Origin of the sequence: Dyella terrae, assembly GCF_004322705.1 — a bacterium.
GTDB classification, from domain to species: domain Bacteria; phylum Pseudomonadota; class Gammaproteobacteria; order Xanthomonadales; family Rhodanobacteraceae; genus Dyella_D; species Dyella_D terrae.
The window spans coordinates 286546-342656 of the sequence record NZ_SIZZ01000003.1 but is presented as its reverse complement, the minus strand read 5'-3'; the positions used below and the strand labels follow the sequence as shown (position 1 = coordinate 342656).

56 protein-coding genes (2 of these 56 only partly in view) are annotated in these 56111 nt (G+C 65.2%); 26 read left to right on the top strand and 30 right to left on the bottom strand.

The window, feature by feature from the left end:
* The 9 genes from EYV96_RS16945 to EYV96_RS16905 all read right to left on the bottom strand — a co-directional run.
* Nucleotides 1-182 carry the start of an efflux RND transporter permease subunit gene (locus EYV96_RS16945; RefSeq protein ID WP_131152749.1) on the bottom strand. The gene continues 3025 nt to the left of window position 1, outside the view, so only the first 182 of its 3207 coding nucleotides appear in the window; the start codon lies at nucleotides 180-182; its stop codon lies beyond the left edge, outside the window.
* A gap of 135 nt (nucleotides 183-317) precedes the next feature.
* Complete coding sequence (locus EYV96_RS16940) at nucleotides 318-1769, bottom strand: sensor histidine kinase (RefSeq protein ID WP_131152748.1); 1452 nt, start codon at nucleotides 1767-1769, stop codon at nucleotides 318-320.
* On the bottom strand, nucleotides 1766-2464 hold the full coding sequence (locus tag EYV96_RS16935) for a response regulator transcription factor (RefSeq protein ID WP_131152747.1): 699 nt from the start codon (nucleotides 2462-2464) through the stop codon (nucleotides 1766-1768). Before EYV96_RS16935 ends, EYV96_RS16940 begins: the two co-directional genes overlap by 4 nt.
* A 96-nt stretch (nucleotides 2465-2560) precedes the next feature.
* Entirely contained in the window at nucleotides 2561-3418 is an 858-nt protein-coding gene (gene rpoH, locus EYV96_RS16930; protein ID WP_131152746.1) for an RNA polymerase sigma factor RpoH, read from the bottom strand.
* Nucleotides 3419-3635: 217 nt separating this feature from the next.
* On the bottom strand, nucleotides 3636-4340 hold the full coding sequence (ung, locus tag EYV96_RS16925; protein ID WP_131152745.1) for a uracil-DNA glycosylase: 705 nt from the start codon (nucleotides 4338-4340) through the stop codon (nucleotides 3636-3638).
* Nucleotides 4337-5179: a response regulator gene (locus EYV96_RS16920; protein WP_131152744.1), complete on the bottom strand. Its 843-nt coding sequence runs from the start codon at nucleotides 5177-5179 to the stop codon at nucleotides 4337-4339. The genes ung and EYV96_RS16920 overlap by 4 nt, the downstream gene beginning before the upstream one ends.
* 133 nt (nucleotides 5180-5312) lie before the next feature.
* Nucleotides 5313-6263 (bottom strand): permease-like cell division protein FtsX, encoded by a 951-nt coding sequence (gene ftsX, locus EYV96_RS16915; RefSeq protein ID WP_425478755.1) that lies wholly within the window; start codon nucleotides 6261-6263, stop codon nucleotides 5313-5315.
* Nucleotides 6264-6295: 32 nt separating this feature from the next.
* The gene (ftsE, locus tag EYV96_RS16910; protein ID WP_205746193.1) at nucleotides 6296-6985 is read right to left on the bottom strand and encodes a cell division ATP-binding protein FtsE; all 690 of its coding nucleotides are present in this window, start codon (nucleotides 6983-6985) and stop codon (nucleotides 6296-6298) included.
* A gap of 162 nt (nucleotides 6986-7147) precedes the next feature.
* Nucleotides 7148-8881 carry a DEAD/DEAH box helicase gene (locus EYV96_RS16905; RefSeq protein WP_131152742.1) on the bottom strand — a complete coding sequence of 578 codons (1734 nt, stop codon included), beginning with the start codon at nucleotides 8879-8881 and terminating at the stop codon, nucleotides 7148-7150.
* Nucleotides 8882-9301: 420 nt separating this feature from the next.
* Between EYV96_RS16905 and trxA the strand changes: the two genes are divergently transcribed.
* The 6 genes from trxA to EYV96_RS16875 all read left to right on the top strand — a co-directional run bounded on the left by trxA (nucleotide 9302) and on the right by EYV96_RS16875 (nucleotide 16383).
* Nucleotides 9302-9628 (top strand): thioredoxin TrxA, encoded by a 327-nt coding sequence (gene trxA, locus EYV96_RS16900; protein ID WP_131152741.1) that lies wholly within the window; start codon nucleotides 9302-9304, stop codon nucleotides 9626-9628.
* 202 nt (nucleotides 9629-9830) lie between these two features.
* The gene (gene rho, locus EYV96_RS16895; RefSeq protein WP_131152740.1) at nucleotides 9831-11606 is read left to right on the top strand and encodes a transcription termination factor Rho; all 1776 of its coding nucleotides are present in this window, start codon (nucleotides 9831-9833) and stop codon (nucleotides 11604-11606) included.
* A gap of 175 nt (nucleotides 11607-11781) precedes the next feature.
* Nucleotides 11782-12447, top strand: coding sequence for a response regulator (locus tag EYV96_RS16890; protein WP_131152739.1), 666 nt, complete (start codon nucleotides 11782-11784; stop codon nucleotides 12445-12447).
* A complete protein-coding gene (locus tag EYV96_RS16885) occupies nucleotides 12434-13852 on the top strand; it encodes a sensor histidine kinase (RefSeq protein WP_165488713.1) in 1419 nt (472 codons plus the stop codon). The genes EYV96_RS16890 and EYV96_RS16885 overlap by 14 nt, the downstream gene beginning before the upstream one ends.
* A 109-nt stretch (nucleotides 13853-13961) precedes the next feature.
* Nucleotides 13962-15329 carry a glutamate--cysteine ligase gene (locus EYV96_RS16880; protein ID WP_131152737.1) on the top strand — a complete coding sequence of 456 codons (1368 nt, stop codon included), beginning with the start codon at nucleotides 13962-13964 and terminating at the stop codon, nucleotides 15327-15329.
* Nucleotides 15330-15456: 127 nt separating this feature from the next.
* Nucleotides 15457-16383 carry an AraC family transcriptional regulator gene (locus EYV96_RS16875; protein ID WP_131152736.1) on the top strand — a complete coding sequence of 309 codons (927 nt, stop codon included), beginning with the start codon at nucleotides 15457-15459 and terminating at the stop codon, nucleotides 16381-16383.
* Between the two features lie 49 nt (nucleotides 16384-16432).
* On the opposite strand, the gene dcp is transcribed toward EYV96_RS16875, so the two are convergent.
* The 3 genes from dcp to bioD all read right to left on the bottom strand — a co-directional run bounded on the left by dcp (nucleotide 16433) and on the right by bioD (nucleotide 19772).
* The gene (dcp, locus tag EYV96_RS16870) at nucleotides 16433-18619 is read right to left on the bottom strand and encodes a peptidyl-dipeptidase Dcp (RefSeq protein ID WP_131152735.1); all 2187 of its coding nucleotides are present in this window, start codon (nucleotides 18617-18619) and stop codon (nucleotides 16433-16435) included.
* A 92-nt stretch (nucleotides 18620-18711) separates the two neighbouring features.
* A complete protein-coding gene (locus EYV96_RS16865) occupies nucleotides 18712-19062 on the bottom strand; it encodes a hypothetical protein (RefSeq protein WP_131152734.1) in 351 nt (116 codons plus the stop codon).
* A gap of 32 nt (nucleotides 19063-19094) precedes the next feature.
* Nucleotides 19095-19772: a dethiobiotin synthase gene (gene bioD, locus EYV96_RS16860; protein ID WP_131152733.1), complete on the bottom strand. Its 678-nt coding sequence runs from the start codon at nucleotides 19770-19772 to the stop codon at nucleotides 19095-19097.
* A gap of 89 nt (nucleotides 19773-19861) precedes the next feature.
* Here bioD and EYV96_RS16855 point away from each other — a divergent pair, with 89 nt between their 5' ends.
* Nucleotides 19862-20347 (top strand): GAF domain-containing protein, encoded by a 486-nt coding sequence (locus EYV96_RS16855; RefSeq protein WP_131152732.1) that lies wholly within the window; start codon nucleotides 19862-19864, stop codon nucleotides 20345-20347.
* A gap of 127 nt (nucleotides 20348-20474) precedes the next feature.
* Here EYV96_RS16855 and yihA read toward each other — a convergent pair whose 3' ends face one another.
* Complete coding sequence (yihA, locus tag EYV96_RS16850) at nucleotides 20475-21116, bottom strand: ribosome biogenesis GTP-binding protein YihA/YsxC (RefSeq protein ID WP_131152731.1); 642 nt, start codon at nucleotides 21114-21116, stop codon at nucleotides 20475-20477.
* 124 nt (nucleotides 21117-21240) lie between these two features.
* Between yihA and EYV96_RS16845 the strand changes: the two genes are divergently transcribed.
* The 5 genes from EYV96_RS16845 to EYV96_RS16825 all read left to right on the top strand — a co-directional run bounded on the left by EYV96_RS16845 (nucleotide 21241) and on the right by EYV96_RS16825 (nucleotide 25078).
* Nucleotides 21241-22020, top strand: coding sequence for a c-type cytochrome (locus tag EYV96_RS16845; protein ID WP_131152730.1), 780 nt, complete (start codon nucleotides 21241-21243; stop codon nucleotides 22018-22020).
* 65 nt (nucleotides 22021-22085) lie between these two features.
* Complete coding sequence (locus EYV96_RS16840) at nucleotides 22086-22985, top strand: thiol:disulfide interchange protein DsbA/DsbL (protein ID WP_131152729.1); 900 nt, start codon at nucleotides 22086-22088, stop codon at nucleotides 22983-22985.
* A 48-nt stretch (nucleotides 22986-23033) separates the two neighbouring features.
* Entirely contained in the window at nucleotides 23034-23687 is a 654-nt protein-coding gene (locus EYV96_RS16835; protein WP_131152728.1) for a thiol:disulfide interchange protein DsbA/DsbL, read from the top strand.
* 168 nt (nucleotides 23688-23855) lie between these two features.
* On the top strand, nucleotides 23856-24665 hold the full coding sequence (locus EYV96_RS16830) for an endonuclease/exonuclease/phosphatase family protein (protein WP_131152862.1): 810 nt from the start codon (nucleotides 23856-23858) through the stop codon (nucleotides 24663-24665).
* Nucleotides 24662-25078, top strand: coding sequence for a hypothetical protein (locus EYV96_RS16825; RefSeq protein ID WP_131152727.1), 417 nt, complete (start codon nucleotides 24662-24664; stop codon nucleotides 25076-25078). The genes EYV96_RS16830 and EYV96_RS16825 overlap by 4 nt, the downstream gene beginning before the upstream one ends.
* Here EYV96_RS16825 and EYV96_RS16820 read toward each other — a convergent pair.
* Nucleotides 24995-26596, bottom strand: coding sequence for a glycoside hydrolase family 17 protein (locus EYV96_RS16820; RefSeq protein WP_131152726.1), 1602 nt, complete (start codon nucleotides 26594-26596; stop codon nucleotides 24995-24997). The two genes, EYV96_RS16825 and EYV96_RS16820, sit on opposite strands and share 84 nt — an antisense overlap.
* Before the next feature lie 239 nt (nucleotides 26597-26835).
* On the opposite strand from EYV96_RS16820, the gene EYV96_RS16815 reads away from it, so the two are divergent.
* Complete coding sequence (locus EYV96_RS16815; RefSeq protein ID WP_240732637.1) at nucleotides 26836-28920, top strand: transglycosylase SLT domain-containing protein; 2085 nt, start codon at nucleotides 26836-26838, stop codon at nucleotides 28918-28920.
* A 19-nt stretch (nucleotides 28921-28939) separates the two neighbouring features.
* Entirely contained in the window at nucleotides 28940-29899 is a 960-nt protein-coding gene (locus EYV96_RS16810; RefSeq protein ID WP_131152725.1) for a complex I NDUFA9 subunit family protein, read from the top strand.
* An 8-nt stretch (nucleotides 29900-29907) separates the two neighbouring features.
* Here EYV96_RS16810 and EYV96_RS16805 read toward each other — a convergent pair whose 3' ends face one another.
* The 5 genes from EYV96_RS16805 to EYV96_RS16785 all read right to left on the bottom strand — a co-directional run bounded on the left by EYV96_RS16805 (nucleotide 29908) and on the right by EYV96_RS16785 (nucleotide 32664).
* Nucleotides 29908-30369: a cupin domain-containing protein gene (locus tag EYV96_RS16805; protein WP_131152724.1), complete on the bottom strand. Its 462-nt coding sequence runs from the start codon at nucleotides 30367-30369 to the stop codon at nucleotides 29908-29910.
* Between the two features lie 136 nt (nucleotides 30370-30505).
* On the bottom strand, nucleotides 30506-31270 hold the full coding sequence (tatC, locus tag EYV96_RS16800) for a twin-arginine translocase subunit TatC (RefSeq protein WP_131152723.1): 765 nt from the start codon (nucleotides 31268-31270) through the stop codon (nucleotides 30506-30508).
* Nucleotides 31257-31640, bottom strand: a complete 384-nt coding sequence (gene tatB, locus EYV96_RS16795; RefSeq protein WP_131152722.1) for a Sec-independent protein translocase protein TatB — start codon at nucleotides 31638-31640, stop codon at nucleotides 31257-31259. The genes tatC and tatB overlap by 14 nt, the downstream gene beginning before the upstream one ends.
* Nucleotides 31641-31657: 17 nt before the next feature.
* Nucleotides 31658-31891, bottom strand: a complete 234-nt coding sequence (tatA, locus tag EYV96_RS16790) for a twin-arginine translocase TatA/TatE family subunit (protein ID WP_131152721.1) — start codon at nucleotides 31889-31891, stop codon at nucleotides 31658-31660.
* 83 nt (nucleotides 31892-31974) lie between these two features.
* On the bottom strand, nucleotides 31975-32664 hold the full coding sequence (locus EYV96_RS16785; protein ID WP_131152720.1) for a lipid-binding SYLF domain-containing protein: 690 nt from the start codon (nucleotides 32662-32664) through the stop codon (nucleotides 31975-31977).
* Nucleotides 32665-32784: 120 nt separating this feature from the next.
* Between EYV96_RS16785 and hemH the strand changes: the two genes are divergently transcribed.
* Together hemH and EYV96_RS16775 are read left to right on the top strand one after the other, a co-directional pair.
* On the top strand, nucleotides 32785-33837 hold the full coding sequence (gene hemH / locus EYV96_RS16780) for a ferrochelatase (RefSeq protein ID WP_131152719.1): 1053 nt from the start codon (nucleotides 32785-32787) through the stop codon (nucleotides 33835-33837).
* A complete protein-coding gene (locus EYV96_RS16775) occupies nucleotides 33834-34679 on the top strand; it encodes an alpha/beta fold hydrolase (RefSeq protein WP_131152718.1) in 846 nt (281 codons plus the stop codon). Before hemH ends, EYV96_RS16775 begins: the two co-directional genes overlap by 4 nt.
* A gap of 153 nt (nucleotides 34680-34832) precedes the next feature.
* Here EYV96_RS16775 and EYV96_RS16770 read toward each other — a convergent pair whose 3' ends face one another.
* The 6 genes from EYV96_RS16770 to EYV96_RS16745 are packed head-to-tail and all read right to left on the bottom strand — an operon-like array spanning nucleotide 34833 to nucleotide 40999.
* On the bottom strand, nucleotides 34833-36548 hold the full coding sequence (locus EYV96_RS16770) for a dipeptidyl-peptidase 3 family protein (RefSeq protein WP_131152717.1): 1716 nt from the start codon (nucleotides 36546-36548) through the stop codon (nucleotides 34833-34835).
* Nucleotides 36549-36592: 44 nt separating this feature from the next.
* Nucleotides 36593-37798, bottom strand: a complete 1206-nt coding sequence (locus tag EYV96_RS16765; RefSeq protein ID WP_131152716.1) for an ABC transporter permease — start codon at nucleotides 37796-37798, stop codon at nucleotides 36593-36595.
* A complete protein-coding gene (locus EYV96_RS16760; protein ID WP_131152715.1) occupies nucleotides 37795-38529 on the bottom strand; it encodes an ABC transporter ATP-binding protein in 735 nt (244 codons plus the stop codon). The genes EYV96_RS16765 and EYV96_RS16760 overlap by 4 nt, the downstream gene beginning before the upstream one ends.
* Nucleotides 38526-40103 carry an alpha/beta hydrolase gene (locus tag EYV96_RS16755; protein WP_131152714.1) on the bottom strand — a complete coding sequence of 526 codons (1578 nt, stop codon included), beginning with the start codon at nucleotides 40101-40103 and terminating at the stop codon, nucleotides 38526-38528. Before EYV96_RS16755 ends, EYV96_RS16760 begins: the two co-directional genes overlap by 4 nt.
* A 60-nt stretch (nucleotides 40104-40163) precedes the next feature.
* On the bottom strand, nucleotides 40164-40400 hold the full coding sequence (locus EYV96_RS16750) for a helix-turn-helix transcriptional regulator (protein ID WP_131152713.1): 237 nt from the start codon (nucleotides 40398-40400) through the stop codon (nucleotides 40164-40166).
* Nucleotides 40400-40999: a hypothetical protein gene (locus EYV96_RS16745; RefSeq protein WP_131152712.1), complete on the bottom strand. Its 600-nt coding sequence runs from the start codon at nucleotides 40997-40999 to the stop codon at nucleotides 40400-40402. Before EYV96_RS16745 ends, EYV96_RS16750 begins: the two co-directional genes overlap by 1 nt.
* A 495-nt stretch (nucleotides 41000-41494) precedes the next feature.
* On the opposite strand from EYV96_RS16745, the gene EYV96_RS16740 reads away from it, so the two are divergent.
* From EYV96_RS16740 to EYV96_RS16725, 4 genes are all read left to right on the top strand, one after another.
* Nucleotides 41495-42067 (top strand): fimbrial protein, encoded by a 573-nt coding sequence (locus tag EYV96_RS16740; protein ID WP_131152711.1) that lies wholly within the window; start codon nucleotides 41495-41497, stop codon nucleotides 42065-42067.
* Nucleotides 42068-42132: 65 nt separating this feature from the next.
* Nucleotides 42133-42870 (top strand): fimbrial biogenesis chaperone, encoded by a 738-nt coding sequence (locus EYV96_RS16735; protein ID WP_131152710.1) that lies wholly within the window; start codon nucleotides 42133-42135, stop codon nucleotides 42868-42870.
* A gap of 14 nt (nucleotides 42871-42884) precedes the next feature.
* Complete coding sequence (locus EYV96_RS16730; RefSeq protein WP_131152709.1) at nucleotides 42885-45626, top strand: fimbria/pilus outer membrane usher protein; 2742 nt, start codon at nucleotides 42885-42887, stop codon at nucleotides 45624-45626.
* Nucleotides 45626-46591, top strand: coding sequence for a fimbrial protein (locus EYV96_RS16725; protein ID WP_131152708.1), 966 nt, complete (start codon nucleotides 45626-45628; stop codon nucleotides 46589-46591). Before EYV96_RS16730 ends, EYV96_RS16725 begins: the two co-directional genes overlap by 1 nt.
* A gap of 54 nt (nucleotides 46592-46645) precedes the next feature.
* Here the strand turns inward: EYV96_RS16725 and EYV96_RS18815 are convergent, their stop codons facing one another.
* Nucleotides 46646-46795 carry a hypothetical protein gene (locus EYV96_RS18815; protein ID WP_165488712.1) on the bottom strand — a complete coding sequence of 50 codons (150 nt, stop codon included), beginning with the start codon at nucleotides 46793-46795 and terminating at the stop codon, nucleotides 46646-46648.
* 435 nt (nucleotides 46796-47230) lie between these two features.
* Nucleotides 47231-47977 (bottom strand): FAD-binding oxidoreductase, encoded by a 747-nt coding sequence (locus EYV96_RS16720; protein ID WP_131152707.1) that lies wholly within the window; start codon nucleotides 47975-47977, stop codon nucleotides 47231-47233.
* A 94-nt stretch (nucleotides 47978-48071) separates the two neighbouring features.
* On the opposite strand from EYV96_RS16720, the gene EYV96_RS16715 reads away from it, so the two are divergent.
* The 3 genes from EYV96_RS16715 to EYV96_RS16705 all read left to right on the top strand — a co-directional run bounded on the left by EYV96_RS16715 (nucleotide 48072) and on the right by EYV96_RS16705 (nucleotide 50636).
* Nucleotides 48072-49037, top strand: a complete 966-nt coding sequence (locus EYV96_RS16715) for an ABC transporter ATP-binding protein (protein WP_131152706.1) — start codon at nucleotides 48072-48074, stop codon at nucleotides 49035-49037.
* Nucleotides 49034-49807 (top strand): ABC transporter permease, encoded by a 774-nt coding sequence (locus EYV96_RS16710; RefSeq protein ID WP_131152705.1) that lies wholly within the window; start codon nucleotides 49034-49036, stop codon nucleotides 49805-49807. The genes EYV96_RS16715 and EYV96_RS16710 overlap by 4 nt, the downstream gene beginning before the upstream one ends.
* A gap of 109 nt (nucleotides 49808-49916) precedes the next feature.
* A complete protein-coding gene (locus EYV96_RS16705; protein WP_131152704.1) occupies nucleotides 49917-50636 on the top strand; it encodes a pseudouridine synthase in 720 nt (239 codons plus the stop codon).
* Nucleotides 50637-50671: 35 nt separating this feature from the next.
* Here the strand turns inward: EYV96_RS16705 and EYV96_RS16700 are convergent, their stop codons facing one another.
* On the bottom strand, nucleotides 50672-51043 hold the full coding sequence (locus tag EYV96_RS16700; protein WP_131152703.1) for a hypothetical protein: 372 nt from the start codon (nucleotides 51041-51043) through the stop codon (nucleotides 50672-50674).
* Between the two features lie 226 nt (nucleotides 51044-51269).
* Between EYV96_RS16700 and dbpA the strand changes: the two genes are divergently transcribed.
* The gene (dbpA, locus tag EYV96_RS16695) at nucleotides 51270-52643 is read left to right on the top strand and encodes an ATP-dependent RNA helicase DbpA (RefSeq protein WP_131152702.1); all 1374 of its coding nucleotides are present in this window, start codon (nucleotides 51270-51272) and stop codon (nucleotides 52641-52643) included.
* A 212-nt stretch (nucleotides 52644-52855) separates the two neighbouring features.
* Nucleotides 52856-54130, top strand: coding sequence for a carbohydrate porin (locus EYV96_RS16690; protein WP_205746192.1), 1275 nt, complete (start codon nucleotides 52856-52858; stop codon nucleotides 54128-54130).
* A gap of 42 nt (nucleotides 54131-54172) precedes the next feature.
* On the opposite strand, the gene EYV96_RS16685 is transcribed toward EYV96_RS16690, so the two are convergent.
* Nucleotides 54173-54859 carry an ArsR/SmtB family transcription factor gene (locus EYV96_RS16685; protein ID WP_131152700.1) on the bottom strand — a complete coding sequence of 229 codons (687 nt, stop codon included), beginning with the start codon at nucleotides 54857-54859 and terminating at the stop codon, nucleotides 54173-54175.
* A gap of 58 nt (nucleotides 54860-54917) precedes the next feature.
* Nucleotides 54918-55199: a hypothetical protein gene (locus EYV96_RS16680; protein WP_131152699.1), complete on the bottom strand. Its 282-nt coding sequence runs from the start codon at nucleotides 55197-55199 to the stop codon at nucleotides 54918-54920.
* A 248-nt stretch (nucleotides 55200-55447) separates the two neighbouring features.
* On the opposite strand from EYV96_RS16680, the gene EYV96_RS16675 reads away from it, so the two are divergent.
* On the top strand, nucleotides 55448-56111 hold the 5' portion of the coding sequence (locus EYV96_RS16675) for an alpha/beta hydrolase (RefSeq protein ID WP_131152698.1). Its footprint extends 101 nt past the window's final position; 664 of the gene's 765 nt are visible here — the first part of the coding sequence; the start codon lies at nucleotides 55448-55450; the stop codon falls past the right edge of the window.

Below are 56111 nucleotides of genomic sequence, written 5' to 3'. Positions count from 1 at the left end.
GCCATCTGGTCGGGCGGGAGGCCGTTGTACTGCCACACCACGCTGATCACCGGGATCTTGATATCGGGGAAGATATCCGTTGGCGTCCGCATCGCGGCCAGGGGGCCGATGATGAGGATCAGCAGGGCGAGAACAACGAACGTGTAGGGTCGCGTGAGTGCGATCCGGACGATGCCAAGCATGCGGGGACTTTCCGTGCGCGAATGATGCGTCGCAGCGAATTTTCTCACGCGGCCGGCTCAGCGGGCGGCCTGAGCGGATGAAGATATTTTCATTTTGGGGCGCCCGCGTCTCCGACCCGGGCGAAACGCAGAAGCTCAGGTGCGTGCGGGCTCGCCGACCGCCCTCGCCTCTTCCCGCGTCTCGGGCATGGTGCGCGACAGGCAGGTTCCGGGGACTTCACCGGGCTTCACCGAATAGCAGTAGAGCGTGATGCGCGCGCCATAAGCGGAATCACCGATGTCGAGGGCAAAGCCGTGCAGGCGGACGATGGCACTGACGATGCTCAGGCCAAGGCCCGAGCCGGGTGTCGTGCGGCTGTTGTCGCCGCGATAGAAGCGACGGGTGACGGCGTCGCGTTCGTCGGCGGGAATGCCGGGGCCGCTGTCAAGGATATCGATGCGCGGGCCGCGGCTGTCCATGCGCGCCTTCAGGCGAACCGTGCCGCCGTTGGGCGTGAACTTGATGGCATTGCCGACGAGGTTGGCGAGCGCTTCGAACAGCAGATGCGCGTCGCCACGCGCCCGATCCATGGCCTGTATGTCGAGCTCGAAGGGCTGGCCACGATCTTCGGCGACGGGTGCGTAAAAGTCGTGGACCTGGCGCAGTACATCGCCAAGATCGACTTCGTCAAAGCACGCGCTGCGATGGCTGTCCTCCAGCTCGGAGACGCGCAGCAGTGCGCGGAAGCGGCCGAGCACGGCGTCAATATCGGTGATCGAGGACTCGACAAGCGCGGCTTCCGGATGGCCGTCCAATTGCTGTTGCGCGCGATACAAGCGCGCGCGAAGACGCGTGAGGGGTGTGCGCAGGTCGTGGGCGATGTTGTCGCAGACGCCCTTCACCTCGCTCATCAGGCGCTCGATCTCGCTCAGCATGGTGTTGACGATGCCGGCGAGCACATCGAGCTCATCGCCGCGCCCGCTCATGGGAAGGCGCTTGGACAGATCGCCCTGGCGGATCGGCTCGCTGGCTTCCTGCAGGGCGCGAATGCGCTTTTCCGGCCCGCGACGCAGGAGGAATCCACCCAGCAGGCCGGGAATGATGGTGAGCGAGATGGCCCACAGCAACGCGCGCCACACGATCGCACCCAGACCGTCGATGGTGCTGGTGTCCTTGGCGATGACGAGCACGCGACCATCAGCCAGTCGCGTCGCCAATGCGCGCGCACGCACGGTGCCGGCGTCGCGATCCGGGCGCGGCATGCCACGGGCGAGCAGTCTTACCTGATCGTCGGGCGGGAGGTCGGCGGGCAGCTTATTGATGTTGCCGGCAAGCGCCTGGCCACCGGCGTCGAACAGGCCGACGGACATGATGCCGTGCGGATCGATGGTGGCCGCCGCGTCGACCGCGCCTGGCAGGCGCTGCATGTCGGTGGTGACCAGGTAATGCATGCGCTGCACCAGCATCTGGTCGATGACGGTGTTGAGGTAGCGCGTGGTTTCCCACTGGATGACCCCAACGAGCACCAGCCCCCATACGGCAAACAGCGCACCGTAAATGGCGATGAGGCGTGTGGTGGCGGAGCGCCAGGCGTTGGGTCGGGTCATGGTGAGGCCGTCGTGTTTTGCGCGGAGCCGACGATCATGTAGCCGGTGCCACGCACGGTGCGGATCAGCGGCGGCTGGCCCGCGCCGTCGATCTTGCGCCGAAGTCGGCCGATGTGCACGTCGATCACGTTGGTGCCGGGGTCGAAATGGAAACCCCAGACGGCCTCGAAGATCATCATGCGCGTGAGCACCTGGCCACAATGGCGCATCAGGCATTCGAGCAAGCGGTATTCGGTGGGCTGCAGGGTCAACGGCTGGCCGGCGCGGTAGGCGATGTGACGAACGAGGTCGAGTTCGAGGTCGGCGACGCGCAGGCGGGTGTCGTTCTGGGGGACGCGCCGGCGCAGCAGGACTTCGGCACGTGCCGCCATTTCATCCGGCGCGAAGGGCTTGGTGAGGTAGTCGTCGCCGCCCGCGCGCAGGCCGCGCACGCGATCGTCGACGTCGCTCAGGGCACTGATCATCAGCACCGGGGTGTCGATCTGGAGGCGGCGCAGTTCGGCGACGACGTCGATGCCGTCCATGCCCGGCAGCATGCGATCGAGGGTGATCAGATCAAACGGCTGGGCCGTGGCGCGGTCCAGCCCTTTGCGCCCGTCGGGTATCCATTCGGCCGTCATGCCGTGCACGCTCAGCTCCGCCACGATTTCGCGGGCGGTAACCTCATCGTCTTCGATAACCAACACGGTGGGCATGATGGAACCTGGTCGGCGGCGCTGCGTTCTCGCGTCCCTGCGCAAAAGCTGACGGCCCCGCATGGGGGCCGTCGGATACTAACGACTTCGCGATGATCAGGCGGCGAACAGGCCGCGCATCTTCTTCATCGCGTTGGCTTCGACCTGGCGGATACGCTCGGCCGAAACACCGTACTCGTCGGCCAGATCCTGCAGGGTGGCCTTTTCCTCATTGAGCCAGCGGCGCTGGATGATGTCGCGCGAACGCTCGTCCAGGTTACGCAGGGCCGCCGAGAGGGTTTCGAGCTGGTTGTCGGCCTGGTCGGCGTCGGCGACGTTCTCGTACGGATCGGCGCCATCGTCGATCAGGAACGCTTCCGGTGCCGGCTTGGCGTCTTCATCGGCGTCGGCCGGAGCCTCAAAACCGATGTCGCGACCGGACAGGCGCGACTCCATCTCGCGCACCGTCGCTTCCGGCACGCCCAGGTCCTTCGCCACCGTGCGCACTTCCTCGGCGTTCATCCAGCCCAGGCGCTTCTTGCTCTTGCGCAGGTTGAAGAACAGCTTGCGCTGCGCCTTGGTGGTAGCCACCTTGACGATGCGCCAGTTGCGCAGGATGAATTCGTGCATTTCGGCACGAATCCAGTGCACGGCGAAGCTCACCAGGCGCACGCCCTGGTCGGGGTCGAAACGCTTCACGGCCTTCATCAGGCCAATGTTGCCTTCCTGGATAAGGTCGGCGATCTGCAGGCCATAACCGCTGTAGCCGCGCGCCACGTGGACCACGAAGCGCAGGTGCGACATGACCAGCTTACGGGCTGAATCGAGGTCTTCCTGCTCGTTGTAGCGGCGCGAAAGGGCCTGTTCCTCGTCCTGGGTCAGCACCGGGATGCGGTGCACCGCCGAGATATAGGCATCCAGACTGCCAACGACGCTAGGAACCGGCAGGTTGGCGGTGACCAGAGCTTGAGACATGTGTGGAACCTCCTGAATTGGGGTCAGCTTAGCACTCCCGTAGTGAGAGTGCTAAAGCGCGCGGGAGTTCCCGCTGCTTTATTGAACTCAATCGTACAGGAAATAGGGACGGAAGTCCATCCGCCACCTGGGGAGCAATCAGGGTATCGGCGCCCCCATTCAAGGGCCGTGAAGCGGTGACTGATGGCAGGGGCGGCGTATCTGACTTGCTTGAGACTCAAGCCGGGAGATCGGCCCGGCGCGGCAGCGACCAGTCCACGGTGTCCTGCCCCCGTTCGGACAGGTAGGCATTGGCGGCCGAAAAGTGCCCGCAACCGATGAAACCGCGGTGGGCCGAGAGCGGCGAGGGGTGCACGCTGGTCAGCACGCAGTGCTTCTTTCGGTCGATCAGCTGGCCTTTGCGCTGGGCATAAGCGCCCCACAGCATGAAGACCAGGCCCTCGCGCTCGCGGTTGAGCGCATCGATCGCCGCGTCGGTGAAACCTTCCCAGCCCTTGCCCTGATGCGAAGCGGCCTGGCCCTGCTCCACCGTCAACACGGCGTTGAGCAGCAGCACGCCCTGATCCGCCCAGGGCAGCAGGCAACCATGATCGGGGATGGGCAGGCCGAGATCGCGATGGATTTCCTTGTAGATGTTCTGCAACGACGGCGGCGTCGGCACACCGGGGCGCACCGAGAAGCACAACCCATGTGCCTGCCCCGGGCCGTGGTACGGATCCTGGCCGAGGATCACCACGCGCACGGCGTCGAAAGGCGTGTGGTCAAAGGCGGCGAAGATGTCCGGGCCCGGCGGGAAGATCACCTTGCCATGCTGTTTCTCGTCGCGAAGGAAAGACGAGAGCGCCTGCATGTCCGGTCGCTCGAGATAGCCGCCGATGCGCTCCTTCCACGACGGCTCGATGCGGATGCGCGCGTCGTTCATACCGTTTCGCCGCGTGCGCGCAGATGCCGCGCCACTCGCAGCTGGAACAGGAGCTTGGTCATCAGGAGCTTTTCTTCGATGGGTTTCTCGACCAGGTCATTGGCGCCGGCGCGAAGCAGCGCGGCCTGGTTGACGGGATTTTCGTCGCCGGTCATCACCAGCACGGGCAAGCGGCCCTTGCTGTAGCCGTACTCGCGGCGGACGCGTTCGAGCAGGTCGCCGCCGGTGAGCTCGCCCTTGAGGCTGACGTCGGTGAGCACGATGTCGGCACCGACTTCACCCTGCGCCCGCGCGGTATCGAGCCAGGCCAGCGCGTCTTCGGCGCTGATGACGTGGCGCACGGTGAGGCCGTGTTTTTCGAGGATGCGGCGCGTGGCCAGTGCGACCACGCGACTGTCTTCCACGTACAGCACGTCACCCTGGGTGGCGCTTTCCGGATTGACGTAGCCGCGGATGAATTCAGCCAGGGCCTGGAAGCCCAGCGACTTGTCGAAGTAATCGGTGACGTGGTCGCCCAGGGTACGCCGGTGCAGGCGGTCGTCGACGTCGCCGGAAACGGCGACGATGGGAACGTAGATCTGCGGCGCGGATTCACGCACGTAGCGCGCCAGCTCCAGGCCATCCATGTCCGGCAGTCGGAGGGCGATGGTGATGAAGTCGAACGCGCCGGCTTCCACCAACTGCTGGGCTTCGGCACCCGTGCCGCAGCCGATCACCTCGGCTGCCGGCAGCTCGGCCTGCAGCACGCGGGTAATCAGCTGTCGGACCACTTTGGAACCGTCCACCACCAGCACGCGAGGCGCAGTACTGATGACGCGGTTACTGAAACCTGCACTCATTCCAAACCATCCACGCGTAACGCGGCTTCCATGCCGACGAGTCGCCGGGCACCCCCTGCGCCCCGGCTGTCCGGCCATCTTGCACCGAGTCGGCGACCGCGCCTGCGACCGGCGTCACCGGGCCGGCGAACCGTCATGCCGCTTTGCGCAATTGCCAGGCACTGACCAGGCGTGCGCCGAGCCAGCCGAGCACGGCGGCGACCACCGGCACGGCACCCAGCACCCACAACGGCAATGCCCCGACTTCAAGCTTGCCGTCATAGGCATGACTGAGTCGTGTCACGGGCTCGGCCAGCGCCATCTCCACCAGCAACGCGATGCCCGCAGCCAGCAGACCACTGATCAGACCGTACCAGATGCCGGCATACAGATAAGGCCGCCGCACGAAGGCCCGACTGGCACCCACCAGCATCAGCACGCCGATTTCCTCGCTGCGACTGGCAATGTCCACGCGCACCGTGTTGCCCACGACCAATAAGACGGCCAGGGCCAGCAAAGCGGCAAGCACCATCACTACACGGTTGCCCACACCCAGCAGCGCATCGAGTCGCTGGCGCCAGGTGCCGCTGTCCTGGACAAGATCGACGCCGCTCATGCCGCGCAGGTCCTGGACCAGGCGGCTGACGTCGTCAGCCGCCAGCCCGGGCTTGGGCAGCACTTCGAGGGCGTAGGGCAGCGGATTGCTGTCGAGCGTATGGAGTGCCCCGGAGAAGCCCTGCATCTTGGCCAGCTCATCCATGCCCTGCTGCGGCGACTTCACAGTCACCGAGGCGACATCGGCACGCTCGCGCAGCTTCGTGGCGAGCAGTTCCACGGTCGGGCCGGCCTGGCCGGTCTGCATGAACATCGAGACGGTCTGGTTCTGGCCCAGCACTTCGCCCAGCTTCTGCACGTTGCCGAGCAGCAGATAGAAGGTGAGCGGCAGCGCCAGCGCCAGCGCCATCACGGCCACGGTCAGCAGGGTGCCAATCGGGCGTGACATCAGGCGTTTGAAACTGGCCGCCGCACTCCAGGCATGGTGTTCGCGCCAGCTGGCCACCGGGCGGGCGCGGCTGCGCTCCACGCGTGGTGCATCGGCGACGATCGGCGTTTCGGTGCGAATGTCGGGCTGGACGCTCACAGCACTTCCTCCGAGGCCACGTCGGCCACCAGCCGGCCGTGATCGAGCACGATCACGCGCTTGCGCATGCGCTTTATCAGCGGCAGGTCATGGCTGGCCACGAGCACGGTGGTGCCCACCTGCTGGAACTCCGCGAACAGGCCCATGATTTCGACCGCCAGGGTCGGATCCAGATTGCCGGTGGGCTCGTCAGCGATGAGCAAGGTTGGCTTGGCCACGATGGCGCGCGCGATACCCACGCGCTGCTGCTCACCGGTGGATAGCGTGGCCGGCAGCTGACGCTCGTAAGCGAGCAGGCCGACTTTCTCCAGCGCCGCACGGACGCGGCGACCACGCTCGACCGGTGCAATGCCGCCGATCATCAGCGGCAATTCGACGTTGGCGAAGACGGTGCGGTCCATCAGGAGGCGATGGTCCTGGAACACCATGCCTATGCGGCGACGCAACTTGGGAATGCCGCTACGGCCAATCTTGGAAAGATTCTGGCCATCGAGCGTGATGAGGCCGTGCGAGGGTCGCTCGATCAGGCCCAGCAGCTTGAGCAGGGTGCTCTTGCCCGCACCGGAATGCCCGGTGACGAAAGCCATTTCGCCCGGCGCGACGTGGAAGGAGAGCTGCGACAGTGCTTCGTGTCCGCCCTCGTAGCGTTTACTGACCTGGTCGAAGCGGATCACCGCGTACCCCATTCCCTGATGCCGCACTAAAGGGAAGGATAGAGGATGCGGGCGCGAAGGTGTGCCCCTGCGTGCGAACGATTCAACGCCGATGCATCGCCAGGAGCGCGGTGCAAGGATCGGGCAAGCGAGGGAGCGGATCGCGCACCGGCCGGCACGCGATCCGCGGGCGACTCAGCGGCCGGTGAAAAGGCGCGCGAGGCGACGGAAGAAGCCCTGCTTCTTCACGGTGTGTTCGCCACCCGCATGCGGCGAGGTGATCGCCACATGGCGCGACGGACGGGCGTTGCCTTCGCCACCGCGCGACGGACGCTGCTCATGGCGGCGACCCTGTTCGTTGCGACGGGTCTGATCGCCCTGCGGCACGGCACCCTCGACCGGGGCGCCTTCGCGACGACGGCCCCGCCCGCCACGGCGACGACGGCGCTTGCGCTCGCCCTCGCCCACGGCAGCGTCGGGACCCGGTGCCGGCTGGGTCGGGCGATTCGCATCGGCAGCGGCATCGGCCGGCGCGGCCTCGGTGCGCTCCTTGTGCGGCTTGCGTCCTTCACCCTGGCTTTCGCGCGGGGGACGACCGTCACGCGGGCGATCGCTGCCACGACCACCACCGGCACTTCGGCGCGAACGACCGCCGGGGCCTTCCTTCTTCTCGCGCTGCTCGACCTTGTCGCCAAAGGCGGCGCTGTCGGCGGCAGCTTCGGCGGCATAGGTCGCGTCGATCTCACGCGGCTTGGGCATCACCAGCAGCTCGGGATCGATGTTCGAGACCGGGATGCGCTGGCCGATATAGGTTTCGATGTCCGGCAGGGACATGGCGTACAGGTCGCAGGCGAAGCTGATGGCATCGCCCTCGGCGCCCAGGCGCGCCGTGCGGCCGATGCGGTGGACGTAATCTTCGGCGTCCTGCGGCAAGTCGTAATTGAAGACATGGCTGACGGCCGGGATGTGCAGGCCGCGGGCAGCGACGTCGGTGCACACCAGCATGTCCAGCTGGCCATCCTGGAAGCGCTGCAGCAGTTTCTGGCGCTTGAGCTGCGGCACGTCGCCGGACAGCGCGCCCACGCGGTAGCCCTGGCGCTTGACGCGATCGGTGATGCGCTCGGCGGCGGCCTTGGTGTTGACGAAGACAATGCTGCGCGTCGGCTTGGTGCGCTCGAGCAGGTTCAGCAGCAGCGGCATCTTCTCTTCCTTGGACGGGAAGAAAACCTGCTGGCGAACGCGATCGGCGGTGACGTTTTCCGTCTCCACCACCAGCTTCTCGGCGTTGTGCATGTGCTCGTAGGCCAGCTCCAGCACGCGGTGGCTCAGCGTGGCCGAGAACAGCAGGACCTGGCGCTGCTCGCGCGCCGGCAGGCGGCGGAAGATGAAGCGGACGTCCTTGATGAAGCCGAGGTCGAACATGCGGTCGGCTTCGTCGATCACCATCGTCTCGACGCCGTTGAAGCCGAAGACGTTCTGCTTGTAGTAGTCGAGCAGGCGGCCGGGGGTGGCGATGATGATGTCGCAGCCGTCGTGCAACTGCTGACGCTGCTTGTCGTAGTCGACGCCGCCGTAGATCAGCGCGGTTTTGAGCCCCGTGTAGCGGCCGATGTTGCGGGCGTCCTTGTCGATCTGGATCGCCAGCTCACGCGTCGGTGCGATGACCAGGGCGCGCGGGTCGCTGTCCTTGCGCTCGGCCACGGCCGGGCGGGTCAGCAGGCGATTCATCATGGCGACCAGGAAGGCGCAGGTCTTGCCCGTGCCCGTCTGGGCCTGGCCGGCGACGTCGCGCCCGGTCAGGGCAACCGGCAGGGTCAGCGCCTGGATGGGCGTGCAGCGGGTGAACCCGGCATCGTCCAGGCCCTTCTGCAGGAGCGGATGAAGTTCAAAATTGGTGAAAAAGGTATCGGTGAGTACGGTTTCGGACATGGATGGTTATCAGCGGAGCGGGCGGCTGCCGGGCAGCCGGCCCGGTCCCGCAGCGGTCGGGGCGCGGGACGGGTGGAGGGAAGCGGCGCGGGCGCCCGCGAGCGGGCAGGCCTGGCGGCGGCCGGGATGCGCGGTGTCGCGCTTCCGGGCCTGCCGGCGCCGAGGTGACGGGCTTAAGACCCGGACAGTTCCGCTGACATAGGTGAAGCGCCCGCGAGCGCCTCACCTATGACAACGGAACTGTTCGATGCCGCCCTTGAATCGCTTGAATCGTGCCCTGAGTTACGCTGGAATGGTGTGACGCCGCAACGGCGACATACCGGATTCCCGGTCCGACCCGCGCAACATGGGCACCCCAGTGTAGCCGATGCTGGCCGCGCGGTCGTCAAACCCTTTTCCCCGCTACTTTCGGAGACCCCGGTGAGCGACCTGATTACCCATGTGACGGACGATGCCTTCGATCAGGAGGTCCTGCAGTCCGAGACCCCCGTCCTGCTCGACTTCTGGGCCGAGTGGTGTGGCCCCTGCAAGGCCATTGCCCCCATCCTGGACGAGCTGGCCAAGCAGTACGAAGGCAAGCTGCGCATTGCCAAGATCAACACCGACCAGAACCAGAAGACCCCGCGCAACTATGGCGTGCGTGGCATTCCGACCCTGATGGTGATCAAGAACGGCAAGGTCGAAGCCACCCAGATCGGCGCGGTCAGCAAGGGTCAGCTGATCCAGATGATCGACAAGGCCATTTAAGGCCTTTCGGGAGCGGAATAGGGAATCGGCAGTGCCGATCAACGGCGATTGAGACATCAGTCATGCCGGGTTCCCTATTCCCCATTCCCATCACTCCTGTTAGATTTCGAGACGCCTGTCGGGACTGAACGTCCCCCGCGCCCTCCGCGCCTTGCGCGCAACCTTCCCTCCTGTCACCAACGGCGCCCCGTGAGGTTTGCCCGTGTCTGATATCGAAAGCAAAGAACAAAACGACGCCAAGCGCGCCGAGTCGAAGCCTGCGTCCGAGACGCCGACCCGCACTCGCGCGCCGCGCAAGTCCGCCGCTGCAGCCGCAGCTGGTGCGGACGCTCCCGCCAAGACCAAGCCCGTGACCGAGGCGGCTCCGCCTCCGGCCGAGCCGCGACCCGCGCCGGCCCCGGCGCCTGCGGCTCCGGTCCAGGCTTCACTGCCGGTCGATGTGGGCCATGGCGCGCCCTCGGGCGGCGACCAGGGTCCTCGTGACGGCGCACCGCAGCAGGCTCGCGAAGGCGGCCAGCAGGGCGGTGGTGGCAACCCGAACAACCGCAATGATCGTAATGATCGCGGCCGTCGTCGCCGCCACGAGCGCAACCAGCGCGGTGGTCAGGGCGGCGGTCAGGGTGGCGGCCAGGGCGGCGGCAACCAGCAGCACATGCGCAACAACAATGGCCTGCCGGTGGACGACGAGTACGCCGATGCCGGCAGCAACGATCGCCTGATCAACCTGACCGAACTCAAGCGCAAGAACGCGATCCAGCTGCTGGAATTCGCCGAATCGCTGGGTATCCAGGAAGGCGTCGCGCGTGCTCGCAAGCAGGACGTGGTCTTCTCGATCCTCAAGGCGCACGCCCGCTCCGGCGGCGGCATCTGGGCCGAGGGCGTGCTGGAAATCCTGCAGGATGGCTTCGGCTTCCTGCGCTCGGCCGACGAGTCCTACCTGGCCGGTCCTGACGACATCTACGTGTCGCCCAGCCAGATTCGCCGCTTCAACCTGCGCACCGGCGACTACATCACCGGACGCGTGCGTCACCCGAAGGAAGGCGAGCGCTACTTCGCGCTGCTGAAGGTGGACGACATCAACGGCGATCCGCCGGAAGCGTCCAAGAACAAGATGCTGTTCGAGAACCTGACGCCGCTGTTCCCGCGCAAGGCGTTCCATCTCGAGCGCGGCAACGGCTCCACCGAAGACATCACCGGTCGCATCCTCGACCTGGTGGCGCCGATCGGTCGCGGCCAGCGTGGCCTCATCGTGTCGCAGCCCAAATCGGGTAAGACGATGATGCTGCAGAACGTCGCGCAGGCCATCCAGTACAACCATCCCGACGTCCACCTGATCATGCTGTTGATCGATGAGCGTCCGGAAGAAGTGACGGAAATCGCACGCACCGTGCGCGCCGAAGTCATCAGCTCCACCTTCGACGAACCGGCCGTGCGCCACGTGCAGGTCGCCGAAATGGTGATCGAGCGCGCCAAGCGCCTGGTCGAGCACAAGAAGGACGTGGTGATCCTGCTGGACTCCATCACGCGCCTGGCCCGTGCCTACAACACCGTGGTGCCCAGCTCCGGCAAGGTGCTCACCGGTGGTGTCGACGCCAACGCCCTGCAGCGCCCGAAGCGCTTCTTCGGCGCTGCGCGTAACGTGGAAGAAGGCGGCTCGCTGACCATCATCGCCACCGCGCTGACCGATACCGGCAGCAAGATGGACGAGGTGATCTACGAAGAGTTCAAGGGCACCGGCAACATGGAAGTGCACCTGAACCGCCGTATCGCCGAGAAGCGCGTGTACCCGGCCATCGACATCAATCGCTCCGGCACCCGCCGCGAGGATCTGCTGATCGAACCGGACATGCTGTCGAAGATCTGGATCCTGCGCAAACTGCTGCATCCGATGGATGAGCTCGCCGCGATGGAATTCATGCTCGACAAGATGAAGAACACGAAGACCAACGACGAGTTCTTCAACTCGATGAAACGCTGAGGTCCAGCCTCACGTTTCCCGAAGGGCCGGCTGCGAAGCCGGCCCTTCACGTTTTCGGGCAACGGACGAAAGGTCCGCGAAGGGCATCCTGTCGCACCTTTCGACCCCGGGGAAACGGCTGTTTTCACGCCGCGTTCAACTGATAGCATTGCCCGAAACCGACTCTAGAGCCGCTATGCGCATACTGCTTGTCGAAGACGATCCGTTGGTGGCCGATGGCATAGTCCGTGGCCTGACCGGTGAGGGTTACGTGGTCGACCACGTCGATGCCGCCGAACCCGTCTCGGGGATGATGGAGACGGCGCACTACGACCTCGCCATCGTCGACCTGGGTTTGCCCGGCGAAGACGGCCTGAGCCTGGTGCGCCGCATGCGCCGCTCAGGTAAAGCGCTGCCGCTGCTCATCGTTACCGCCCGCGACAGCCTGGACGATCGCGTCAGCACGCTGGATCTCGGTGCCGACGACTATCTGGTCAAGCCGTTTGCCCTGCCCGAACTGGCCGCCCGCTGCCGCGCGCTGATCCGTCGCGCGAGCGCTGCCGCCACCAATGAGCTGGCGATCGGCAAGCTGCGCATCGACCTGGCCGGCCGCCGCGCGATCAACGCTACCGGCGAAGCGCTGGAACTGACCCGGCGCGAATGGTCGATCCTCGAATGCCTCGCCCATCACAGCGGCAAGGTGGTGAGCAAGGAACGCCTGACCCAGGCCATTGCGGGCTGGAGCGAAGACATTTCCGGTAACGCCATCGAAGTGCATGTGTCGCGCCTGCGCAGCAAGCTCGGCGAGTCCGCTTCGATCCGCGGCATTCGCGGCCTGGGCTACCGGCTTGAAGACGCCTGAGCGCAAGCGCATTCGCCCCAGCATCCGACGGCGCCTGCTGGCCTACCTGCTGGCGCCACTGACCGTTCTGCTGGTCATTGGCGTGGTCATCGACCATCGCTCCATTGTCACGCCCATCCATGCGGCCTTTGATCGCTCGCTGGTACGTACGGCGACGGCGATCGCCGTCCAGATCCGCCATGAAGGGAATGGCAACTTCTCGGTGCCCCTCCCCGAGCGTCCGCCGCCGCCGCTTCGCGCCATGCCGGACGAGCGCATTTTCTACCGCGTCACCGATACGCAGGGAAACACGCTGGCGGGAACCGCCGGGCTCCCCATGGCGGCGCCGGATGAGGACGATTTCAGCTTCCGCGATGTCACCTACGAGGGACTTCCACTGCGCGTGGTGAGTTATCGACTGAACGTCGATGGTCACCCTCTCGTGGTGACATCCGGTGAAACCACCTTCCGCCGCGAACGCATCGTGCACCAGCTCGACCTGTCATTCGGCCTGAATGACTTCGTGCAGATGCTGCTGGTCTTCGTGTTTGCGTTGATGGGTATCGCCATCGCCACGCGGCCGCTGTATCGGCTTCGCGATCGCATCGTGGCCCGCCCGGCCCGCGTGCTCGATCCGATCGATACCGACGACGTGCCCAACGAAGTGCTGCCGCTGGTGCAGTCGATCAATACCTTGCTTGCCACCGTGCGCGATTCGGCGCTGTCGCAGCAACATTTTCTGGCCAACGCCGCGCACCAGCTGCGCACGCCGCTGACGGGCCTGAAGGCCCAACTCGAAGTGATGGTGCGCGAAACCTCGGGCACCGCGCTGCAGCCGCGCGTGGAGCAACTGCACAGCGGCATCGACCGGCTGGCGCACACGGCCAACCAATTGCTTGCCCTGGCCCGCGCCGAGCCGTCGGCCCACCGCTCCAGCCGTTTCCACAAGGTCGACCTGCCCCGCCTCATCGGCGAGATCATCAACGCCTCGCTGGATCGCGCCCTCTCGCACCACATCGATCTGGGTGCGGACTGCCAGCCGGTGCAGGTCCAGGGGCTCTACTGGCTGCTGCACGAGGCGCTCAACAACCTCATCGACAACGCCATCCGGCACACGCCTGCGGGTGGCCAGATCACCGTAAGCTGCGGCACGGTCCATGGCTGCCCCTTCCTTGAAGTCGAGGACACCGGCGCCGGCATCGCGCCGGCAGAGCGCGACAAGGTGAAGGAGCGCTTCTACCGCGGCCAGAACAGCAGCGGCGACAGCTGCGGGCTGGGCCTGTCCATCGTCGACGAAGCGGCCCGTGCCCATGGCGCCACGTTCCGCATTCTGGAGGGGCGCATGGGCAAGGGAACGCGGATGCGCATCGATTTTTCCCATCCCGCCCAGCCGCGCCCCGCCGGGAATTCACCCGGGCCGGGTTGATCGCCCACTCGCTTACGAAGCGTCTCCTTCCAAAGTTCCGAAATCGGGCACTTTGAATTTGGACCCATCACCCCCACAGTGGGTGCCGGTCCCGTGAAGGAATGCCCCTGTGTCCATACCCAGTGCCGTCAAGAGCACGCCCATCGACAGCCGCCAGCAGCTGGTCGAGTACATTGCCGCCGGGGAAAAGCCCAGGGATGCGTGGCGCATCGGCACCGAGCACGAAAAGTTCGGTTTCCTGACCGACTCCCTGCGCCCGCCCGCGTTTGACGGCGATCGCGGCATCCGCGTCCTGCTTGAACGCCTGGCCGAGCGCTATGGCTGGTCCGTCGCCCGCGAAGGCGAGAACCCGGTCGCCCTCTCGCGCGACAAGGCATCGATCACCCTGGAGCCGGCCGGCCAGCTGGAGTTGTCGGGCGCTCCCCTGGAAACCATCCACCAGACCTGTTGCGAGGTGAACAAGCACCTGGAGGAAGTCCGCTCCATCGCCGAAGACCTTGGCATGGGCTTCCTCGGCATGGGTTTCCAGCCCAAGTGGCGCCGCGACGAAATGCCGTGGATGCCCAAGGGCCGCTACAAGATCATGCGCGAGTACATGCCCAAGGTCGGTTCGCTCGGCCTGGACATGATGACGCGCACCTGCACCGTGCAGGTCAACCTCGACTTCGACAGCGAAGCGGACATGGTGCGCAAGTTCCGCACCTCTCTGGCACTGCAGCCGATCGCCACGGCGCTGTTCGCCGACTCACCTTTTACGGAAGGCCGCCCGAACGGATTCCTGTCCTATCGCTCGCACGTATGGACGGATACGGACGCGGACCGCACCGGCATGCTGGACTTCGTCTTCGAGGACGGGTTCGGCTACGAACGTTACGTCGATTACATCCTCGATGTGCCGATGTACTTCAGCTACCAGGACGGTCGCTATATCGACCTGGCCGGGCAGGACTTCAAGCGTTTCATCAAGGGCGACCTGCCGGCGGTGCCCGGCGTGAAAGCCACGATGAAGGACTGGGCCGATCACCTCACCACCGCCTTCCCGGAAGTACGCCTCAAGCAGTACCTGGAAATGCGCGGTGCCGACGGCGGCCCGTGGAATCGTCTGTGCGCCTTGCCGGCCCTGTGGGTTGGCCTGCTGTACGACGATGAAGCCTTGCAGGCGGCCTGGGATCTCGTGCGCGACTTCAGCAAGGCCGAACGACACGCGCTGCGTGACGGCGTGCCGCGCGAGGCGCTGAAGCTATCGTTCCGCAACTACACGGTACGCGAACTGGCGGCCGAAACGCTGAAGATCGCTGCCCATGGACTGAAGCGTCGCGCGCGAACCAACGGCAACGGCGCGGACGAGAGCATCTTCCTGGAGCCGCTGATCGAAATTGTCGAGGCGAACCAGACGCCGGCCGAGCGAAAGCTGGAATTGTTCCAGGGCGCATGGAACGGCAACGTCGATCCGGTCTTCCGCGAATTCGCGTACTGATCGAAGAGGGCGTGGCGCGAGCGCGTGCCACGCCCTTCAAATCCTTCGTCGTGGCGCCGCCGAAATCTGGTAGCCGTCACTGCAGTGACCCTTTCGAATAGCCATTCAGTGCTCATGGAAAGGGAAGATGATGCTCACCACTGCCACACCCAGCCTGACGCGCCCGTCGGGCGACCCCCTGCATGTGCCGGCGCTCGAATCGTTATTGAACCAGGCCACGTTGCGGGTGGACGTTGTGGCCGGCCTGGACCGTTGCGGCAGCTGGGCGGTCGCTGAGCCCGACCACGGCTGCGGGCTTTTCCATCTGGTGGGTTCGGGACTGTGCCAGGTCGAGAGCGTGGCACTGGATCGCGCCGTCCATCTGGATGCGGGCGACATGGTGGTGTTGCCGCATGGCGATGCGCATCGCCTCACCTCGCTCAACACCGCTTCGCGCATCGACTACACCACGCAGCTGATCTGCGGCGAACTTCATTTCCCGGCGCGGGCCTACCATCCGTTGTCGCACGCGCTGCCTCGCTGCTTCGTGGTCCGGGGCAAGGAATCCACCGACACTTTTCGCCAGCTGTCGACCTTGATGATCAATGTTTCCAACGGCAGCGTCTCGGGACGTCAGCTGCTGCTCAACAAGCTGGCGGATTCGCTGTTCTCACTGGCTGTATGCGACTACGCCAGCCGACACCCGGAGCGCCGCGGCCTGTTCGCCGCACTCGATGACACGCGCATCTGCAAGCTCCTCCACGCCGTGCACGATGCACCGGGCAAGCCATGGACGATGCAGTCGATGGCCGCACTGGCCTGCATGTCCCGCTCCGCGTTCGCCGAGCGTTTCACGCAGCTCATGCGCATGCCACCCATGCAGTACGTGACGAAGCTACGCGTCACCATCGCCGAACAGTGGCTGCGCGAGCGTCGCATGCCCGTCGCCCTGATCGCCGAACGGCTGGGCTACGGCAGCGAAGCCGCCTTCAGGCGCCTGTTCAAGCGCATCAGCGGAATCAGTCCCGGACGCGTCCGTTCCGATGGTCCGTTGACGCGCCTGCCGTTGCATTAAAAAAAAGGGGCCGGATGTCCGGCCCCCTTTTTCACAGGTTCACACCCGATCAGTGCCTGGCTTTCGGATCCGCCTTCAGGCCGCGGTCGATCAGCATCGGCTCGACGCTCGGATCCTTGCCGCGCCAGTCGCGATAGAGCTTGCCCAGCTCCTCGGTATTGCCGCGCGACAGGATCATCTGGCGGAAGCGATCGCCGTTCTCGCGCGTCAGGCCACCCTTCTCGACGAAGCCCTCGAAGGCGTCGTCGGACAGCATCTGCGTCCACAGGTAGGCGTAGTAACCGGCGGCGTAGCCATTGCTCCAGATGTGCATGAAGTAGCTGGAACGGTAACGCGGCGGCACGTAGGACAGGTTGATCTTGTCCTTGGCCAGCGCCTGGGTTTCAAACGTGTCGACGTCCTGGCGGCCGGCATCGGCGCCGAGCATGTGCCAGTTCATGTCGAGCAGGGCAGCGCTGACCAGCTCGGTCATGTCGTAGCCCTTGTTGAAGGTGCCGGCCTTCTTCATCTTCTCCACCAGGGCGTCCGGCATGGCGGCGCCGGTCTGGTAGTGCTTGGCGTAGTTGGCGAGGATCTTCGGATCCGTGGCCCAGTGCTCATTGAACTGCGACGGGAATTCCACGAAGTCACGCGCGGTGTTGGAGCCCGACAGCGACGGGTACTGCGAATCGGCAAAGATGCCGTGCAGCGCGTGGCCGAACTCGTGGAACATCGTGATCACGTCGTCGAACGACAGCAGCGCCGGCTGACCTGCCGCCGGCTTGGTGAAGTTGCAGACGTTGAACACCACCGGCTTGGTGCCGAACAGCTTCGACTGCTCGACGAAGTTGCTCATCCAGGCGCCGCCGTTCTTGTTGTCGCGCTTGAAGTAGTCGACGTAGAACAACGCCAGCGAGCTGCCGTCCTTGTCGAACACCTCGAACACGCGCACGTCAGGCTGGTAGACCGGGATGTCCTTGCGTTCCTTGAAGGTCAGGCCGTAAAGCTGGTTGGCAGCGTAGAACACGCCGTTCTGCAGCACGTTGTCGAGCTCGAAGTACGGCTTGATCTGGCCTTCATCGAGATCGTACTTCGCCTTGCGCACCTGTTCGGCGTAATGCGTCCAGTCCCATGCCTCGACCTTGAATCCGCCCTTTTCCTTGTCGATGACCGACTGGATGTCCTTCGCTTCGGCCTGCGCACGCGCCGTAGCGGCCGGCACCAGGTTCTGCATGAACTTCAGCGCCGCTTCGGGCGTCTTGGCCATCTGGTCTTCAAGCGCCCATGCGGCGTAATTCGGGAAGCCAAGGAGCTTGGCCTTTTCCGCGCGCAACTGGGCGATGCGCGACACGAGCTCGCGCGTGTCGTTGGCATCGCCGTGCTCGGTGCGATTCCACGACGCATCGAACAGCGCCTTGCGCGTATCGCGGTTGTTGAGCGTCTGCAGTTCCGGCTGCTGCGTGGTGTTCTGCAGGCTCAGCACCCACTTGCCGTCAAGCTTGCGATCCTGCGCGGCCTGGGCGGCGGCGGCGATGTCGGCATCGGACAGTCCATCGAGCCTGGCCTTGTCGTCCACCACGAGCGCGGCGTCCTTGGTGCCGGCCAGCAGTTTGTTGACGAACTGCGTGCTGAGCGTCGACTGCTCCTTGTTGATTTCCATCAAGCGGGTCTTGTCGGCTTCGCTGAGCTTGGCGCCCTTGTGCACGAACTTGTCGTAGTAGAACTCGACCAGGCGCTTGGATTCCGGATCCAGATTCAGCGTGTCGCGCTGGTTGTAGATCGTCTCGACGCGCTTGAACAGGTCGGCGTTGAGATAGGTGGCGTCTTCGTTGGCAGCGAGCTTCGGTGCGACGTCTTCCTGCACTTTCTGCAGCAGGTCGCTGGTGTTGGCCGAGGTCACCGCATCAAAGGCGTGATTGACACGCGACAGCAACTGGCCGGATTTCTCCAGGGCGACGAAGGTGTTTTCGAACGTCGGCGCGTCCTTGTTGGTCGCGATGGCCTTTATTTCCTCGGCTTCCTGGCGGATGCCTTCTTCGATCGCCGGCTGGTAATCGGCTTCCTTGATCTTGTCGAACGGCGGCGCCTGGAACGGCAGCGCGCTGGCGGCGAAGAACGGATTGCTCACGTTGGCCTCGGCAGTGGTGGCGCCCGTCGTGGCAGCGGCCGGCGCGTTGGCATCGGCGTCGTGGTTCTGCTGCGAACAGGCGGCGAGTGCGATGGAGGTGGCGATGGCTAGGGCGCGAAGACGGTGCATCAGGTATCCCGGGGTTACTTGGGTGAACCCCGGAATGTACCCAGTGCAGTGCGTGCTTTCCAAGGGCTGGAAGGCACAGGCGCCTGAAAATGTCAGGCGGCGCGCATGTCCCGCAGCTTCCAGTTGGGCCCGATCAGCAGGTTAAGGCGCTGCCGGACGATGCTCATTGGCAGGCCGGTGATCAGATCCACTTCGGTGTGCAGGTCGGCCACTTTCGCGCTCACCTGCACCTGCGGGTCCGTCGCACCCAGGGCGGGATCGACCTCATCGGGTTCCGCCTGCATGGCGCGCCAGCGTTCGAACAGATCCGGTCCGGCGAGCGCCGCGCGCAGGGCGTCAGCGAAATCGTTCGGTCCGGCGCCGTCGTAACTCAGCGACGGTTCCGGGCCGCGTGCATGCGCCAGGTCATCGATGGAAAGGTAGTAGTGGCTGCGACCTGCCATGAAGCACTCCTTCGTGAAAATCTTCTGTGCGCTCAAGCGAGCAGGCTGGCGATATCCAGCGTGGCCGCCGCCTGAGCCGGCGCGACGCCGTGCGGCAAGATGCCCAGGCACGGCGCGGGTAGCAGCGCGCGCAACGTGTCGATGTTTTCTTCGACGGCGTCCATCGCCGGATCGATGCGATTGCCGATCCAGCCCAGCACGCGGCAACCATCGGATTGGATCGCACGCGCCGTCAGCAAGGCGTGACTGAGGCAACCCAGTCGCAAGCCAACCACAAGCACCACAGGCAAATGCCATGCGCGCGGAATGTCGGCCGCGGAAAGATCGGGCGCCAATGGCACCAGCCATCCGCCTACGCCTTCGACGACGACTTTGTCATGGCTGGCGCACAAGGCATCAAACGCTTCACGCAGCGACTGCATGTTGATCGACACGCCTTCGTGCAGCGCGGCGATATGCGGTGACAGTGGCTCGCGCAAGGCCACGGGATTGACCAGCTCGTAAGGCAAATCGACGCTGCTCGCGCCGATCAGGGCAATCGCATCGTCATTGCGCAGGCCGTCGGGGGTGGATGCGCAACCGCTGGCAACGGGCTTCATGCCACAGGCTGATTCGCCAGCGTGGCGCAACGCATGCAAAAGGGTGCACGAGGCGTGCGTCTTGCCAATGCCCGTATCCGTACCGGCCACGAAAACCGCATTCACGCCCATGCTCCGCACTCCGATGCTACCTGGCGTTCCGGCACGCCACCGCGCCGGACACAGGCGCATAATACGTACTTTCCGCCCGAGCCCGCCCCATGTTCGAACTCTCCGCCCAAACTTACGCCAGCAAGCGCGAACACTACGACGACCTGTGCAGCCAGGTGCGCGGCATCCTCGTCGGCGAAAGCAACCTCATCGCCAATTGCGCCAATTTCTCAGCCCTCGTCTACAACAGCCTTCCCGACCTGAACTGGGCCGGGTTCTATTTGTTCGACGGGACGGAACTGGTCGTCGGTCCGTTCCAGGGCAAGCCCGCCTGCGTACGCATCGCCATCGGTCGCGGCGTGTGCGGCACGGCCGCCCAGACGCGCGAGACGCAACTGGTGCGTGACGTGCACGCCTTCGAAGGCCACATCGCGTGCGACGCCGCGTCGAACTCCGAGATCGTCGTGCCGCTGGTAAAGGCTGACGGCACATTGCTGGGCGTGTGGGATGTCGACAGCCCGCGGGTCGCTCGCTTCGACGACGAGGATCGCGCGGGAATGGAAGCGTTGTGCGCGGTGTTTATGCAGACGCTGTGAGACCGCGCCTTTGGCGCTGTGAACAGTGAACGGAAAAAGCAAAGCGCACGGTCGCTTGAGCGTGCTCTTCTCCGTTCACCGCTCCGCGTAGCGGGCGTCCTCACAGGGCCGCGTCAGCGGCCCGGCCTCACTCCGGACGCTCGGTGCGCAGCAGCTGCACCACCATGTTGCGCGCCTCGTCGACGCCTGTCCCAGCCTGCGATGAGAACACCTGGGCGGTCGCCTGCAGACCTTCGCTGGCGAACTGCTTGCGCATGGCGGCCAGCGCCTGCTGCGCCTGGTTGCGCGACAATTTGTCCGCCTTGGTCAGCAGGACATGGCACGGCAGATGGGTATGGAAGCAGAAATCGAGCATCATCCGGTCGAATTCCTTCAGCGGATGGCGGATATCGACGATCAGGACCACGCCCCGCAGGCTCCGGCGGTGGTTCAGGTAGGCGTCGATTTCCTGCTTCCAGTGCTCGCGCAGGGGCTCGGGGACCTTGGCATAGCCGTAGCCGGGCAGATCGATGAGGCGGATATCCAGCGGGGCCTGGCCCTCGTCACCCTTCAGCGGGGGCAGCGAGAACGCCACCATCTGCTGGGTGCGCCCGGGGGTCTTGGAGGTGCGCGCAAGGCCCTTGTGGCCCGCAAGAGCGTTCAGGGCGCTGGATTTGCCAGCGTTTGAGCGGCCGGCGAAGGCGACTTCGGCGCCCTGGTCGGACGGCAACTGATTGATGCGATGGGCTGCCAGAATGAACTGGGCGCCCTGGAGCGGATTGGGGGTCATGGAAAGCAACTTTGTGGTTTGACCGGCTGTGGCGCGGCAGGGATAATTCCAAGGTTTCTGCCAGTTACGGGCGTGCAACCGCCACGCACCGTGCAGCCATAGCAGTTTTTCTGGAGACAAGTGTATGAGTTTTCGGCCCGCTGGTTCCCGGCCCGCTGTTTTTGGCTACGTCGTAGCCCTCGCCTTTGCGCTGTCGGCCAGCGTGGTCGTGGCGCAGGACGCCAAGCCCGCCGCCGCCGCGACCGCTGCGCAGCCGGCTGCTGCCGCCAGCGCCGAGAAGGCTGCGGCCCCGGCCGCCGAGGCGACCGCCAAGGTCAAGCCCGGTGACGCCACCGCCGGTGCCGGCAAGGCCGCCGCCTGCGGCGCCTGCCATGGCATGGACGGCAACTCCAGCGACGCCCAGTACCCGAAGCTGGCTGGCCAGAGCGAGCAGTACATCGCCCACCAGCTCGCGCTCTTCAAGAGCGGCAAGCGCCAGAACCCGATCATGATGGGCATGGCCGCCCCGCTGTCCGAGCAGGACATGCATGACATCGGCGCCTATTTCTCGACCAAGACCGCCCTGCCGGGCGTGGCCGACGAAAAGCTCGTCGAGCTGGGCCAGAAGCTTTACCGCGAAGGCGATTCCACCCGTGACATCCCGGCCTGCATGGCCTGTCACAGCGTCGACGGCCGCGGTAACCCGGGTGCCATGTACCCGCAGCTGACGAGCCAGCACGCCCAGTACATCGAAGCCACACTCAAGGCCATGCACGACGGCACCAGCTGGGGCGACGACGCCCACGCCAAGATCATGCCGAGCATTGCCCAGAAGCTTGAGGTCAAGGACATCCAGGCACTGGCCAGCTACATCGAAGGCCTGCACGCCGCCGAAGGCGCCAGCACCAAGCCGGCCACGCCCTGATCGACAACGCCGGCCCTGAGCCGGCGTTGTTGTTTACACGCCTACGAAACATCCGAGGTCACTCCATGCTGAAGCGTTTGCCGTTCCTCTTTGCCTCCCTGCTGGTGCTCAGCGCCTGCGGCAACAACAGTGAGAACGGGGGCAACGCCGCCCAGCCGACCACGCCCGCCCCGGCAGCCACCGCGCCGGCACAGCCCGCCGCACCGGCCACCACGCCAGCCCCTGCGACTGCATCCACCGCGGCCGCCACCCCGGCCCCGGCCAGCACCGCTGCGGCTCCGGCCGCCCAGGGCCCGGCACAGCCGACGGCCGAACAGGCCGCCGCCGCTCAGGCCTTCGTCGACGACGGCACCTGGGTCGAAGGCAAGCACTACGTCCGCATCGACCCGGCCCAGCCGAAGATGACCGATACCACCAAGATCGAAGTGATCGAGGTGTTCTCGTACGGCTGCCCGTCCTGCAACAACTTCCACCCGATCATCGACCAGTTCGCCAAGAGCCTGCCGGCGAACACCGTGATCACCTACCTGCCGGTGTCGTTCATGCCGCAGGAAAACTTCCCGATGTTCCAGCGCGCCTATCTCACCGCGCAGGCGCTGGGCGTGGCCGACAAGGCCAACGACGCCATGTATGACGCCGTGTGGAACTCCCGCGAACTGAGCGCCTACAAGCCCAACGGCACCGGCCTCAAGGGCATCGGCAACCTGCCCACGCTCGAAGACGCCGCCAAGGTGTACGCCAAGTACGGCGTGGACCCGAAGGAATTCATGGCCGTGGCCAATTCCTTCGCCATCAACACCAAGGTCAAGCGCGCCGATGAACTTGTGAAGTCGTATGGCGTCGAAGGCACGCCGACGCTCATCATCGACGGCAAATACCGCTTCGACGCCGTGTCCGCAGGCGGCTACACCAAGGCGATCGATCTGGCCCGCTGGCTGATCGCCAAGGAAGCGGCAGGCAAGTAAGCACTGTGCGGCGCCCCGGCGGCGCCCGACTCCCGGAGAAGACCCAGCATGTTCAAGCGTTTTGCCCGTCTGCGTATCCTCGCCCTGCTCGGCGGCCTGGTCCTGGCCAGCGCCTGCACCGCGGCCAACAACGATGCTGCCGCGCCGTATGCCGATGGCACGCAGTACGTCACCATGCCGGGTGCGCCGCAGCGCTACAGCGCCGAGGGCAAGGTGGAAGTCGTGGAGGTGTTCTCGTACGGCTGCGTCCATTGCGCCCATTTCGCGCCCATGGCCGAGGAGATGCGCAAGCAGCTGCCGGCCGGCGTGGTGTTCAAGATGGTCCCGGCGGCGTTCAGTGACCAGTGGGTGCCCTACGCCCGCGCGTTCTACGCCGCCAAGAAGCTTGGCGTGCTCGACGCCACTCACCTGGCGCTGTTCAAGGCCAAGTTCGACGAGCACTACCCGATCTCCACGCTGGACGAGCTGGCCGATTTCTACGCCTCCAAGGGCGTGGATCGCGCGAAGTTCATGAGCATCGCCAGCTCGGACGAAGTGACGGCCCAGATCAAGCACGACGGTGAAATGCTGCAGAAGTGGGAAGTTGACGGCACGCCGACCATCATCGTGAACGGCAAGTACCGCTCCAGCCAGGTCAAGAGCCTGGGTGAACTGTCTGCCATGACCCTGTGGCTGGCCAATCGCGAGCTCGGCACCAAGTAAGGTGTCTCGCGGTGCCCCGCACCGATGTCGATGATATGTCTCGCGGGGACCAGCCCAGGCTGGTCCCCGCGTTCACATGGGGGAAGGCATGCTGCTTGAGCCCGCGCCCGGCGTCTCCACGATGCATGGCGATGGTCTTTGCCACACAGCCCCGACTACCCTGACCTGATGACCCGCGCCGAGCCCACCCAAGCCGCCAAGCCCGAACGCCGACTGCGCCTGCTGAGCTGCAACATCCTCGCGGGCGCCAGCGTGCAGCGTTACAGCGAATACCTGACGCGCAGCATCAACGCGGTGTTGCCGGGCCGCAGCAAGCTGGACAACCTTGATCGCCTGGCGGAAGTCCTGCCTCAGTTCGACCTCATCGGCCTGCAAGAAGCGGACGCGGGCAGCCTGCGCTCGGGTTTTCTCAACCAGACCCGTTACCTGGCCGAAACCTCGGGCATGCCGTTCTGGAGCCACCAGCCCAATCGCCCGATGGCGCGCCTGGCACATTCGGCCAACGGCCTGATCTCGCGCATCGAGCCGACGGCGGTGCTCGATTACCCGCTGCCCAGCCGCATTCCAGGCCGGGGCGCCCTGCTCGCCCGCTTCGGCGAGGGCCAGGACGCGCTGGCGGTGATGATCGCCCACTTGTCCTTGAGCGCGCAGGCACGCGCCAGACAGTTGGCTTTCATCGCCGAAGTGCTGCAGGACTTCCCGCATGCCGTGCTGATGGGCGATCTCAATACCGACGCCAACAGCAGCGAGATGCAGCATCTCTTCAAGAAGTCGCCGCTGCTACCCCCGCCGCAGGCCACGCCCACCTTCCCAAGCTGGAAGCCGAGCAAGGCACTCGACCACATTCTCACCTCCGAGGCGATCCATCTGGACAAGGTGTGGGCGTTGCCCCAGGCTTTCTCCGATCACCTGCCCCTGGCGGCGGAAATCCGCCTGCCCAGCCACGTCGCGCCCCGTCCGCAAAAGCTCCGTCGATGAATTCGTCCCTGATCCGCGTGTTCCTGCCCTGGTTCCTGTTACTGGTCGTCGGAGCCCTTACCGCCGCGCTGCGCTTTGGCGTCATCGAGCCCAGCGATATGGCGCACCTGTGCGATGGCTCGGCCAGCAATCCGGCCTGGTGCCAGTGGCGCCAGTGGGTCGTGCTGGGATTCCTCGGCTACGGCTACGGCTGGGCTGCCTTGCTGGCCGCCGCGGTGGCTCTTGTCTGGAAGCGCCCGTTTGCGGCCTGGCTGGCCGCCGCCGTGGGACTGTTCGCACTGATGATGTACTGCTTCGAGGCCGGCGCCTTTGCGCTGCTGGTGGGCAGCCTACGCCTCGTCCGCTTCCAGGCGACTGCGGCGCCAGCCGATGAGAACGGGCAGCGCGATCGCCAGGTTCAGCCCCAGCCATAGCCAGGTGACGGGGTTCAGGCCGATTTCCTGGATCACCACGACCGCCGCAAGCGCGGGCAGCCAGCAGGCAAGGAAGCGCTCTTCCAACGCCAGACCGGGGGTTTCCGGGAAGCGGTCCAGCCAGGCGACCAGCCCGTAGCCGACGCACGGCAGCGCGAACAGGCCCATCGGGAAATCGCGGTAACGGCCATCGAAGGCCAGCAGCAAACCTTCCAGCGCCAGTACGAACAGCCAGCCAAAACGCCACCAGCCCAACGGCGCGGGGCGATACGGGCCATCGGCCAGGCGATTGGCCAGCCACCGCGCCAGCGACAACGCCGTCAGCAGGCCGACGATGCAGGCCGCCGCGGACAAACCCCACTCGAGCGGGTTGCGGCAGGCGTAGAACATCTGTCGGTACTGCCAGGCCAGCGCTGTGCCGGTGGCGAAACCGGCGATCTTGATGGCTGACCAACCCTTCAGCCCCTTCCAGTCGCGGCGCCACAAACCGGCCGCCGCAAACAGCACCGCCCCGATCCATCCGGCCACCCAGCCCAGCCACCAGCGCGGCTCTTCGATCACCGGCCCCTGCATGGCGAATTTGGGTTTGGCGTTGACGTCGAAGATGCCCCAGTAACCGCCGACGGTGCCTTCCTGCGCGCGCTTCCAGGGTTGATCGAAGGCTTCGATCACGTTGTAGGGCATCGACACGCTGCCGGCGTACTGCAGGAACTCACGCAGATAGCGCGCCTCGTTGACGACGCTGGCGCTGGCCGCGCGACGCGGACGTCCCGCGCTGGGCCAGCCCGTTTCACCGATCATCACCTGCTTGTCCGGGAAAGCGGCCTTCATTTTCGCGTAGACCTCGGCCACGTGGCGCACCGCGTGTTCCGGCGGCACCGGCTCGTCTTCCCAGTACGGCAGGATGTGGATGGTCAGGTAATCCGCGGCCTTGGCCATCTCCGGATAACGCAGCCAGAACTCCCACACATCGGCGTAACTCACCGGCACCTGCGCCGGGATGGCCGCCCTCACCTCGCGCACGAATGTCGCCAGCTGTTCGGACGACAGCTCGCCACGCAGCAGCACTTCGTTACCGACGATCACGCCACGCAACACGTCCGGATGCGCGCGCGCCGAGGCGATGCCCAGCTGCACTTCACGCGCATTGGCGATCGGATCGCGACCGAGCCAGATGCCCATGATCACTTTCATACCGTAACGCCCGGCGATCTCCGGCACGGCGGCAAGCCCCTGGCCCTGCGAGTAGGTGCGCACGCAGTCAAAGCGCTGCGACAGCGCCTTCAGATCGGCATCGATGCGATCAGGGCTGACGAAGGCACGCGGGTCGAGCGGAGTTTCGCCCGGTTCGCGGAACGGAGCGTAGGAAACGCATGCCACGCGCGCCGACGGGGCATCAGGCAAATCGACCGGACGTCCGATCGCCCACCACCACCAGGCCCCGGCCACCGCGGCCAGCACGAGAACCAGCCAGGCGCACCAGCGTGCGCGGGATGAAAGCGTGGGTGTCGACGACATGCGCTACCTGTGGGCGCGGTGGAAGCGCGCAAGTTTAGCAGGCATCCCGTAGCGTCCCACCTCACTTGGGATTCAGCCCATTTCTGCGAATCTTCCGGGTTACGTACACGAACGCATCACATACGCATGCGGCTAATGGCGAGCGACCGAAAAGGCGTTGGCCCGCGTACACCACCCGAACCATCGGCGACGCTTGCGGGCATCGCCTTCCCTTGCGGGATCTGCAACAAGGAGCAGTCATGGCAGTTGGCGCAAAGCAACGGCGAAATCCACGGCGCTGGATGACCGTAGTGGTGACATGCGTCCTGGTGGCTGCCAACGCCTTTGCCGCGACCACACCGGAACCGACCGATGCCCAGCGCCAGGCATTCAAGCGCGCCTACGTCGCCGCCCAGCAAGGTGGCGATGGCTGGAAGGCCCTGGCCTCCGGCCTGAACAACTATCCGTTGTACCCCTCCCTGGAAGCCGCCGCGCTGACGCACGACCTGCGCCAACTCAATCGCGCGCCGGTCGACGACTACCTGTCACGGTATCCGGGCATGATCCCGGCCAGCGACCTGCGGCGCGACTTCCTGCTGGAACTGGCGCGTCGCGAAGACTGGGAAACCTTCCTGTCGCTCTACCAGGCCGGCATGGGCGATACCTTGAGCTGCTATGCGTTGCGCGCGCAGATGTCGCGCGGCGCGACGCTCGACTTCGACCGCGACCTGGCCACGTTGTGGACGCGCGCGAACCTGCCCAATGCCTGCGATCCTGTCATCACCGCAGCGCACGACCAGGGCCTGCTGACCGCCCCGCGCCTGTGGGCGCGCATCGACCGCGCGGTGGATGCCGGCCAGGCCGGCACCGTGCAGTCCCTGTCCAACTGGCTGCCGGCAGACGAGATGCAGGCGGGCCAGCGCCTGGCCATGGCGCTGAAGGATCCGGGCGGCGCCGTGGCGTCGGCCGAAACCTGGCCCGATTCACCACGCCATCGTCAGGCCGCGACCATTGCGCTGGAGCGGCTGGCTCGCCGCCAGTCGACGGCCGCCGATAACGCCTGGCAGAAACTCCAGAACCGCTTTGCCTTCAGCCCGGACCAGCGCGGTCGCGTGATGGTGGCGCTGGCGCTCTTCCACGCCACCGATTTCGACGAGCAGGCGCTGGAGCGTCTCGCCGCCTTGCCGGCCAGCATGCAAACCACGGCCACGCGCGAATGGCGCGTTCGCGTGGCGCTGGCTCGCCAGGACTGGACCGCCGCGCTGGCCGCGATTGCCGCCATGCCGGCAAGCCAGCAGCAGGACGGCGAATGGCGCTGGTTCCGGGCACGTTCGCTCACGGCGCTCAATCGCGACGGCGAAGCGCGGCCGCTGCTGAGCGGCCTCTCGCAGGAGCCAACCTACTTTGGCTTCATGGCGGCCGACCGACTGCAGTCCCCTTATTCGATCTGCCCGCAGAGCCTGCCCGCCGATCCGCAGCGTGAGCAGTTGCTGCTGGCGAACCAGGGCCTGCTGCGCGCATTCGAACTCTATGCCGTGGATCTGCAGAAACTCGCGCGCCGCGAATGGACGCAGGCGCTCGCTGGCGCCGACCCGGCCACGCTCAAGCTGGCCGCGGATCTCGCCTATCGCCGGGGCTGGTATGACCGCGCGGTGTTCACGTTCACCAGCGGCGATGCCCTGCGCTATTACGAGCAGCGCTTCCCGCTGGCCAGCCAGGACGGCATCGTGCCGCAGTCCGAGCAATCCGGCATCGATCCGTCCTGGGCCTACGGCATCCTGCGCGCGGAAAGCGCCTGGATGAGCGACGCGCGCTCGGGCGCCGATGCGCGCGGCCTCATGCAGTTACTGCCGGGTACGGCGGCCCTGGTCGCAAAGCGCAACGGCCTGGACTGGGCCGGCGGCGAGTCGCTCTACGACCCCATCACCAACATCAAGCTCGGCACCCGTTACCTGGCCCAGATGGCCGAGCGTTTCAACGGCGCGCCGTGGCTGGCGAGCGCGGCCTACAACGCTGGCCCGGCCAAGGTCGACCAGTGGCTTGGCGCGCGCAGCAACCTGGCGCCCGACCTCTTCGTCGCCAGCATGCCGTACAAGGAAACGCGTGAGTACGTGGCCCGGGTGATGGCTTTCAGCGTGATCTACGACTGGCGCCTCAACGACAAGGTGGTCCCGATGAGCGAGCGCATGCCGCCGATCGGCCAGACGTATAGACTGCCGGACAAGCAGACGCCGCGGCGTGCCGTCACCTGCTCCGTCGCCGCACCGGCACCGGCCGAAAGCGGCTCGGCGACCGTGCCGGCAGCCAGCAGCAGCGTCGATTCCGCCACCAGTTCGTCACCGTGATGCCGGAGGAACGCAACGGATGAAGCCCAAGAAGCTCGTCGTGCTCGGCGGTACCGGCTTCCTCGGTCGCTATCTCATTCCTCGCCTGGCGCAGGACGGGCATCGGATGACCCTTCTCTCCCGGAACCGCGAGAAGCGTCGCGCGTTCGCGGTGATTCCCGGGGTCGACGTGCGCAGCATCGACGTCTACGACGGCAATGCGCTACGCCATGCCCTCGCCGGTGCGGATGCCGCGATCATGCTGATCGGCATCCTCAATCCGCAAGGACGCTACAGCTTCCAGGAAACCCACGTCGAACTGCCGCGCCGGCTCGCCGCCGCATGCCACGCGGCAAACGTACCGCGGCTGCACCTGATGAGCGCGCTCAAGGCCGGACAAGGCTTATCGCAGTACCTGAAGACGCGTGGCGAAGCCGAATCCGCCGTGCGGCATTCCGGCCTGGACTGGACCATCTACCAATCGAGCGTGATGTTTGGCGCCGAGGACGGGCTGGTGAGTCGATTCGCCGGGCTGATGCGCCGCATGCCGGTTCTGCCGCTGGCACGTTCCGCATCACGCATGGCACCCACCTTTGCAGGCGACGTCGCCGAGGCCATCGCGCGTTGCGTCAAGCACGATGCGCAGAGTCTGGATCGCACCTTCGAACTGTTCGGGCCCGAAGTACTCACTCTGGGCGAGATCGTCCGCAAGATCCGGGACGAGGCAGGCCTGCGGACGCCCATCATCGATCTGCCGGACGGCCTGGGTCGCCTGCAGGCACGGTTCGCCGAATTCCTCCCCGGCAAACCGTTCTCTCGTGACAACTTCCTCAGCCTGCGCACCGATTCGGTCGGCAAACACAACGGCTACGCCACCCTGGGCATCACACCCCAGGCGCTGACGCCATGGCTACCGACCCTGTTGCACGGATCGCCCCGGCAGCGCCGGCTGGATGCGGCGCGCAACGGTTATCGAAGCGCGACGGGAGAGAAGCGGTAAGCAGCCGCTTACTCCCTGCCCTCGTCGGAGAAGGCCAGCAGCTTCTCGGCAAGCGGGTCGTCGTCCTGTAGCAGGCGGAAGCCGGCGAATTCGAATCCCGGCGCCACGATGCAGGTCATCAGCGCATAGCTACCCAACGGACGCGCCGATTGCCACGCGTGCGCAGGCACCACATGCATCGGCGAGCAGCCGTCTTCGATGCGCCCCAGTCGACGGCGCTCGAAGCGTGCCTCGGCCGGGTAATACACCGTCAGCTCCATGGGATCGCCTTCGACGAAGTGCCAGACCTCGTCGGCATCGACGACATGCCACACCCCGCGCTGGCCTGCGCTGAGCAGATAGTGGATGGCACTAAGCGGTGGGCGCCCGCCTTCGGGGCTGGCCGCCGTATGCACGCGGCGGTAGTGGCCTCCTTCCACATGGGGAAGCAGGTCGAGCTGCGCGATCAGGTCGGCGCTGCGTGAGTACATGTCCATACAACTCACTGATATCCGTAAATGCCGGTCGGCGCGACCATCATAGAGACTTTAAAGGCGAATCGTCTTCCGCATTTCTACCTAACGCGGCTTCACGAATATGACAGCGCATCGCCAGTCTGAAGACAGCTTATTCGGCAGTCGATGCCGCCGCCGGCCGAATCAGCCAGCGCACGGCCAGCACGCCAAGCTCGTAGAGAAAACACATCGGCACGGCCAGCATCACCATCGAGGTGATGTCCGGCGGCGTGATGAAGGCGGAAATGGCAAAGGCACCGACGATGGCATAGCGACGTCCGTTGCGCAGCTGATCGACGTTGACGATGCCGATCGCCGCGAGGATGACCACCGCCACCGGCACTTCGAAGCACAGGCCGAAGGCGAAGAACATCAGCATGACGAAGTCGAGGTAGTGGGTGATGTCCGTCATCATCTCCACGCCCTCGGGCGTCACCGCCGTCAGGAACTTGAACGCCGCAGGCAGCACCAGAAAGTACGCGAACGCGCAGCCGGCGTAGAACAACAGCAGCGCGGCACCGAGCAGCGGACGCGCCAGGCGCTTCTCGTGCCGGTACAGACCGGGACTGACGAAAGCCCACAGCTGATACAGGATCATCGGCATGCTGATGAACAGCGAGGCGTAAAACGCCAGTTTCAACGGCGTGACGAAGGGACTGGCCACTTCGGTCGCGATAAGGTGCGCGCCCTGTGGCAGGCGCGCCATCAGCGGCGCCGCCAGCTCGGTGTAAAGGCGATTGGCGAACGGAATGAGCGCCAGCAGCACGATCACCACGGTGGCCGACGCCTTGAGCAGGCGCGAACGCAGTTCGATCAGATGGGAAAACAGGCCCTGTTCCTGGTCCTGCGAGTCGTGATCGAGCTCAGGCGCCGCCATGCGGAGCATCCTTCGTGGGCGAGTCCGCGGGCGCATCGACTGGCGACGCAGGGCCCGGCGTCGGCTCGGACGCTGCCGGCGGCGCCGGTGCGTCCACCTGCTGGGCACCCGCTTCGCGCACCTTGCGCAAGGTGGCATCAAGATCGGCCTGGGCCGATTCGGCCCGCGCAGCCGCTTCGCGCGCCTGCTTCTTGATCTCTTCGACCTGCAGCTCGCGCTCCACTTCCGAGCGGACGCTGTCCCAGCCGTTACGCACCCGACGCAGCAGCGCGCCGGCGGTACGCGCCGCGCCGGGCAGTTTTTCCGGGCCGAGTACGATCAGCGCGACGAGCGCGAGCAGTACCAGCTTGCCGAAGCTGATCTCGATCATGACCTGAACGCGAGACCTTACTTGGTCTCGTGCGTGTCGTTCTGGTTCTGGTTGCTGCTGGTGGTGTTCGAGGGCGGCGGATCGGCCTGCAGGCGCTGCTCGTCCTTGGACTTGGCGTTCTCGTCGCCGTCCAGGCCCTTCTTGAAGTCACGCACGGCACCGCCAAGGTCGCCACCGATATTGCGCAGCTTCTTGGTGCCGAAAATCAGCACGACGACGATCAACAGCAGAATGAGATGGGTGATGCTCATGAATAAAGGCTCCAGGGGCGGGACCGGATTGGGTTGAACCACCGTAACCGGTCGATTTTACCGGCCCGGTCCCTTCCCGTGCATTATCGCTGAGTGTACTCCTCAAGCCGATCACGGAAATCGACCACCGGGCCCGGGACGTTGTTGACCCCGCCGTCGAAGATCCGGCGCGGGGTGATGCCCTGGCCGTAGACCTCGGCATTGGCGTCGTAATCGATGCGCAGGGCCGAGCCGTCCAGGGCCACGCCCGCGAACAGGCCGCGCGAGCGGGAGTAGGAGTAGATCTCGGCCTTGAACTGGCTGTCGGTCGAGGCTGCGGCATTACGCCCCACCGGGCCGGCTGCGGCCGCCGCATCGGCGCCCAGGGTGAACTTGCCGTTGACGATGGAATCCACGCCACGCTGGGTACGGAAGACCAGGATCACATCGGTCGACGAGACGCCCGCCTGGAAGCCGACGCTGCCGCCGGTCAGGGTGACGAAGCTGGGGTTCGACCAGGTGCCGTCCGGCCCCTTCACCGAGATCAGGCCCTCGCCCCGGCGACCGCCGAAGATGAAACCAGCCTTGACCATGTCCGGGATGACCGCGATGGCATGGGCTTCCTTGAGAAGGTCCACCGGGATCGATTTATCCGGGGCTTCCATGATCTCCTTGAGCACGCGCACCGAGTTGGTCGCACGCACCAGCGGCGGATCCTCCGCATGAACGGACATGGCCGGGACCAGAAGGACGAGCGCGGCAAGCAACAAACGGTGCAACGGGGCTTTGATCACGGGTGACTCCTGTGCGTGTTTCGAGGTGTCCTGCTTCGAGGGTCCCTGCGACGCACCATCGCACGGTGCGCGGGACCGCTTGTGGCAGACTTGGCGGCTTGACGGGAGCAAGTCGCACGCATGCCTAGCGCCAATCACTATACCGGCCCGACCGAGGTTTCCGGCCACCCGCCGGTTAAGTCCCAGACAGCCACCGTCGGCGTGCTGCTGGTCAATCTCGGCACGCCCGAAGCGCCCACAGCCAAGGCGGTGAGGCCCTACCTGGCCCAGTTTCTCGCCGACCCCCGCGTCATCGATTACCCGCGCTGGCTTTGGTGGCTGATCCTGCACGGCGTCATCCTGCGCGTGCGTCCGTCCCGCTCCGCCCATGCCTATGCGCGCATCTGGACCTCGCAGGGTTCGCCGCTGCGGGTGGGCAGCCAATCGCTGGCCCGTCATCTGCAGGCCGAATTCGACCGGCTGGGTGCGCCCGTGCGCGTCGAACTGGCCATGCGCTATGGCGAGCCATCCGTTGCCCGACAAGTGGCGCGCATGCAGCAGGACGGCATTCGCCAGTTGCTGGTGCTACCGCTCTACCCGCAGTACTCGGCCACCTCCACCGGCTCGGTGATCGACGCCGTCGCCGATGCGATGAAGACGCTGCGCTGGCCGCCGGAACTGCGCGTCGTCAACGACTACCACAACGATCGCGCGCATATCGATGCGCTGGCGAACAGCATCCGCGCGTGGTGGGCGCAGAACGGCCGCGGCGAAAAATTGCTGCTCTCCTTCCACGGCATTCCCGAGCGCTATGTGCGACTGGGCGATCCTTACCACGCGCAGTGCCTCGCCACCGCCGAGCGACTGCGCGAGCAACTGGGTCTGTCAGCCGATGAGCTCGTGGTCAGCTTCCAGTCGCGCGTCGGGCGCGAGCAGTGGCTGCAGCCTTACACCGATGCCACGGTGCGCCAGCTCGCCGCCGATGGCATCAAGCGCATCGACGTCGCGTGCCCCGGTTTTGCCGTCGATTGCCTGGAAACGCTGGAAGAGATCGCGATGCAGAACAGCGATTTCTTCCGCGAAGCGGGTGGCCAGGAACTGCGATACATCCCCGCGCTCAACGACAGCCGCGACCAGGTCACGAGCCTCGCTGCACTGACGATGCGCCATCTGCAAGGCTGGCTGGCACCATGACCGTACCGCGCGAACTTCGCGTGGAGGTACCCGGCCTGACGCTGGCTGCGCAGGTCTGGGGCGAGGACAGCTTGCCGCCCATGCTCGCCTTGCACGGCTGGCTCGATAACGCCGGCAGCCATGCCCTGCTGGCACCGCAACTCGCGTCGCGCTTCCGTGTCGTGGCGCTTGAGTTTCCCGGCCACGGGCATTCAGACCACCTGCCCGCGGGCATGTCGTACCACTTCCCCGATTACGTGCGATTTGTGCTGGCAGCGCTCGATGCGCTCGGCATCGATCGCTTCACTTTGCTTGGGCATTCCATGGGCGCCGGTGTTGGCGCCTTGCTGGCGGCCGCCGCACCGCAACGCGTCGAACGCTTCTTTGCCGTGGAAGGGCTGGGCCCCCTGGGTGACGATGGCTCGCTCACCCTGAAGCGGTTCCGCGAGGGGTTGGCCGTCGCGCCCAACAACAAATCCCTGCGCGTATTCAGGGATATCGAACAGGCCGTGACCGCCCGCGTGATGGCCAGCGGCCTGCGCGCCGACCTGGCCCGACCGATCGTCGAGCGCGGCTTGCTCGAAGTGGCGGATGGCTGGTCGTGGCGCAGCGATCCCCGGTTGACACGCACGAGTCCGTTACGCATCGCGGAAGCCCAGATCCGGGCCATTCTGGCCGGCATCGAGGCACCGACGCACATGCTGCTGGCAGAGCCGGCGACGCCTTACCTGCCGTCGGCGCAGATGGCTGAACGGGCGGCGTGCGTTGCTTCGATTGAGGTGACGCAGATGGCGGGTGGGCATCATCTGCATATGGAGCATGCGGAAGCAGTGGCGGCGTGGGTGTTGGCTACGGCGGGCTGATCGAGGCGATCACCCAATCCTTCGAAACGACCTATTTGATCGTCATTCCGGCGAAAGCCGGAATGACGGCAACCCAAATCGCGCAGTGGTCTTTCATTCTTGCAAACGAAAAGGGCTCCCTGGGGAGCCCCTTCCTGCTGCCCTTCAAACCGCTTACTTCGCCGCCGGCGCCGCTACACCCAGCACATCCAAGCCCTGCTCGAAGCTGATGTCCACCGGGATCTTCGCCGTCGACAGGCGCTTCAAATCACCGGCCAGCTCCGCATCGACACTACCCATGCTGTCGGTCAGCTGCTTGGCCGCGTCGTAATCGCCATCACCCTGGATGGTGAGCAACTTCGACGACAGCGCATTCATCGCAGCCGTCATCTTGTCGAAGTCCACGCGATAGCGGCCGGTGGTGGCATCGCGCGTAAATGCGCCCTGTTGCTTGAAGAAATTGAAGCGCACCATGTTCGCCTTCGCGTGCGCGTCGCTGGCGCCAAAGCGCACTGAGCGCAGGATGCCGGCGAGGAAGGTGACGTAGTTGTCCATCAGCTTCGCCTTGTCCAACTCACCCTTCTCGGCCAGCTTGCTGACCATGTAAAGGCCAAGGATGTCCGCCTTGCCTTCTTCGAAGCTCGACGCCTGATCCTTCAGCGCGCCGCGCACCATGCCCTTGCCGGTGAGCGTCTGCTTGATCCCCAGGCCGTGGGCAACTTCATGGAACATGGTGTTCTCGAAGAAGGCGTCGAAGGTCAGGTGCGACTGCTGGTCATCGGCAATCAGTTCCTTGGCGATCGGCAACATGATCTTGTCGAACTTCGCCTGCATGACGTTTTCCAGCTGCAGCCGGCGCGTGCCCTTCTTCAGCTGCACTTCTTCGTCATTGGGCAGGTTGATGGCGATGGTCTTGGCGCCGACGTTGGCGTCACCGGCGTAGTACACCGCGAAGTACGCATTGAGGTCGGCATCGGAACCGGGCTTCTCCGCCTTGTATTTCGCATCCACCGGCAACTCGCGCTGCAACTCCGGCAAATACTTCACGAAGCGGGAAAGCTTGGCGCTCCAGGCCTGGTCCTTCACCAGGACATAGCTTTCATAGCTGGCCTTGTAACCGAACAGCTGGTCTTCGTAGGTTTCGATCGGGCCGATGACGATGTCGACCGGATTCTTCTTCATCGCCATCCACGCGAAATCGCTCGGACGATAATCGTCGCTGAGCAAAGCATCGGCGCGCAGCTTCAGGTACCTGGCGAAATCCTTGTCGGACGACAGCTCGGCGGCCTGGCGCAGCAGGCCGGCGGCTTTTTCCAGATCCGTCTTGTAGGCCTCGTGGAACGGCACGCTCACCAGAGCGCCGCTGGCATCGCGACGGATGACGGTATAGAGCGAAGTCTTGTCCTTGAGATCGGACTTCTCGAACTCGTCCTTGGTCATGTCGGCCGGATAGAACTGCACGCCCGGCGGGCGCGGACCGACGCCGGCCACGAAGGGTTCGTCATTGTTGAGGCGATCCCAGGGGCCGTAGTTGATCTCGGCGTAGCGGCGCGTGTCTTCGTCGGAGATACGCTGCATCAGGGCGTTCTTGTCACCCCAGGACTGCTGCCAGTAAAGGCTGTTGGTGACGTCGGCTGCCTGCACCAGCAGGGCGATCATCTGCTTTTGCTTCTCGTCGAAGGCCGACAGATCCGCCGTCAGGCGCACCGTGGCGTAGTCGCCCATGTGCTGCTTGACCAGGTCGGCATCCGTGGAGGCCGGCGGCGGTTCCTTCGCGGCCGTGCTGGCGGCGGCAGGTGCGGCGGGCGCGGGCGCGGCATGGTCGTCCTGATGGGACGAACAGCCGGCGAGGACCGCAAGAAGGCTAATGGCAAGCAGGCGCTGACGCATGGGGTCTTCCTCTGAAACGGAAGACCCCATGGTAGCGCGTTCGGTCAGACGGAGATGGCCAGACGCTCGGAGCGATAGAGCTGTGCGGTGAGCACCGAAACCACCAGGGCGGCGCCCAGGCTGCCGGCCATGCACAGGCCCAGCTGCGCCATGCTGATCGGATTGCCGCGCAGCAGGTTCATGATGCCAAGGTGCTGGCCAAGGAGCGGCACCGAGAACATCCAGTCCTGCGCCTTGATGGGCATCACCAGCAGGATCACGCTGGGAATCACCGGCACGAACATCAGCAGCGACAGATAGGTCTGGGCTTCGCGGTAAGTCTTTGCGAATGCAGCGACCATCGACTGCAGGGCGCCGAGCAGGATAATCAGCGGCAGCATCAACATCAGCACGTGCGTGGCGAAATGCATGCCAAGGTTCACCTCCATGCCCAGTTTTTCAACGGGAATGAAGTGACCGACGATGCTGAAACCCAGGAGGCTGATCAGCAGGCTGGCGGCCGAGAAAACGCAGATCGCCGCGAGCTTGCCGGCAAAGATCTTCCATCGCGCCACCGGATTTGCAAACAGCGGCTCCAGCGACTGACGCTCGCGCTCACCGGCCGTCAAATCGATCGCCAGGTACATGCCACCCAGGAAGATCGTCAGTACGAAGAAGTACGGCAGCATGCCGAACATCAGCACCGCACGCGACTGCGCGGTAGCCTGGTCACGCTTGGCCACGCCCACCGGCCATGCCACGCCCGGCGACAGGCCGCGAGCCACCAGGCGCATCGCGCCCTGCTGGCGTGCATAGCCTTCGACCAGCTTCGATACGCGTTCGACCGCCGTGTTGGTTTCGCGCTGCGACGAGTCGTAGATCAGCTCGACCTGCACGGGCTCGCCCTTGCGCCAGGCCTTGGCGTAGTCCGGCGAAATGCGCAGCACGATATCGACGTCCTGCTTGCGCACTGCCGCTTCCGGGTTCGCGATGGCCGCTTGCGGCACGATGCCTCCGGCCTCCAGCGCGCCGACGAGGTTGGGAGCAAACTCCGCACCAATCAGCGGCACATGGAGCGGCTTTTCGGCCTTGTCGAGTTCGCGGTTGAGACTGATGTTGATCATCATCACGAACATCAGCGGCGCCAGCAGCGGGCCGGTGAGGAAGGCGTTGATGAGCGTGCGGCGGTCACGGAGGTTTTCGCGGACTTCCTTCAGGAAGACCGTGATGAACGCACGCGTCTTGCGGACGCTCGGAGGTTTCATGTTCATGCTGCCAGCCCCTCTTCGCTACCGATGATCTTCACGAATGCATCTTCCAGATTGTTCTCGCCCGTCTGCTCACGCAGTGCCTGCGGCGATTCATCGGCAACGACGCGGCCGTGCGCAATCACGACGATGCGATCGCACAGTGCCGCAACCTCCTGCATGATGTGGCTGGAGAACAGCACGCAGCGGCCCTCGGCCTTCAGCTTCAGCATGAACTGACGCAGGGCACGGGTCGCCATCACGTCCAGGCCATTGGTCGGCTCGTCGAGGATCACGTTGCGCGGGTCATGAATCAGCGCGCGGGCAATCGCGGTCTTCACGCGCTGGCCCTGCGAGAAACCCTCCGTGCGGCGATCGGCGATGTCTTCCATCTCCAGCCCGCGGATCAGCGCCTCGCGACGGGTGGCCAACTCTTCCTTGCTCAGACCCTGCAGCTCGCCGAAGTAGTTGATGTTCTCGCGCGCCGTCAGGCGCTTGTACAAACCGCGCGCATCGGGCAGCACGCCCAGTTCGCGACGCACGCCCAGCGCATCCTTGGCCGCGTCGATGCCGTCGACCAGCACCTGGCCGCTGTCCGGATTCATCAGCGTGTAAAGCATGCGCAGCGTGGTGGTCTTGCCCGCGCCATTGGGGCCAAGCAGGCCGGTGATTTCGCCATCGCGAGCGGTGAAGCTCACGCCGTCGACGGCCTTCACCGTGCCGAACGATTTATGCAGATCCCTTACTTCGATCATGGTGCTGCTCCATTGAAATCGATGAACACCGGCGTCGGGCGCAGGCGATCGAGGCATTTGGTTTCCAGCTTGGCCGGCGCGTTGTCTTCGATGAAGGTCTTCACGACATCGGGCGCGCAGCCTGCGTTAATCACGTTGTGGCCCTGGCCTTTGAGCACGAGGTGACGTGCGTTGCTCAGGTTCTTGAGCACCTCGTCGCCGTAGCGCGGCGGGGTTACCGGATCGAATTCGCCCGAGAACAACAGCACCGGCTTGTCGGTTTTCATCGGCGCGTGGAAGTCCTTCGGGCGCTCACCCTTGGGCCACACCGAGCACATGGCTTCCAGCGCATCGACCATGCGATTGCCGAGCATGGCATTGGCATCTTCGGGACGCGACTTGAGCAGGTCAACGTCTTCGCTACAGATCACCGAAAGCTGCATGCCGCTGTTCATGGTGTCCGACAAATCGCCCGAGAGCAGCTTCGCCTGACCCAGCAGCGGGCCGACATCGCCATGCGCCGCCGCGTCGATGGTCACCGGCAACAGCGCAGCGGTGATGGGCGAGTACGCGAACATGCGTACCACGCTGGCCAGCGCGTACTCACTGAGTGTGCGCTTCACCGTCTGGTAGTTCTGCGGATCGCGGAAGCTCACCGCATGCGGATTGGCGCGCAGGGCATCGCGCAGCTGGTAGAGCGTCTGGTAGGGGTCGCCGAAGTGCTTCTTGCATTCGACGTCGGCCGTGCAACGCGCGAACTGGGCCTTCAACGCATCCTCGAGGTTGCGCGCGAAGTCCTGGCCGAGCACCAGCTCGTTGGGAACCACGCCGTCGAGGATCACGCTACGCACCGCATCCGGGTAATGCGCCAGATACTGCTGCGCCATGCGCGTGCCATACGAGACACCCACCAGGTCGAACGTCGGTGAGCCAAGCGCCTTGCGCAGGTCTTCGAGGTCTTCGGCCGCGATGGTGGTCGTGTAGTAGCGCGGATCGGCGCGCTGCTCGACTTCCTTGAGGCACTTGGCGGCGTCATCGCTGAGCTTGTCGGCATCGAACGGACCGGCTTCTTCGGTATCGCCGGCATCCTTGTTCGCAGTCGCGCAGCTCAACGGGTTGGAGCCGCCGGTGCCGCGCTGATCCAGCAGCACGACGTGGCGATGCGCCGTCAGCGGCTGCAGGGCGGGCACGACGCCCGGCCAGGTCTCGGTCGCCGCCTGCCCCGGGCCACCGGCCAGCAGCACCAGCATGTCCTTGCTGGCCAGCTGCGCCGTCGACCGGATGATGCCCAGCTTCAGGCGGATCTTGCGGCTGTTCGGATCCTTGCGGTTCTCCGGCACCTCAAAAGGCGCGCACCACGCGGCGGTGGTCATGCCACTGTTGGGCTGCCCCAGTTCGCAGGGCGTGAGCGTCAGCGAGCCCAGCTGCCAGGTTTCCGGCTTGGCGGGCGTGGTGGGTGCGCTCACCGGTGCCGCAGCAGCGGCTTCGTTGTCCTCCGTCGCCGCCTGGCGCGGATGCATGTTGTGCCACGCCAGCGCACCCAGGCCAATGACCACGGCTGCGACGCGCAAGGCGGTTCTTCCTTTGCTTGGCATATCAGATCCTTCCTTCCCTCGATGTCTTGAAACCGGAGCCGACATCGACCCCGGTACACGTCATGCAGCGGAACTCCCCCCAGGAGTACCGACGTCCCCCGGCTCGTCCGCCGGCAGGAAGATGGTTTCGATCGCCAGCCCGAACAGGCGCGCGATCTTGAAGGCCAGCGGCAGGCTCGGGTCGTACTTGCCCGTTTCGATGGCATTGATGGTCTGCCGCGATACATCCAGGCGCTCGGCCAGGTCGGCCTGCGACCAGTTGCGATCGCTGCGAAGTTCGCGGACCCGGTTATCCATCAGCTGTAGCGTCGCTTGTTCCAGGCCAGCGCCAGGCCATAGACGATGCACATGGCCGGATACACCAGGATGAAGGCGGTGCCGTCCAGTTCGATGAGCTTGGCCGAGGACAGGAAACCCGCGGCCATCGAACCGAAAGCCACCACGCCCGTCGCCCACGACAGCGCCAGCAGGTTCATGCGCTGCATGAACTCATCGCAGGCCATCACATAGCGCACCATCGCGCGAATCATCATGGCGAGCGGGACCAGCGGCGAGATGGCGGCGGCGTAGCGCAGGCCCAGCACGTCGGTGTGCTTCTGCAGGGGCCAGACCACCAGCATCACCACCATATACAATGCCGTGGCGATCATGATTTCGCGCATGTAGCGGCTGTCTTCCTTGCGCACGCGTTCGCCGCCGCAACTGATGGCGCGCCCCATGATGGCCAGCACATAGGTCATGCCGACGATGCCGGCGATGCAGGCCACGCGTAGCAAGCGGCTGGGTGTGGCAAGGGCGGTACCGGTGAGCGTCGAGAAGACGCAAATGGACAGGATGGTCAGCGTCCAGCGCTGCCATGGCCGCAGCGCGGCGATGCGTTGAATCCAGTAGTCCATGGATGTGCCCCCTTTGGGCGTATTGCGCCCGAAACCGCCTGAGACGCGCCCTTCAAATCCCCATCCGGAGGGCGGCGGCTGCGCTTCACAGCCTGTCAAGCAAACTTGACAGAAATGCTATGCCCTGCCACCAAGTCCTGTCAAGCACCCTTGACAACCCGGGTAGAACCGATTCAAACGCAATAAAAAATCCATCGCAGAAGCAAGAACTTGGGCGCCCAGTGTCACTTTTTGACGCACTGGGGTCTGAGACGGCATTTTGACGCGCGTTAAGACCGCGTCAGAAAAAACTGTGAGATAGTTCACATTAGGAAATGTGAGCTAGTTCACACCTTGGCACGAGTCCTGCTTTGGCACCGACAAGCGACCCGGTGGCTCCACAGCACCAAGCTGGGGAGCCAAGTGGACGCAGAGGGGTTACCCGACACGTGTCACTGCGTCGTCCAGAACGCACCTAACTAGCAACACAAAAATAATCTCGAAGGACCATTTGCCATGACCAAGATCCTGCTCTCCGCCGCCCTGATCGCCAGCCTTGGCGCAGCGGCCCTCGCCCCGATGGCCGCCCAGGCCGCCGACGGCACCATCAACTTCACCGGCCAGATCGTGGCCCAGACCTGCAAGGTCAACGGCGCCAACTACGGCACCCCGACCACGCTGCCGACCGTGGCCCTGCCGTGGGTGTTCGCCCCGTCGCTGGCCACCACCGGCGCCACCGCCGGTGCCACCGCTTTCTCGATCGCCATCACCGGTTGCGACCCGGCGGTGAAGAAGGTGCAGACGCTGTTCTCCAGCAGCGCCGGCAACATCAACACCACCTCCAACAACCTGAAGAACACGTTCGGCACGGGCGCCGCCACCAACGTGGAACTGCAGATCCTCAACGCGGATGACAACTCCGCCGTCCTGCTGGGCCAGTCGACGGTCACCGGGCAGAACTCGCACGTCCAGAACCTCGATGGGACCGGCGCGGCCACCATGCCTTACATCGTGCAGTACAGGGCCACTGGCGCCGCTGGTGCCGGCCAGGTGAAGAGCTCCGTCGAATTCACCATGGTGTACCAGTAAGACCCGCTGCCGCGGCCGGATATGCCGGCCGCGGCGCAGTTTTCCACTCTCCGGATTTTCCCGTCATGAAAGATTCCGTTCGCGCATTCGGCGCGGGCCTGGTGGCGCTTTGCCTCACGCTCGGGTCGGCTTCAGCCAGTGTCGTGGTCGGTGGCACCCGCGTGGTGTTCCCGGGCGACAAGGGCGAGACGACGCTGCGCCTCAACAACGAGGGCGATGAGCCCGCGCTGGTGCAGTCGTGGATCGATCGTGGCGACCCCAAGTCCACGCCGGACAAGGTCGACGTGCCGTTCCTGATCACGCCGCCGCTGTTCCGCATGGACGCTCACAAAGGCCAGAGCCTGCGCATCGTCTACACCCAGGAAGCGCTGCCGGCCGATCGCGAGTCGCTGTTCTGGCTCAATGTGCTCGAAGTGCCGCCGAAGCCGACCGGCGAGCGCGCCAATGCCAACATCCTGCAGTTCGCCGTGCGCACGCGCATCAAGTTGTTCTATCGCCCGGCCAATCTCAATGTCGATCCGGCCAAGGCGCCGGAGCAACTGACCTGGAAAGTTGTCGCCGATGGCCAGGGCAATGCCCTGCAGGTGACCAATCCCACGCCGTACTACATCACCTTCAGCGAAGTGACCGTGGTCGCTGGCGGCAAGACCCTGACCGTCGACTCGGGCATGGTCGATCCCAAGGGCACGCTCAAGCTAAGCATGCCAGGCCTGACCGCGCTCCCGGCCGGCACGGCCGTCACGTTCAGCACCATCAATGACTTCGGCGCTGCCAGCAACTTCAAGGGCGAGGTTCGCTCGTGACCTTTCGGCGCGCCATGACACAGACCGAACGCGGGAACGCCCTGGTGGCGTGCCGTCGCGCGGCCTGCTGTCTGGCCATCGCGATGGCCCTGCACGGCACGGCACATGCCGCCGACGCGGCCGCCAACGGAGCCAGCGCGCCCGTTGCCACGACGGCCGACGCCGCCGTGGAGGCCAGCTTCGACCGCAGCATGTTGTCGGCCGGCGGCAAGAACACCGATGACCTTTCGCGCTTCGAGCGCGGCAACCCGGTGACACCCGGCAACTACAACATCGACGTCTATCTCAACGACGGCTTCGTTGCTCGTCGCGATGTCCGCTTCGATGCGCCGCAAGGCAGCAACAGCGCCATCGCCTGCGTCACGCCCGAACTACTGCAACAGATCAACCTCAAGCTGCCGGCGGACAAGGACGGCAAACTGCCCGTGATCGCCAAGGGCGATTGCGTGAACCTCGCCGCGCACATCCCGGGCGCCACGGTGAGCTTCAACCAGAACGACCTCCGCCTGGACATCGGCATCCCACAGGCCTACATGGGCCAGTCGGCGCGCGGTTATGTCAGCCCCGAATACTGGGACGCCGGCGTGCCGGCCTTCCTGCTGAACTACAACGCCAACAGCTACCGCTCCACCAGCAACGGCAGCAGCTTCACCTCGACGTACCTGGGCCTCAACGCGGCGCTCAACGTGGGGCTGTGGCATTTCCGCCAGAACTCCAGCTACAACATCGTGTCCGGCGGTGGCCTGGGCACGCGTCGCCACTGGGACAACATCGCCAGCTTCGTGCAGCGCGATATTCCTTCGTGGCGCGCCCAGCTGACGATCGGCGACACCTTCACCAGCGGTGAGATGTTCGACAGCATCAGCCTGCGCGGCGTGCAGCTGGGCACCGACGACCGCATGCTGCCGGAGTCGCTGCGCGGTTACGCGCCGACCGTGCGCGGCGTGGCCGAAACGAACGCCAAGGTCGTCGTTCGCCAGAACGGCATCATCATCTACCAGACCACGGTGACGCCCGGCGCCTTCACCATCAATGACCTGTTCGCCACCGGTTATGGCGGCGACCTGGACGTGACGGTGACCGAAGCCGATGGTCGCGTGCGCAGCTTCTCCGTGCCCTACGCTTCGGTCGCGCAGCTGCTGCGCCCGGGCGTCACTCGCTTCAACATCGCTGCCGGCGAAGTGCGCGACAACTCGCTGTCGCATCGCCCCGACGTGGTCCAGGCCACGGTGCAGCGCGGCTTCACCAACCTGCTGACCGGTTATGCCGGCGTGGTGGGTTCGCAGGGTTATGCGTCCGCACTGGTGGGTACCGCTTTCAACACGCGCTGGGGCGCACTTGCCGCAGACATCACTGCCGCACGCACGCAGATCCCCGGCATGGATTCGATGAGCGGCCAGAGCCTTCGCCTGAGCTACAGCAAGATCCTGCCGCAGACCAACACGTCGCTGACTGTTGCTGCCTATCGCTACTCGACCAGCGGCTTCCTTGGCCTGCAGGACGCGCTGCGCGCACGCGATTTCGCGCGCCGCGGCATGCAGGTATTCGCCACCGGCCCGGCCGTGCCGCGCGATGCGCTCGGCAACGTCATTCCCGGCGTGCTGACGCCCGAGCAGCAGCAACAGCTGCAGAGCCAGCTGCTCAACGGGCAGACCAGCAACCAGGGCGTCGACCAGGCGCGCAACCGCTTCGACCTGTCGCTCACGCAGCAGCTGGGCGAGTCGGGCGGGCAGCTCTATACCAACCTGTCGACGCGCGACTACTGGAACCGTGGCAGCCGCGATACGCAGTACCAGCTCGGCTACACCAACCACTACAAGAGCGTCAGCTACAGCCTGACGGCCACGCGCCTGCGCGACTTGCTTGGCCGCAACGAAACGCAGTTCTTTGCCAGCATCACGCTGCCGCTCGGCTCGGCCGCGCATGCACCCAACCTCACCGCCTCCGTCAGCCGCAGCAGCGAAGGTCGCACCAGCCAGCAGGCCATGCTGTTCGGTTCCGCCGGCGAGGAGAACCAGTTCTCCTACGGCGCCACCGCCTCGCATGACAGCGACAACAGCGGCACCGCCGGCAGCGTCAACCTCGGTTATCGCAGCGCCTACGGCCAGCTCAACGGCAGCTACGGCAAGGGCGACAACTACTCGCAGGCCTCGTTGGGTGCCTCCGGCGCACTGGTGATCCACAGTGGCGGCGTGACCTTCGGGCAGACGACGGGCGATACGGTGGCCCTCGTGTCCGCGCCCGATGCCGCCGGTGCCCGCGTGTCGTCCTCGGCCAGTGTCCGCGTGAATGGCAAGGGCTATGCACTGGTGCCCTATCTGACGCCGTACACGCTCAACGGCATCGATCTCGATCCGACCGGCCTGCCGCTCAATGTCCAGCTCGACAACACCAGCACGCAGGTCGCGCCCTACGGCGGCGCCGTGGTGCTGGTTAAGTTCAAGACCAGCAGCGGTCGCGGCGCCATCATCCGCGCGCGCCTGTCCAACGGCGACGCGGTGCCCTTCGGCTCGGAAGTGGTCGATGCACAGGATCGCTCGATGGGCGTGGTCGGCCAGGCCGGCCGCATGCTGGTCCGCGGCGTGCAGGACCAGGGCGAACTGACCGTCCGCTGGCACGACGAAGACGGCAACGCGAAGTCCTGCTCGTTTGCTTACCAGCTCAAGCCGTTCAAGAAGGGCGACCAGAGCTACGACACGATTGAAACCACCTGCGCGGCTCCCGCATCCGCTCAGCAGGCACCGAGGGTTCCCTGATGCACGAGTCTTTCTGTCTTCGCTGCTTCCTGCGCGCCTTTGGCCTGATGCTGTTGTTGATGGCAGCCTCGTTGCTGCCGCGCTTCGCCCATGCGAGCTGCTCTATCGACAAAGGCTACTCCTGGTCGCCGGTGTACTACTCGCCGCCGGCAAGCATCTATGTGCCCGCCAGCGCGCCGGTGGGTACGGTCCTGTGGGCGTCTGGCCAGGTGTCTCCGGCCAACCCGCCCAGCGTGACCTGCACCAACGGCACCACGCGTGGCGGCATCAAGAACTACATCAGTTCGCAGCCCACGTCGGGCGCGACGATCTTTCCGACCAATGTCCCGGGACTCGGTTACCGCCTGGCCCACGGCAATGGCACGACGTACATGCCGGCGAACAATGCCGACACCATTACGGGCGGCACCTACGACTTCTCGGTCGCCACCGAACTGCAGCTGGTCGTCACCGGACCGATCGCCAACGGCGCCGTTCTCGCCGCCGGGCAGCTGGGTGCATGGATGTTCCAGGGCGCCGATCCGATCCAGATCTTCATCACGCAGAACCAGACCGTGCTCAAGGGTCCTGCGTGCACGGCGGTCACCGAACCCACCAACGTGCAGATGCCCACGGTCTATACCGCCATGTTTGGCGCCAAGGGCTCCACCGCGGGCGCCACCGGTTTCAATCTGATCCTCAATTGCCAGGCAGGCGTGCAGCTGTCAGTGCAGCTGGACACGACCACGCCGCTTGCCGGCGTCGTGGGCGGCATCACCAGCACGGGCACCGCGACAGGCGTGGGCGTGCAGGTCACCGATCCCACCGGCACGTCGGCTGTCACCTTCGGGACGCCGGTCAGCAAGGGCATCACGACCACCCAGACCATCGTTCCCTACGGCGTGCGCTACTACCAGACGGGCACGGCCCGTCCGTCGGGCGGCAGCGTCAAGGCAACCGCGACCTATACGCTGACCTACCAATAGCAAAGCGGCCCGAATCGAGGGATCGGGAAAGCCCTTCCCTCGATTCGAGCGACGTCACTCGTAAGTGCGTGTGACCAGTTGGGCCTGCGTCCGCTGATCGGGCGCCAGGTTGCCGACAAAGTAATCGAGCAGCGGATTGCCGTCATCGACCGATCCGGTCAACGGCGTCACCCGCAAGCCGTAAGCCGAAGCATTGCCCGACACGGCACCGGCAGCACCTTCGCACCGGATGCGTGACCCCTCACTCGCGTGGTCGCGCGCATCCCCCGCATTACTGCAGGTCGGCGCATACACGCCTCCGCTGAAGCTGATGGTCCCCCCATCAGCCAGGGCCTGCGAATTCCCTAATGTCGCGGCCAGAAGGCATGCCGCTATCCCAACGACCCAAGCTCTCATACGGCCTCCGCTGCACCCGGACCTGTTCAGGGCACTCCTTGGTCAGTCGGCAGGGAGGGAGGAAAACTTTAGCGTCCGTTCAGAAATAGTCCCTGCCGGACTCGGAATGAGGCGCCCAGGGACGTCGGAAGCGGGTGAAGCGGGCGCCAGTACGGCGTGACGAGGCAAGAGAAACGGTGAACGGTAAGAGCGCCGGCCCTTACTGTTTACTGTTCACCGTTTACGACCGGCCCTCCGGGCCGGTCACCTCGACGAGATGTACTTCTCGCGCCGGATCTGCGGCACGGGCAGCCCGTAGTCCTTGAGCGCCGCAAAGGCGGCGTCGACCATGTTCGGGTTGCCGCACAGGTAGGCGATGTCACGTTCCGCGCTCGGCGCCAGCTCGGCCAGGACGCTTTGCACGTGGCCGCTGCGGTCGTTTTCGCGCGGCTCGTCGCGGAGCTTGCGGCTGAGGACCGGATGGAAGCGGAAGCCCGGGTTCTCGCGGGCAAACGCCTCGAATTCCTCGCCATAAAGCAGTTCGGTCTCGCTGCGAGCGCCGTATAGCAGCACCACTTCCCGGCCACCACGGGCCAGCAGGTCGCGGATCAGCGGAAGCATCGCGCGGTACGGCGTGACGCCGGTGCCGGTGGCCAGGAGCAGGTAACGCGGATGGGTATCGCCGTCCTGCAGGCAGAAACGTCCGTACGGGCCCGATGCCTCGACGGTCTGGCCCTGCTCCAGGTTGCCCAGCAGCTCCGTGGCGGCACCGCCTTCCACATAACTCACCGCGATCTCGACCTGTTGCACCGGCCCCTTGCCGTCCCCGACGGTTGCCACTGAATAGCTGCGCTTGGTCGGCGTGCCGTCGGCATAGTGGAAATGCACTTGCAGGAACTGCCCGGGCACAAAGGCAAGGGGCAGCCCATCCGCGCGCTCGAACACGAGGTGACGCACACTGGGCGCGATCATGTGGCTGTCGACGAGACGGAGGGTGAAATGGTCGGCCATGGCAATTCCGGGGAAACAGTGTGTGCAGACCGGGCGGCAGGGCCGACCCGGGCCAGCCCGCTATAATAGAAGGCTGATCCCCTCGGTGCAGCCCATGCCCAGCCCAACGTCCTCCTCAGCCCCTGCCCTGGTCGTCAAAGACCTGCGCAAGACCTACGGCAACGGCGTCGAAGCCCTCAAGGGCATCAACCTGACCGTCCAGCCTGGCGACTTTTTTGCCCTGCTCGGCCCCAATGGCGCCGGCAAGTCCACCCTGATCGGCATCCTCTCTTCGCTGGTCAACGCCAGCAGCGGTGACGCGGAGATTTTTGGCGTGTCGGTGCAGAAGCAGCGTGGCAAGGCCATGCAGCTGATCGGCCTGGTGCCCCAGGAAATCAACTTCAATCAGTTCGAGAAGCCGTTCGACATCTGTGTGAACGAGGCCGGTTTCTACGGCATCCCGCGCAAGATCGCCATCGAACGCGCCGAAAAATACCTGCGCGAATTGCGCCTGTGGGACAAGGCGCAGGACCAGGCGCGCATGTTGTCCGGCGGCATGAAGCGTCGCCTGATGATCGCCCGCGCGATGATGAACGAGCCGCGCCTGCTGATCCTCGACGAACCCACCGCTGGCGTGGACATCGAAATCCGCCGCTCCATGTGGCAGTTCGTCAGCGGCATCAATGCCGCCGGCACCACAGTGATCCTCACCACGCATTACCTGGAGGAAGCCGAGCAGCTGTGCCGCAACATCGCGATCATCGATCGCGGCACCATCGTGGAAAACACCTCGATGAAGGGCCTGCTCGCCACGCTCGACGTGGAGACATTCGTGTTCGACGTCGCCCAGGCCCCGGGCGAACTTCCCACGCTGCCGGGCGTGACCCTGCGTCGCCTCGACGATCACACGCTGGAAGCGGAAATGTCCCGCGCCCACGATCTCAACTCGCTGTTCACGACGCTGTCGGCCAACGGCATCACGGTCACCTCGATGCGCAACAAAACCAACCGCCTGGAAGAACTGTTCGTCCGCCTGGTCGAAAACGGCCGCAACCTGAAGGCTGCGGAGAAAGCGGCATGAATGCATCGGCCAACCTCGTCGCCCTGAACACCATCGTCCGCCGCGAGATTGCGCGCATCATGCGCATCTGGACCCAGACGCTGATCCCGCCGGCCATCACGATGACGTTGTACTTCGTGATCTTCGGCAAGCTGATCGGCAGCCGCATCGGCGAAATGCATGGTTTCACCTACATGCAGTACATCGTGCCGGGCCTGGTGATGATGAGCATCATCACCAACAGCTACGGCAACATCTCCAGCTCGTTCTTTGGCGCCAAGTTCAGCCGCGCCGTGGAGGAAATGCTGGTGTCGCCGATGCCCAACTGGGTGATCCTGCTCGGCTACGTCACCGGCGCGGTGGCGCGCGGCGTGATCGTCGGCGCACTCGTGCTGCTGATCGCGCTTTTCTTCACCGACCTGCACGTGGCGCACCCGGTGATCACGTTCCTGTCGGTGCTGCTCGGCGCCACGGTGTTCTCGCTGGCCGGTTTCGTCAATGCGGTGTTCGCCAAGAAGTTCGATGACATCGCGCTGGTGCCCACCTTCGTGCTGACGCCGCTCACCTATCTCGGTGGCGTGTTCTATTCGGTGGACCTGCTGGGCGAACCGTGGCGCAGCATCTCGCTGGTCAATCCGATCCTCTACATGGTCAATGCCTTCCGCTTCGGCGTGCTGGGCGTGAGCGACGTAGGTATCGGCACGGCCTTCGTGGTGATGCTGGTGTTCGTGATCGGCCTCTCGGCCGTGGCGCTGCGCCTGCTGTCGCGCGGCGTAGGCCTCAGGTCATAAAAGGGGAACGGGTGAACGGTGAACAGTAAACGGTAAGAGCCGTCTCAGTACACCGTAACCCAACCCGCTCTTACTCTTTACTGTTCACCCTTTACCGTTTACTGCCCCTATGCGCGTCAACAAATACATCAGTGAAGCCGGCATCTGCTCGCGCCGCGAGGCAGACGAGATGCTGCTGGCCGGTCGCGTCACCATCAACGGCGAAGTCGTCACCACCGGCGCGAAAGCGCTGGAAGGTGACGTCGTCTGCGTGGATGGTGACGTGGTGAAGGCGCGCGTGCTGGCGAGCACGCCAGCGGCCAAGAAAGGCATCTACATCGCCCTCAACAAGCCCGTCGGCATTACCTGCACGACGGATCAGACCGTGTCGGGCAACATCGTCGATTTCGTCGATCACCAGCAACGCGTCTTCCCGATCGGCCGCCTGGACAAGGATTCCGAAGGGCTGATCCTGCTGACCAGCAACGGCGACATCGTCAACGAAATCCTGCGCGCCGAAAACGACCACGAAAAGGAATACCTCGTGGCCGTGAACAAGGCAGTGACGGATGAGTTCCTGGCCGGCATGGCGCGCGGCGTGCGTATTCATGGGCAGATGACCAAGCCCTGCCGCACGCGCAAGATCGCGAAGTTCGGCTTCAGCATCGTGCTGACGCAGGGCCTGAACCGGCAGATCCGCCTGATGGCGGCCGCGTTCGGTTATCGCGTGACGCAGCTGCGCCGCGTGCGCATCATCAATGTGCGCCTGGGCCACCTGAAACCGGGGCAATGGCGCAACCTGACCGAGGCCGAGCTCAAGGGCCTGCTGCCCGGTCGTACGCAGTGGTAAGCGGGCGCTGACCCGCGCCCGCCCACTGACCGGCTTTACTGAGTCTGGGCGACGGGCTGGGCGCGCGTGCGCTCGACCAGGTTCGCCAGATCGGTCGCTTTGAGTTTCACCACATCGGCGAAGGCCTTGCTCGAGTACTCCTGTTTGCCGGAGCCCTCACCCGAGGCGAGCACGCCCTTGCCGTCCGGCCGGACCGTGAAGAACTGCGGCGCGGCCGGATTTTCCGGCGGGGCCACGATGATCACGGTCTGGTTGTCCGAGCAGCTGTAGACCACCCAGTGCGTCCCGCCAAACTCCTGCGCCACCGGACCGGTCTTGCAGGTCATCGGCTGCTCGGCCTGCTGGGCGTAAACGGGAAGCGCGGCCGACACCAGGGCCAACGCCAGGCTAGCGATCATAGCTTTCATGTCTTCCCCCTTCTTGAGGCGATCCCCCGTGGGTCGCCATGCCATTGCCGGCGCGTCCCGCATCCCCCGACGCGGCGCTCCGACTGGCTGAGACGGGAGCATCCCCCGTATTGATGCACTGCGCAACCCGAAGAATTCCTAGGCCAAACGGCCAACTAGCGCGCTTTGACCCGGATTCAACCGGCTGCCGGCAGGGCGCGGACCGGCCGGCGTGCGAGAATATCGAATGACCGATTTCAGCTCCCTCCCCCTCAAGCCCGCCCTGCTCGGTAGCCTGGAAACCCTCGGCTACACCGCCATGACGCCGGTGCAGGCCCAGAGCCTGCCGCCCATCCTCGAAGGCCGCGACGTCATCGCCCAGGCCCGCACGGGCAGCGGCAAGACCGCCGCCTTCGGCCTTGGCCTACTCCAGGCCCTGGACGTGGATACCATCCGGCTGCAGGTGCTGGTGCTGTGCCCCACCCGCGAACTGGCCGACCAGGTGAGCAAGGCCATCCGCAAGCTGGCCGCCGGCATTCCCAACGTCAAGCTGCTCACGCTGTGCGGCGGCATGCCGCTGGGCCCGCAGCTCGCTTCGCTGACCCACGATCCGCACATCGTCGTCGGCACGCCCGGCCGCGTGCAGGAGCATCTCAAGCGCGGCAGCCTGCATGGCGGCGGCATCAAGATGCTGGTGCTGGACGAAGCCGACCGCATGCTCGACATGGGCTTCTCCGAAGCCATTGACGACATCGTCAAGCGCATCGCCAAGCATCACCAGACGCTGCTGTTCTCGGCCACCTATGCGCCGGAAATCCGCGAAGCCAGCGCGCGCATGCAGAACGATCCGGTGGAAGTGACGGTGGAGACACCGCAGGAAGCCATCACCATCGAACAGCGTTTCCATGACGTGGATCCAGCGCAGAAGATCGACGCACTCGCGCAGGTGCTGGTGAAGGAACACGCCGATCACGCCCTGGTGTTCTGCAACATGCGCCGCGATGTGGATGCCGTGGCGCAGGAGCTCGATCGTCGCGGTTTCTCAGCCCTCGCCTTGCACGGCGACATGGAGCAACGTGACCGCGATGAAGTGCTGGTGCAGTTCGCCAACCGCAGCTGCTCGATCCTTGTCGCCACCGACGTCGCCGCGCGCGGCCTCGACATCACGGCATTGCCGCTGGTGGTGAGCTACGACATCGCGCACGATCCGGATACGCACACTCATCGCATCGGCCGCACCGGCCGCGCCGGACATCCAGGTCTGGCGATAACGCTGTGCACCTCGCGCGAACGCCCGAAGGCGGACAACATCGAAGCGGTCAACGGCCAGCCGCTGCCGTGGCATCCGTTGAAGGTTACGGTGCGCAAGGACAAGACGCTGCATCTGGCGTCCATGCGCACGTTGGTGATTGATGCCGGCCGCCAGGACAAACTGCGCCCCGGCGACATCCTCGGCGCACTGACCGGCGATGCCGGGCTCAAGGCCGACGCCATCGGCAAGATCGATGTCTTCGCCACGCGCGCCTATGTAGCGATCAAGCGCGACCAGGCAGCCAAGGCCCTGGAGCGTCTGCGCGCCGGTCGCATCAAGGGTCGCAACTTCCGCGTGCGCACGGTCTAGCGATCATGACGCGACGGCGGGCCCGGTCCCTGGTAACGGCCGGGCCTGCGGGTTCCTCACCCGCAGCACTGGGATTTCCCTGATCGTCACTAGGAAATCCCCTGCGCCAGAACTGAACTTCCCTACCGCTCCTTCGATGAGTCGCTGACTACGCTTGAGCATGCCTGGTCGATGTTCCGGGCATGTCGACTCATCTGCACAAGGAGCGTGCCATGCGCACCCGATTTCTTCCTGCTGCGCTGTGCGCAGCCGCCATCCTGTTCCTGCCCGCTTCGGCCGGCGCCTCGGATACGTCGTACCTGTCTGGAGACTGGGGCGGGAAACGCGCCGCATGGGGTCACCAGGGCATCGCGTTCGACATCGGCTACACCAGCGAAATCGCACACAACTTCACTGGCGGCGACGCCTCCCTGACGCGCTACACCGACCAGTGGTCATTCGGCAGTTCGCTTGACCTCGATGCGTTATGGCAGTGGCACGGCATGCAGTTCGATGTGATGGTGACCGAACGCAGCGGCCGCAACCTGGGCGCCGATGCCAACATCGGCAACAACCAGTTGCTGCAGGAAGTCTACGGACGTGGCCAGACCTGGCACCTGACGGTGTTTGCACTCAGGCAACAAGTGAACGATACGCTGAGCTGGCGCGTCGGCCGGCTTCCCGTTGGCGAGGACTTCGCCAGTCTCCCCTGCGATTTCCAGAACCTCACGTTCTGCGGCGCCCAGCCCGGCAATATCGTGGGCGATTACTGGGTGAACTGGCCGACCAGCCAATGGGGTGCGTGGATGCGCGTCGCCAAACCCACCTGGTACCTGCAAGCGGGCGCCTATCAGGTGAACCCGACCTACATCGACGACCGATGGGCACGCCGCAACGGCTGGAAGCTCAACAACCCGTCCGGCACAAAAGGCGCGCTGATGCCGCTCGAATTTGGCTGGACACCGCCGAACCCCTTGCCCGGGACTTTCAAACTTGGCGCCTGGTACAGCCATGCCGGCGGCCAGGACGTCTATTTCGACGACCGGCGCGATCCGCTGGGTCTCACCGGCCGCCCACCGCTGGAGCACGACGGACGCTACGGGGCCTATCTCCTGATGCGCCAGCAGGTCACCGGGCGCGATGCACACCACGGTGTCACGGTGTTCTTCAACGCATCCCAGGCCGATCGCGCCACGTCACCCACCGATCGGCAGCTCGCGATGGGCATGGAGTACCGCGCGCCGTTTGGCCGTCCAAACGACATGGTGGGCTTCGCCCTGGGTGCCACCCACGCCAACGGAAGGGCCGCAGCGACGCAGCGACTGCTTGGCGTGCCACCCGGCCTTGTGAACGACGGATATGAATACGTGACCGAACTGTTTTATGGGTGGTCACCGGCGGCATGGGTGACGCTGAGGCCGAACCTTCAGTTCGTGAGGCATCCGGGCGGGGCGAAGGGGCGCGACGATGCGTGGGTGCTCGGCCTGAAGAGCGGGCTGGTGTTCTGAGCGCGCGACGCGAGTGATGCCAGGCGCCTTGCCGAAGCAGGGTTACATCCTCACGCCCAGCATCCCCAGCCGCCTCAACCCGTCCCCCGTCACCACCAGGGCCCGCCCTTCCCTCGCGCGCCGCAACCAGCCGGCATCGAACATCGCCGCCGTCATGCGCACACCGAGCGGGCCACCGACGTGCAAGCGGCGCTCGGTCCAGTCGAGGCAGCCGCGCCCTTTCAGGTCGCTGAGCTGGTGGATGGCCGCATGATCCAGCCCGGCGTCGACCAGCGCCACGGCGCCCGGGCTCGTCACGCGCAACCCTTCGCCGGTCATCGCGAGAAACCCTTGCGCCAGCAAGCCATCGCAAAACGCCACACCCAGCTTGCCGGCGAGATGGCGATAGCAGGTGCGCGCCATGCGCAGCGGCGTATCCGCCGGTGGGGCGACCGCATGCTTCGCGCCGCGCGGGATGGCCATGGCCTCCAGCATGCTGGCCACGTCATCGTCTGCCAGGCGGTAGTAGCGATGCCGGCCCTGCACGTGAACCGCCAGCATGCCGCCATCGAGCAGACGCTTCAGGTGCGCGCTGGCGGTGGCCGCACTGACACCGGCGGCCTGGGCCAGTTCACCCGCCGGACGCGACGTGCCATCGATGAGCGCGAGCACCATGGCAGCACGCGCAGGCTCGGCAAGAAGACTGGCCACTTCGGCCAGCTGATAGGGATGGGCAAGAGGCGAGACCATGGCGCAAGTGTAGAACCGCCACGCCGCGCATGCTTCGCCCGGGGACGAAACGTGCCGGTCAGGACGCCTTGGACTCGTTCTCCAGCGCCTTGCGCGTGATCTCGTCGTACAACCCTGCCACCCGCGCGGCGAGCGCCTGGTACTCGGGATGCTTGGCGATCAAGGTGCGCTGATGGGACGCATCTTCCAGCATGTCCTTGAGGAATCGGATGTCCGTATCGGTCAGGCGCTCGCCGCGATCCACGCGGTCCTTGATCGCCAGTGCGCGAGGCAGGCGAAACTTCACCAGGCGGTCCAGCACGGCCTGAATGACACCCAGGTCACCCTCTGACTTATGCATCGTGGCTCTCCGCCATTCGCGTGATGCGAACGCTCCGGATTTTTGCACGCAGGCCCGTCAACAGCGCATCAAGGGTGCCGCGGCGGCCGTGGTCTGAACGCGGGCACTTGTGACCGAATCCACCCTGCTTCACGCCTCGTGAGACTTGGGCCATGATGACCCTGCATGCCGGACTCCACCCGTGCCCGCTACGTGAGGTTATGCATGGTCCATGGGTTTGCGTACACCGCGTTCCAGGATGAGTGCTGATGGCCTGGCGCGTTCTTCTGGTCTTTGCTGCGATCGGCGCCCTGCTTTACGGCGTCATCTGCGTGAGCCTCTACTTTGGCCAGCGCGCCCAGATCTACCATCCCGAGGCCAGCTGGTCCGTACGCCATGCCACCGACTTCGTGATGCAGCGCGACGGCGTGACGCTGCGCGGCTGGGTCATGAATCCGGGCAAGCCCCAGGCACTGCTTTACTTTGGCGGCAATGGCGAGCGCATCGAAGACGTGCGCGAAAGCTTCGCCGCCTGGTTCCCCGAGCGCAGCATTTATTTGGTTCCTTATCGTAGTTATGGCGCCAGCGACGGCGATCCGAGCGAGGCGAACCTGATGGGCGATGCCCTGGGCCTGTTCGACCTGGTGGCAACGCAGCATGCGCACGTCGCCGTGATCGGGCGCAGCCTGGGCACCGGCGTGGCGATGCAGGTGGCTGCGCAGCGGCCGGTGGAGAAGCTCGTCCTGGTTACGCCCTTCGACAGCCTTGCTCGCGTGGCGGCGGGCTATTTCCCCTGGCTACCCGTCAACCTGCTGCTGATCGACCGCTTCGAATCCTGGCGCTATGCCCCGAAAGTCCACTGCCCGGTGCTGATCGTGCGCGCCGGCGAGGATGAAATCATTCCTGTCGAGCGCACGCTCGCCCTCGCGAAAA

Coding starts and splice junctions, on each gene's coding strand:
- EYV96_RS16940 (WP_131152748.1), bottom strand. CDS start 1,769: ATGACCCGACCCAACGCCTGGCGCTCCGCCACCACACGCCTCATCGCC.
- EYV96_RS16935 (WP_131152747.1), bottom strand. CDS start 2,464: ATGCCCACCGTGTTGGTTATCGAAGACGATGAGGTTACCGCCCGCGAA.
- rpoH (WP_131152746.1), bottom strand. CDS start 3,418: ATGTCTCAAGCTCTGGTCACCGCCAACCTGCCGGTTCCTAGCGTCGTT.
- ung (WP_131152745.1), bottom strand. CDS start 4,340: ATGAACGACGCGCGCATCCGCATCGAGCCGTCGTGGAAGGAGCGCATC.
- EYV96_RS16920 (WP_131152744.1), bottom strand. CDS start 5,179: ATGAGTGCAGGTTTCAGTAACCGCGTCATCAGTACTGCGCCTCGCGTG.
- ftsE (WP_205746193.1), bottom strand. CDS start 6,985: ATGGGGTACGCGGTGATCCGCTTCGACCAGGTCAGTAAACGCTACGAG.
- EYV96_RS16905 (WP_131152742.1), bottom strand. CDS start 8,881: ATGTCCGAAACCGTACTCACCGATACCTTTTTCACCAATTTTGAACTT.
- EYV96_RS16890 (WP_131152739.1), top strand. CDS start 11,782: ATGCGCATACTGCTTGTCGAAGACGATCCGTTGGTGGCCGATGGCATA.
- EYV96_RS16875 (WP_131152736.1), top strand. CDS start 15,457: ATGATGCTCACCACTGCCACACCCAGCCTGACGCGCCCGTCGGGCGAC.
- dcp (WP_131152735.1), bottom strand. CDS start 18,619: ATGCACCGTCTTCGCGCCCTAGCCATCGCCACCTCCATCGCACTCGCC.
- EYV96_RS16865 (WP_131152734.1), bottom strand. CDS start 19,062: ATGGCAGGTCGCAGCCACTACTACCTTTCCATCGATGACCTGGCGCAT.
- bioD (WP_131152733.1), bottom strand. CDS start 19,772: ATGGGCGTGAATGCGGTTTTCGTGGCCGGTACGGATACGGGCATTGGC.
- EYV96_RS16855 (WP_131152732.1), top strand. CDS start 19,862: ATGTTCGAACTCTCCGCCCAAACTTACGCCAGCAAGCGCGAACACTAC.
- yihA (WP_131152731.1), bottom strand. CDS start 21,116: ATGACCCCCAATCCGCTCCAGGGCGCCCAGTTCATTCTGGCAGCCCAT.
- EYV96_RS16845 (WP_131152730.1), top strand. CDS start 21,241: ATGAGTTTTCGGCCCGCTGGTTCCCGGCCCGCTGTTTTTGGCTACGTC.
- EYV96_RS16840 (WP_131152729.1), top strand. CDS start 22,086: ATGCTGAAGCGTTTGCCGTTCCTCTTTGCCTCCCTGCTGGTGCTCAGC.
- EYV96_RS16835 (WP_131152728.1), top strand. CDS start 23,034: ATGTTCAAGCGTTTTGCCCGTCTGCGTATCCTCGCCCTGCTCGGCGGC.
- EYV96_RS16830 (WP_131152862.1), top strand. CDS start 23,856: ATGACCCGCGCCGAGCCCACCCAAGCCGCCAAGCCCGAACGCCGACTG.
- EYV96_RS16825 (WP_131152727.1), top strand. CDS start 24,662: ATGAATTCGTCCCTGATCCGCGTGTTCCTGCCCTGGTTCCTGTTACTG.
- EYV96_RS16820 (WP_131152726.1), bottom strand. CDS start 26,596: ATGTCGTCGACACCCACGCTTTCATCCCGCGCACGCTGGTGCGCCTGG.
- EYV96_RS16815 (WP_240732637.1), top strand. CDS start 26,836: ATGGCAGTTGGCGCAAAGCAACGGCGAAATCCACGGCGCTGGATGACC.
- EYV96_RS16810 (WP_131152725.1), top strand. CDS start 28,940: ATGAAGCCCAAGAAGCTCGTCGTGCTCGGCGGTACCGGCTTCCTCGGT.
- EYV96_RS16805 (WP_131152724.1), bottom strand. CDS start 30,369: ATGTACTCACGCAGCGCCGACCTGATCGCGCAGCTCGACCTGCTTCCC.
- tatC (WP_131152723.1), bottom strand. CDS start 31,270: ATGGCGGCGCCTGAGCTCGATCACGACTCGCAGGACCAGGAACAGGGC.
- tatB (WP_131152722.1), bottom strand. CDS start 31,640: ATGATCGAGATCAGCTTCGGCAAGCTGGTACTGCTCGCGCTCGTCGCG.
- tatA (WP_131152721.1), bottom strand. CDS start 31,891: ATGAGCATCACCCATCTCATTCTGCTGTTGATCGTCGTCGTGCTGATT.
- hemH (WP_131152719.1), top strand. CDS start 32,785: ATGCCTAGCGCCAATCACTATACCGGCCCGACCGAGGTTTCCGGCCAC.
- EYV96_RS16775 (WP_131152718.1), top strand. CDS start 33,834: ATGACCGTACCGCGCGAACTTCGCGTGGAGGTACCCGGCCTGACGCTG.
- EYV96_RS16770 (WP_131152717.1), bottom strand. CDS start 36,548: ATGCGTCAGCGCCTGCTTGCCATTAGCCTTCTTGCGGTCCTCGCCGGC.
- EYV96_RS16765 (WP_131152716.1), bottom strand. CDS start 37,798: ATGAACATGAAACCTCCGAGCGTCCGCAAGACGCGTGCGTTCATCACG.
- EYV96_RS16760 (WP_131152715.1), bottom strand. CDS start 38,529: ATGATCGAAGTAAGGGATCTGCATAAATCGTTCGGCACGGTGAAGGCC.
- EYV96_RS16755 (WP_131152714.1), bottom strand. CDS start 40,103: ATGCCAAGCAAAGGAAGAACCGCCTTGCGCGTCGCAGCCGTGGTCATT.
- EYV96_RS16750 (WP_131152713.1), bottom strand. CDS start 40,400: ATGGATAACCGGGTCCGCGAACTTCGCAGCGATCGCAACTGGTCGCAG.
- EYV96_RS16745 (WP_131152712.1), bottom strand. CDS start 40,999: ATGGACTACTGGATTCAACGCATCGCCGCGCTGCGGCCATGGCAGCGC.
- EYV96_RS16740 (WP_131152711.1), top strand. CDS start 41,495: ATGACCAAGATCCTGCTCTCCGCCGCCCTGATCGCCAGCCTTGGCGCA.
- EYV96_RS16735 (WP_131152710.1), top strand. CDS start 42,133: ATGAAAGATTCCGTTCGCGCATTCGGCGCGGGCCTGGTGGCGCTTTGC.
- EYV96_RS16730 (WP_131152709.1), top strand. CDS start 42,885: ATGACACAGACCGAACGCGGGAACGCCCTGGTGGCGTGCCGTCGCGCG.
- EYV96_RS16725 (WP_131152708.1), top strand. CDS start 45,626: ATGCACGAGTCTTTCTGTCTTCGCTGCTTCCTGCGCGCCTTTGGCCTG.
- EYV96_RS16720 (WP_131152707.1), bottom strand. CDS start 47,977: ATGGCCGACCATTTCACCCTCCGTCTCGTCGACAGCCACATGATCGCG.
- EYV96_RS16715 (WP_131152706.1), top strand. CDS start 48,072: ATGCCCAGCCCAACGTCCTCCTCAGCCCCTGCCCTGGTCGTCAAAGAC.
- EYV96_RS16710 (WP_131152705.1), top strand. CDS start 49,034: ATGAATGCATCGGCCAACCTCGTCGCCCTGAACACCATCGTCCGCCGC.
- EYV96_RS16705 (WP_131152704.1), top strand. CDS start 49,917: ATGCGCGTCAACAAATACATCAGTGAAGCCGGCATCTGCTCGCGCCGC.
- EYV96_RS16700 (WP_131152703.1), bottom strand. CDS start 51,043: ATGAAAGCTATGATCGCTAGCCTGGCGTTGGCCCTGGTGTCGGCCGCG.
- dbpA (WP_131152702.1), top strand. CDS start 51,270: ATGACCGATTTCAGCTCCCTCCCCCTCAAGCCCGCCCTGCTCGGTAGC.
- EYV96_RS16690 (WP_205746192.1), top strand. CDS start 52,856: ATGCGCACCCGATTTCTTCCTGCTGCGCTGTGCGCAGCCGCCATCCTG.
- EYV96_RS16685 (WP_131152700.1), bottom strand. CDS start 54,859: ATGGTCTCGCCTCTTGCCCATCCCTATCAGCTGGCCGAAGTGGCCAGT.
- EYV96_RS16680 (WP_131152699.1), bottom strand. CDS start 55,199: ATGCATAAGTCAGAGGGTGACCTGGGTGTCATTCAGGCCGTGCTGGAC.